Source organism: Bacillus cereus (genome assembly GCF_007678085.1).
GTDB lineage: Bacteria > Bacillota > Bacilli > Bacillales > Bacillaceae_G > Bacillus_A > Bacillus_A cereus_BE.
The window spans coordinates 111,568-169,238 of the sequence record NZ_VEDW01000004.1 but is presented as its reverse complement, the minus strand read 5'-3'; the positions used below and the strand labels follow the sequence as shown (position 1 = coordinate 169,238).

Genomic DNA, 57,671 nt, shown 5'->3' with positions numbered 1-57,671 from the left:
GTAACAGTTAACCCATACTGTACCTGCACGTACTTTACTTGCAACATAGTGTGCTGTTTTAACATTTTCTGTCCACACACCAGCCGCTAAGCCGAATTGTGATTTATTTGCTCGTTCAATTACTTCATCAATATCGTTAAAAGGTATTGCAGAAATAACTGGACCGAAAATTTCTTCTTTTGCGATCGTCATTTCGTCATTTACGTCAGCGAATACTGTAGGAGAAACGAAGTAGCCTTGATCGAATGGATTACTTCCTCCGCAAAGTACTTCAGCACCTTCTTCAATTCCTTTTTCAATATAGCCCATTACACGTTTTTGTTGTTCTTCAGAAACGAGAGGACCGATTGTAGTTTCTGGACTTAAGCCAGCACCTTGATTTAATTTTTTAGAGTAAAGGACAAGATCAGCCATGACATTATCATACATTTTCTTTGGAACAAATAAGCGTGATCCAGCAGAGCATACTTGTCCTTGGTTAAACATAACACCAGAAAGTGCACCAGGGATTGCGCGAGATAAGTCGGCGTCTGGTAAAATAATGTTTGGTGATTTACCACCAAGCTCTAAAGTAACGCGTTTTAATGATTCAGATGCTTGTCGCATAATTTGTTTACCGACAGGAGTAGAACCGGTAAATGCAATTTTATCAACGAGTGGATGATTAACAAGAGCTTGTCCAGCTGATTCACCGAATCCAGGAACGATATTAATAACACCTTTCGGGAATCCAGCTTCTTCAATTAATTCAGCTAAGTATAGAGCGGATAGTGGAGTTTGTTCTGCAGGTTTTAAAACGATTGTACATCCTGTAGCAAGCGCTGCCCCCATTTTCCACATTGCCATAAGAAGTGGGAAGTTCCAAGGGATAATTTGACCAACGACACCAACAGCTTCATGGCGTGTATAGTTAAAGTAATCACCAGAAACAGGGATTGTTTGACCAACGATTTTCGTCGCCCAACCAGCATAATAGCGCATATGCTCAATTGCAAGTGGTATGTCTGCTGCCATTGTTTCACGGATTGGCTTTCCGTTATCTAATGTTTCGAGCTGTGCAAGCTCTTCTTTATGTTCTTCCATTAAATCAGCTAATTTGTACATAAGACGGCTTCGCTCAGCAGTGCTCATGCGAGACCAAGGACCTTCGTCAAAAGCCATTCGAGCTGCAACAACAGCTTTATGAATATCTTCGCGACCTGCTTCAGAAACGACGGCAAGTGTTTCGCCGGTTGCTGGGTTAGGTGTTTTAAACGTCTTTCCGGAAGCGCTTTCAATAAAGGATCCATTCACATATAACTTTTTTGTACCTTGAAGAAACTTTTCTACCTTTTCATGAAGATTTACAGCTAGTTGACTCATTGTATAACCCCCTTGAAAATATAATGTAAACGCAGTACGAGACGGCGTTTATTCCGAAATCAAGGATGTAGGAACTAGATGGAAAGCCTCTAATTTAAATCATAATTAACAAATACTGAAAATTCAAATTTCATTTGTGTTACAATTGTAAAAAATATGTAATGTAAGAGAATCTTCTATATGATTATAAAAAATCCTGCTTGTTTTTGCTTTCTAGTAGGAAAAACTAGAAGAACAATGGTACAATAATACATCGTGAGAGGAGGGAGAAAATGAAGAATTATCATGATGATCCACGCTTTCGAATTGCCCATAGAGAAGCGTTAATTGGTCTTGGACTTGCTATTATTAATTTTATAATATGGTACGGATTTGCTTATGGGCTTGGTAGTAAAAATCCAAGTGAATATACATATGTATTCGGTTTTCCAGCATGGTTTTTTTATAGCTGTATCGTTGGATTTATCGTTATGGTTATTTTACTTAGTTTAGTTGTTCGTTTTGTATTTCAAGATATTTCACTCGATGAGGAAGAAAAAAGTGAGGAATAATAGATGAATTGGTATGTAATCATTCCAATGGTAATTTCGTTTATCGTTGTATTTTTAATTGGTGTATATGCTTCAAGACGCGTACAAGCGACTGCTAATAATAAATTTTTACAAGAATATTTTCTTGGTGGGCGTGAACTTGGCGGTTTATTATTAGCAATGACAATGATTGCTACGTACGGTAGTGCTAGTAGCTTTATTGGTGGTCCAGGTATTGCGTATAATATGGGGCTCGGATGGGTATTATTATCTGCGATTCAAGTTGTAACAGGGTATATCGTTTTAACGGTTATTGGTAAAAAGTTTGCAATTATCGCTAGGAAGATGGAAGCAATTACTCTTATTGATTATTTAAAGGGCAGATACAATAATAAAGCAGTTGTTATACTTTCTGCATTATGTATTATTATCTTTTTATTTTCAGCAACAGTAGCTCAATGGGTCGGCGGTGGCCGATTAATTGAATCACTAACGGGTCTATCTTATACAACAGCACTATTTTTATTTACTTTTTCTGTACTTGTGTACGTATTAATTGGTGGATTTCGTGCAGTTGCTTTATCAGATACGTTATTAGGAATCATTATGTTAGTTGGAACGACAATCATTTTAATTGCTACTGTCATTGCTGGTGGTGGAATTGAAAAGATTATGCAGGAACTTGTTCAAATCAATCCGAATTTAATTACACCGTTCGGAGCGGATGGTAGTTTAACGAAATCATATGTTACATCATTTTGGATTTTAATTGGAATTGGCGTTGTTGGTTTACCACAAATTAGTGTGCGTGCCATGTCTTATAAAAATTCAAAAGCTATGCATCAAGCGTTAATAATTGGAACGGTTGTTGTAGGTACAATTATGATTGGTATGCATTTAACGGGTGTGTTTGCAAGAGTCGTACTCCCAGGTATAACGGTACCAGATAAAGTAATGCCGCTACTTGCGATGGAAGTGTTGCCACCTTGGTTAGCCGGAGTTTTCTTAGCTGCGCCAATGGCAGCAATTATGTCTACAGTAAACTCGTTATTGTTACTTGTAAGTTCATCAATTATTAAAGACATATACGTAAATTACATAAATAAAGATGCAGCAGATAGTACGATCAGAAAAGGAAGTTTGTGGATTACTGGTATCGTAGGACTGCTCGTTTATGCAGCAGCAATTAAACCACCAGATTTTTTAATATGGTTAAATTTATTTTCTTTCGGTGGATTAGAAGCAGCATTCATTTGGCCAATCGTATTAGGGTTATATTGGAGAAAAGGAAATGCAACAGGAGCGCTTGCCTCTATTTTGGTTGGGGTAGGTTCATATATGTGTATTCACCTTTTCTATCCAAATCCGTTCGGTATACATACAGTTGTCTTCCCAATTTGTTTAGCGTTTATCGCTTATATCATTGGAAGTATGAGTGCTGTGAAGAAAAACAGTATAGGTTAGAGGAAGAACGTAGTCCTTATAGGACTGCGTTTTTTCGTATAAATTTGTTCTTTTTTATTCTGTATACCTATTGCGATTCATAAATTAATAACAATTGAGGGGATGGAGTTGAGGTCGATGAAAAAAGTATTATTTTTGGGAGACCCGGGAATTGATGACTCTTTAGCAATTATGTATGGATTGTTGCATCCTGATATTGATATTGTAGGTGTAGTAACTGGATATGGAAATGTAACGCAAGAAAAGGCGACAAGTAATGCAGCATATTTATTGCAAATGGCAGGAAGGGAAGATATACCTGTTATTAATGGTGCGAAAATCCCTTTATCTGGAGATGTTACAACGTATTACCCAGAAATTCATGGGGCAGATGGATTAGGACCGATTAAACCTCCAAAAGCTTTTTCACCGAATATAAAGCCTTTTTGTGAGTTTTTTGATATTCTTGAAAAATATAAAGGAGAATTAATAATAGTCGATGCTGGTAGGTCAACAACGCTAGCTACAGCATTTATTTTAGAAAAACCGATGATGAAGTATGTGAAAGAATATTATATAATGGGCGGGGCTTTCTTAATGCCAGGAAATGTAACACCAGTCGCAGAGGCGAATTTTCAAGGTGATCCCATTGCATCACAATTAGTGATGCAAAATGCTAAGAATGTGACATTAGTGCCACTTAACGTTACATCTGAAGCTATTATTACGCCGGAAATGGTAAAATATATTACGAAACACTCTAAAACGAGTTTTAATAAATTAATTGAACCTATTTTTACGTATTATTATAAAGCTTATAGAAAGCTAAATCCGAAAATAAAAGGAAGTCCAGTACATGACGTTGTCACAATGATGGTTGCGGCGAATCCGTCTATTTTGGATTATGTGTACCGCCGTGTCGATGTAGATACAGTAGGGATTGCAAAAGGAGAAAGTATTGCTGATTTTCGTCCTCAACCTGATGCAAAAGCCCTCAAGAATTGGGTGCGAATTGGTTGGTCATTACATTATAAAAAATTTCTCGAAGACTTCGTGAAAATTATGACGTAGACATAATAGGAGAATACAAGTTAAAATAATGGAGATGATTACTAAAATAATCATCTCCATTATTTTGTTTGTAAGAGATAGATAGAGAAGAGTTATACAATAGGAGAGGAATTTTACTTGAAAAAAACTATAGTATGCGCAGTGATTGTGGGTATTTTCGTTTTGCTAATATCGGGTAATTTTTTAGTGAAAAAAGTGTGGAGTTCAAATAATGATGATGCACAGTATATCGCATCCTTTATTGAAGAACATAAAGATGAAAAAAATAGTGCGCTTCTCGTGAAGAGAAATGATAAAGTTGTTTATTCTGTAAATCCAAATGTTGTATTGCCAGTTGCTAGTACGATGAAGTTAATTGTGGCGCTTGAATATACGAAACAAGTTACAGAAGGGAAAATTGATCCGTCTAGTTTCGTTTCCATTAATGATATAAATCGTTATTATGTGCCGAATACAGATGGCGGCGCACAAGATAGATGGCAAAGGTATTTGCAAAAGACAGACAAGATAACAGAAGGGGCAGTTTCTTTAGAAGAAGTGGCAAAAGGAATGGTTAAGTTTAGTTCGAATGCGAACGCTGAATATTTGATGGAAGTGTTAGGATTAGATAATATTAATCGTAATTTACAAAGTTTATCGCTTCCAGCACATCAGCCGCTATTTCCGATTGTTTCATCTTTATACATCCCTGGATATTTGCATAAAGAACTACATGTTCCGAAATATAAAATAGAGAAAAAGTTAAAAGAAATGTCTCAAGAGCAATATCGTGAATATGCAAAGATTATTCATGAACGCTTAAAAAAGAAGGGACCATTATTACAGAAGGAAATTCCTCTTTATTTAGAGGAACGGTACGATAAAATTTGGTCAGATCGATTACCAGCAGCTTCTGCGAACGATTATATGGTACTGCTTCAAAAAGCAAATCATAAAGGCGGCCTAACAGAAGCCGAAGAAAAAGTGTGGGCGAATATCGTTGAAACAGATATGAGCGCTAAGAAATATCGTAAAACATTTAGACATGCAGGGCAAAAAAATGGTTATACACCATGGACAGTTACAAAAGCAGTTTATGCGATGGATAAACGCGGGAACTGTACAGAAATAGTGTTCTTAGCAAATAATTTAAATGAGGACGACAGTGCAGAAATACGGAAACATTTAGCAAACTTACATTTCCAAGTGTTGCAAAGTGATAAGTATGATGCGACTTTTATTAAATAAACTCGGTGCAGAGAGCACCGAGTTTTTTATATACAAGCACTTTTTTCTTATCTCTGGGTATGATGGGTAGTAATACTTAGGTGAGAGGGGAAAAGGTGATGAAACAAAGTAAAGAAGAGTTTATAAAGAGTGAAGGCGCTGATTTCCCTGGGAAAACATATGTGGATTGTGTATTACAACATGTATTTCATTTTCAGCGAAATTACTTATTAAAAGATATGTTTCAAGTGCATAAAGCGCATATTACAATGCTGACTGAAGAAAATTTAATGAAAAAGGAAGAAGCTAAAGTTATATTACACGCCCTAAAAAAAATAGAGGGAATTCCGAAAGCTCAATTGCTATATACAAAGCAGCATGAGGATCTCTTTTTTTTAATCGAATATTTAATTTCTCAAGAAGCGAAATGCGATTTTGTAAGTAATATGCATATTGGTAGAAGTAGAAATGATATGGGTGTAACGATGTATCGTATGAGTTTAAGGCGGTATGTACTACGATTAATGGAGCATCATTTGTTATTGCAAGAAAGTATGTTGCAACTTGCCGATGATCATAAGGAAACGATTATGCCAGCTTATACACATACACAACCAGCACAGCCAACTACATTTGGTCATTATACGTTAGCGATTTATGATACGATGCAAAGAGATTTAGAACGAATGAAACGAACGTACAAACTTTTAAATCAATCTCCGATGGGAGCTGCGGCTCTTTCTACAACAAGTTTCCCAATTAAACGAGAGCGAGTGGCTTATTTACTTGGATTTACAAATGTAATTGAGAATTCATATGATGCTGTTGCTGGAGCGGATTATTTATTAGAGGTTAGCTCGTTACTTATGGTAATGATGACGAATACGAGTAGATGGATTCATGACTTCTTACTATTAGCGACGAAAGAATACGATGGTATTACTGTTGCAAAGCCATATGTACAAATTAGTAGTATTATGCCGCAAAAGCGAAATCCAGTTTCCATTGAACATGCCCGTGCGATTACGAGTAGTGCTTTAGGGGAGGCATTTACAGTATTTCAAATGATTCATAATACACCATTTGGTGATATTGTCGATACAGAAGATGATTTGCAACCGTATTTATATAAAGGAATTGAAAAGACTATTCGTGTTTTTTGTATTATGAATGCAGTCATTCGAACTATGACAGTAGAAGAAGAAACGTTGAAAAGTCGTTCCTATAAACATGCAATTACGATAACTGATTTCGCAGATGTTTTAACGAAAAACTATGGCATTCCATTTCGGCATGCGCATCATGCAGCGAGTGTTATTGCAAATATGTCATTGGATCAACAAAAGGAGCTACATGAATTACATGTAAAAGATGTAAATATATACTTACAAGAAAATTATAAAATACAGCTATTAGAAAACGAGTGGGAAGAAATTGTATCACCAGAAGCTTTTATACAAAAAAGAAATGTATACGGTGGACCGAGTAAAAAAGAAATGGAGCGTATGATTAACAATCGAAAAGAGTCATTTCAGAAAGAAAAAAAGGTATTTGAAAAAGAAAAACAGAGAATTTTACAAGCGGAAAATGATTTGAATACGTTAGTTTCGAATATTATTGAATCGTAAAAGAGGAATTTAGTGAATTAATCGCCAATACTTAATGAAACTATAAATAGAGAGAAGAGATTGTCGATGATTCAATTACATGTATATGAAGAGATTCTTACTTTTAAAGAAGAGGTTACACCATTTTTAGAAAAGAATGAGCAGGAAAATAATCTCATATTAGGTGTATTACAAATGATCCAACAACCGATATTTATGGGGATAGCAAAACGAGAGGAAGAAATTGCAGTTGTATTTCTTCAAACAGAAGAAAAGAAACAAATTATTATTGCTACATCTGAAATGTCAGAAGAGGACATCGTGGAACTTGGCAAAAAATTAACGAAAGTATATCCAAATGTTCCTGGATTGATCGGTAATAAGAAAATTGTACAGAAATTAGCGGAAGAGATTGCAGTGTTAGAAAATAAGAAAACTACTGTTGCAATGGAGCAAGGTATATATGAATTAAAACATGTAAAGAAAAAGTGGAAAGGAGATGGAGTCTTTCGAGAAGTAAGTAGTGATGAGCTAACGTTAATAGAACAGTGGATATATCAATTTTGCGAAGATGTGAAGCTTCCTACTACGAAAGAAGAAGCGAGACAAACCGCTCATACATTAATTACTAATCGTCGTATATTTGGTCTAGAAGTAGACGGAAAACTTGTTTCTGTAGCTGCAAAAACGAGACCAACTACAAACAATATAACTGTTAATTTTGTATATACACCGAAAGAAGCGCGGAAAAAGGGGTACGCATCTAGTTGTGTTGCCGCACTAAGTCAACGTATGTTAGATGAAGGATATAAGACGACTACGTTATATACTGATCTAGCGAATCCTACGTCTAATAAAATTTATCAAGAAATTGGTTATGAACAAATTGAGGAGTCTGTACTTATATTTTTAGAGAAATAAAATGAAAAGGCACGCTATTAGAGCGTGCCTTTTTGTTATTCATCAATTCGAATGACTTCACCTTGCGGGAAATTCTCAGTTTCTAGTAAATTACGAATTGCTTTCGCAACGTATTCAGGTGACAATAATTTTCCTTCTTCTTTTAGTGCGATGAAGCGGTCTAAATTGATGAAATCTTCTTTATTTGTTTCGCGAATTTGTGCTTGCATACTTGTGTCAACAACACCAGGTGCAAAAGAGACGATTTTTACTGGATATTCTTTTTCTGCTTCTTCGGTTGCTACACACTGTGTAAACATATTTACACCAGCTTTCGTCGTGCAATAAGCGCCCCATCCGAAATAAGGATTTTTCCCTGCGCCAGATGAAATGTTTATAACACGTTTATCTACTTTCCAGTCTTTCGTATGTTTCATGAAAGTGGAGGTAAGAATCATCGGTGCAAGTAAATTAATTTGAACATTCGTAATGAGCAGTTCGCTCTCAGCTTTTTCTATTGGTTTCATCGGTGCGAGTGTACCAGCATTATTAATTAAATGAATAGATGATACAGTGTCTTCTTGAATGGATGAAATGATTTCGTTAAAGTTCGTTTCTAAATTATGTACATCTTGAAGATCTAAGGAGTGGAAAACACAATTGCTGTTATATTGCTGTGCAAGTTTCGTAAGCTCTTTATTTTCTCTTCTAGAAATAGAGATGATACTCGTGTTTTCTTCTAACAATTGCGCGGCGATTGCCTCACCTAAACCTTGTGAAGTTCCTGTTACGATAACATAGCGCATAGTGTAGTAAGCTCCTCTCGTATGTGCGGAATTTTGTTGGACAAAGTACATTGCATAGTTTGTCTACATTTTATAGTATAGAGCACTTTTTACTATAATTGAAATGAGATGATTGTGTGCCTTTTATAAATCGTTTTACGACAACAGTACCTGGTGCCGTCACGTTCACTGGGAATACGCTGGGACTTAGCCCTACCTCACCTGCACCAGGTAATATTTTTGGTACACTTGCTGTGTTTACGACAGTAAATACAGCGTTGCAAGTACCAGGATTCCCAGCAGGGACAACAGATGAGTGGCAATTGAATTCTTCAAGTGCAATTTTAAATCTTCCAGCGGGAAGCAGTGTGTTATATGCAGAATTAGTTTGGGCTGGTACTTTCCGGACTGATACGGAAGATGTTTTACCATTTGTAAATGATAACATTACATTTACAACGCCAGCAGGGACGTTTTCTGTTACGCCAGATCCTGCTACCGCGCAACAAGGTTCAGTAGGAAACCAATTTTACTATGCTCGCTCTGCCAATGTAACGAATCTTGTTAGTGCAGGTGGGGCAGGCAGATATACAACGGGTGCTGTGCCAGCTGCAAGAACTTCATCAGATCCAACTATTAGTCGTTCGGCTGGTTGGACACTTGAGGTTGTTTATCAAAATGCAAGTTTGCCACTTCGGAATTTGTCAGTTTATGCAGGTCAAGAAATTATCGATGCTTCATCACCACCAGTTGATGCTACTATTTCAGGATTTGCTACTCCGGGGACAGGAGCAGTTACAGGACGAGTGCTCGTAACTGCTCAAGAAGGTGATTCTAACATTGTTGGAGACCAACTTCGCTTTGGACCGAATGCAAATGCTACAGTGGCATTATCAGGCCCGAGAAACCCTGCTAATAATTTCTTTCAATCACAAATTTGTAATGACATTGGAGAGCTAGATACAACCGGGACATTTGGGAATTTGAATCAGCCGTTAGGGGCAGCTTTAGCCGTCAGAAGACAAGGGTGGGATATTACGAATGTAAATGCCTCTGCATCATTAGTAAATAATCAAACGTCAGCAACTGTTCGCTTCGTTACAAATGGAGATGGATACGCTGCAGCTGGTTTTGGTGTTCAAATTGATGCAACCGGTCCAATTATTAATCCTGTTAAATCGGTTAATAGAACAGTCGCAGGAGTAGGGGATACTCTCACTTATACGATTACGGTCCCAAATACAGGAACAGGAAGTGCAGAAAACGTTGTATTACGTGATAGTATTCCGAACGGAACGACGTTTGTTGCAGGTAGTGTAACGGTAGGAGGAGTAACACAGCCGAATGCTAACCCTGCGAATGGAATTAATTTAGGTACAATCCCAAATAACACGCAAAGAATTGTTACATTTCAAGTTCGAATAACATCATTCCCGAATCCAAATCCTATTTCAAATCGTGCAATGGTGTCATATCAATTCCGTCCTTTCGTTGGTAGTCCTCCTATTACAAGTACGTCTTCTTCAAATACAGTACAAACGACAGTAAATCAAGCAACTATAAGTATGCAAAAATCTGTAGATTTACAGACAGCGACACTTAATGATGTATTAACATACACGGTTAATGTGACGAATAATGGGAATGTCACTGCAAATAATGTTATTTTTGTCGATAGTATCCCTGGTGGAACAACATTTGTTCCAAATAGTGTTACAGTGAATGGAGTAGCACGTCCAGGAGCAAATCCAGCAAGCAGTATTAATCTAGGAAGTATTAATGCTTCGCAAACGACTGTAGTGCGTTTTCAAGTTCGAGTAACATCTAATCCACTTGTCAATCCAATTCCGAACCGTGCGAGTGCAACCTTTAACTTTACTCCAGTACCTGGCCAACAACCAGTTTCAGGGCAAGCGACAAGTAATACTGTAGTTACTACTATTAATATAGCTGATATAAGAACGAGAAAAACAGTGGATAAAGCTTTTGCGACGGTTAACGATATTCTTACCTACACTATTACAATTGAGAATATCGGAAATATACTTGCGACAAATGTTATTTTTCAAGATCCGATTCCAATTGGAACGACTTTTATCGCAAATAGTGTGACTGTAGATGGGATTTCACAACCTGGAGCAAATCCTTCGACTGGGTTTGCGGTAGCAAATATTTCTCCTGGCGGAAGTAGGACAGTGCGTTTTCAAGTTCGAGTGACATCTACGCCATCAGGAGGCACGATTGCGAATCGTGGAAATGTATCTGCTGATTTCGTCGTTATTCCGAATCAACCACCAGTGACGATTAATAGACAAACGAATACAGTTGTGACACAAGTTAATACAGGTGGTTTAAATGTAATAAAAGAAGTGAATACGACACAAGCGGCAGTAGGGGACACTTTAACATATACGATTGCTGTCCAAAATACAGGAAACGTTCCGTTAACAAATGTGTTTTTCCAAGACACTATTTCTCCCGCTGTCTCATTTGTTGCAAATTCTGTAAAAATTAATGGAGTACCACAAAGTGGATTAAATCCGAATACAGGATTTTCTCTTCCTAATATTCCTGCGGCTCAAACAGTTGTAGTCACATTTGACGTATTAATTGTACAGAATCCAGAAAATGAAGACATATTAAATCAAGCAAATGTAACAGCAAGTTTTCAAGTGAATCCGAGTGAACCACCCGTAACAATCAATGTTCCGAGTAACATTGTGAATACAACTATACAATCAGGGAACTTTGAAGTTGTGAAAGCAGTGAATACGGATGTTGCAACAGTAGGGGATGTTTTAGTATATACAATCGAAATTATAAATGCAGGTAGTGTACCAGCTACAAATGTATTTTTCCAAGATTCAATTCCACAAGGGACATTATTTATTGAAAACAGTGTAGTTGTTAATGGAGTTTTACAAGAAGGAGCAGATCCAGAACTCGGATTCCCATTAAATAATTTGCCTACTGGCGCGAGTGTAATTGTTACGTTTGAAGTACTAATTGATGAAATTCCACAAGGAAATAACGTTGTAAATAATGCGAATGTAACTGGAGATTTTCTTGTAAATCCAACAGAACCACCAATTACTGTAACGGTGCCAAGTAATACTGTTATGACAGTGGTGAATTCTTCAGGGTTAAATGTAAGGAAGAGTGTAAGCGCTACTGAAGCAGGTGTAGGAGATACGTTAACATATACAGTTCGTATACAAAATAGTGGAACGGTAGCAGCGACAAATGTATCATTTCTTGATCCAATTCCAGTTGGAACAACGTTTGTAGCAAATAGTGTAACAATAAATGGAACGCCTCAACCAGGTTTAAACCCAACAATTGGATTTCAGCTTGCTAATATTCCAGTAGGAGGGATGGTAACAGTTGCTTTTCAAGTGACAATCACGAGTGTACCACCAAATAGAGTTCTTCCGAATAATGCAAATGTAACTGCGGATTTCCAAGTAAGCCCTCTCCAGCCGCCAATTACAATTGTAACGATTAGTAATATTATTGTGACGCGAGTGAATGTAGGATCACTTAATGTAATGAAGAGTGTAAATACATCGCAAGCAGGAGTAGGAGATACGTTAACGTATACGATTCTTATTCAAAATACAGGAACTGTTCCTGCAACGAATATTATTTTTCAAGATCCAATTCCGTCTGGTACTGCGTTTGTAGCAAATAGTGTGACGATAAACGGAGTCGTACAGCAAGGCGCGGATCCTATGGCAGGTTTCTCAGTACCAAATATTCCGGTCGGGCAAACGGCTACGATTACGTTTCAAGTTACAGTGACGAGTGTTCCGAGCGGTGGAAATGTTAGAAACCAATCGAACGTTACTGCAAGTTTTCTTATAAATCCAGCAAACCCTCCAATAACGACTGTAACAAATAGTAATTTTGTAGTGACGCAAGTAAACACAGCGCAGCTAAGTATACAAAAATCTTCATCTGTACAACAAGCAGCACTTGGAGAAACTTACACGTATTCTGTTATCATTCGAAATAACGGCACAGTAACAGCAACGAATGTTTCTTTCCTTGATCCAATTGCTGCAGAAACAACATTTGTCGCAAATAGTGTAACGATAAATGGAGCGCCACAACCTGGATTTGACCCAAATGTTGGTTTCACACTTCCGAATATTGCAGCTGGAACATCATTGACAGTAACGTTCCAAGTTATGGTAGTTGCACCGTCTACACGTGGAGCAGTATTAAATACAGCATCTGCTACAGCCACTTTTTTATTAAATCCTTTACAACCACCTGTAACGACATCGAACTCAAGTAATACAACGGTAGTTACAATACCGTTACCTCCTCCTGGTGAAGTAACAGCAACAAAAACAGTTGACGTTGCTGCTGGAGCTGTTGGGGATGTATTAACGTATACTGTGCTAATTTCAAACGTAGGAATTATACCTGTTACAGATGTGTTCTTCCAAGATGTCATTCCAGAAGGAACAACATTTGAAGAAGATAGTGTAACGATAGGTGGGGTACAGCAACTCGGTTTAAATCCAGAAATCGGATTTACAGTTACTCCATTATTAATCGATGGTGGAAGTATTGAGGTAACGTTCCGAGTGATGATTACAGAAATTCCAGATAATGAAGTCATATTAAATGATGCAGACGTTACATTTACTTCACAGCCAAATCCGCAGGAACCACCGATTACGGAAACGATATTAACGAATTTAGTCGTTACGACGATTAATATAGCGTTTATTTTCCCGTTAAAACTAGTAGATAAAGAAGTAGCGACTGTAGGAGAAATTTTAACGTATAATGTACTGATCTTTAATTTTGGGACAGTGGCAGCGACTGATGTTGAATTTATCGATACTACTTCTGCAGGTGTAGCATTTGTACCGGGAAGTGTTAGCATCGACGGGGTACCTGCACCAGGATTAGATCCTTTCATTGGTTTTACAGTTCCAAATATCCCTGTAGATAACTTTGTACGTGTCACATATCAAGAGGTGGTAACGAGCATACCGGAAGGTGGAACAGTTGTTAACTTTGTAGACGTTACAGCTACATTTGCTGTAAGTGAAACAGAGCCGCCTATTACAGAAACAACGACAAGTAATACGACATTAACAGAAATCAATGAGCCTGGTTTGAATGTTTTAAAATCAGTAAGTCAGCCGGTTGTTGCGTTAGGTGATACAATCACATATACAACAGTAGTTCAAAATACAGGAACAGTGACAGCAATGAATGTTCAATATAGTGATGTATTACCTTCCTCTATAGCATTCGTGCCGAACAGTGTAACGATAGATGGTGTGTTACAACCTGGATTCAATCCGAATAATGGATTCCCGCTTCCAGATATAAATCCAGGGGGGAGTGTAGAAGTCACATTCCAAGTAACTGTTGTTAGTGTTCCGTCAAACGGAACAATTGCCAATACGGCAAATGTAATAGGAAGCTTTGTATTAGTACCAGGAGAACCACCCGTTATAGTAAACCAACCGAGCAATACAACACTTACAACTGTAAATAGAGGACAATTTAATGTAATTAAACAAGTAAATAGGGTTGCTACTCTCGTTGGAGATGTATTAACGTATACGGTTCAAATAACGAATACAGGAACAGTAACAGCAAATGATGTTCAGTTTATTGATACCATTTCAGCAGGAGCGTCATTTATACCGAATAGTGTAACGATAAATGGAGCCCTGCAACCAAACTTAAATCCGATTACTGGATTTGGAGTTGGAGATATACTCGTTGGTGAAACAGTTATCGTGACATTTCAAGCGACAGTTATAAACATTCCGACATCAGGAACAATTACGAACGTTGCAAATATAACAGGAAGCTTTGTATTAGTACCAGGAGAGCCACCGGTTGTAGTAACAGAGCCGAGTAATACGACGATAACAAGGATAAATAGAGGAAGGTTCAGCGTTATAAAATCTGTAAATAAAGAAGCGACACGTTTAGGTGATACGTTAACGTATAGTGTGCAAGTTACAAATACGGGAACGGTAATAGCGACGAATGTTCAGTTTATCGATGTTCCGTCACCTAGTTTAGAATTCGTTCCTGGAAGTGTACAAATAAATGGAATTCCGCAAGTAGGTTTAGATCCATTTGTAGGCTTTTCATTACCGGATCTTGCAGTAGGGGATAGTATATTAATTACATTTGAAGTAAATGTAATCGCAATTCCGCCTTCTAATAGCATTATGAATACAGCGAGAGTAACTGGTGATTTCGAATTGATTCCGGGAGAACCTCCGTTTACAATTACGAATTCAAGTAATACGACAGTCACACCAGTAAATAGAGGCAGTTTAGATATGCTGAAAGAAGTAGACAATTCAATTGTTGGAGTAGGAGAAACGGTAACGTATACTGTTCGTATATTAAATACTGGTACTGCTGATGCAATGAATGTTCAATTTATCGATGTGCTATCTCAGGAAGCCGATTTCGTCCCAAATAGTGTAACGATAAATGGAGTTCCGCAGCTAGGGTTAAATCCGCAGGTTGGATTTACGATACCAGATATTCCAGTTGGTGAGACCGCACTTGTAACATATGAAGCTACGATTACAAGTTTTCCAGATGGTGGTACAGTAGTGAACGTTGCAGGGGCGTTAGCAGAATATATTTTAGTGCCAGGAGAGCCGCCAGTTACAGTGATGGATACGAGCAATACAGTTATAGTGACGGTAAATACTGCAATCTTATTTGTTGCAAAAGGGGCGGATTTTGAAGTAGCGATGGTAGGAGATGTTGTCACTTACGGAATTGCTGTTATAAATGATAGTACAGTTCCTGTGACGAATATTGTTTTGACAGATATCATTGATCCAAATACGTTATTTATAAATGGCACAGTAACGGTAAATGATGTACCTTTTCCATTTGCCAATCCGAATACTGGCATTCCGTTAGGTGATTTTCAGCCAAATGATGCGGCAATTATTAATTTCAAAGTTGTCATAACAGGAGGACAAATAAATAACTTAGTGACAAATACTGCTACAGCGAATGGGTTTGCAACTGTGAATCCAAATGAACCGCCTGTAGTAGTTGAAGGCGATAGTAATTCAGTTGTTATCCCGTTTATTCCTCAAAATGTTTCAACGACAGTCGTAAAAACGGCAGATCATCAAACAGCAACGATAGGTGATGTTATTACGTTTACGACAGTTATTACAAATACGGGTGATACAGTGATGCAAAATATTCGTTTTCAAGATATGTTAGATAGTAGTGTACGATTTGTCCTTGGAAGTGTAACGATTGATAATACGCTAGTGTCAAATGTAAATCCGGTATCAGGATTTCTTATAGGAAGTTTAAATCCAGGTGAAGCACGAACAGTCTCGTTCCAAGTAGTAGTTCAGAGCGCGCCAAGTGGTTCAGGAAATTATATAAATCAAGCGAGTATTCGCTTCGAACATCAAGTAGGTACGGTGTTACCACCTGTTACGCAAATAATAGAAAGTAATATTGTGGTCATACCATTCGTCCCAACGATCGAACAAATTTGTGAAACGAACTTTAATTGCTTAGATAAAATTCCATTTCCATGTTCTCTGTGTAATCATTTGCACGGATATAAAAAATAAAAACAAAAAGAGCATCTTGAAAGAATAGGATGCTCTTTTTGTTTTAATCATATAGATTCATTTTCGGACGAGGTAAAAAACTCATTAATTTTGTTGGAGAGTAGAAATGGAATGGCTCCTTTTATAACAGAAATATCCCAGTCCCACCATGCGAGATTCTCTAGTTTGTCAATTGTTTCTTGCGAGAAACGATATCGAACAAATTTTGCAGGATTACCAGCTACAATTGCATATGGCGGTACGTCTTTTGTAACAACACTCTTTGCACCAATGATGGCCCCATTACCAATTGTAACACCAGATAAAATGCAGGATTGATAACCGATCCATACATCATTGCCGACTACAATATCCCCTTTTGAAGAAGGGTGACCAGTAATATGTGCTCCTTCATTGAAGAGAGCGTTAAATGGATAAGTCGTTATCCAGTCCGCGCGATGTTCACCACCAAGTATGAAAACGACTTCTTCTCCTAATGAACAAAACTTACCTATTTTTAATTTGGTTTCATCGTTCCAAGAAAAAATGGTTGGCCCTACTTTACTATAAGTATAATCACCAATATCATATTTATTATATTCAGGTTTTTGATTTAAATATAACATAACGAATTTAGCATCCTCTCTAAAGCAAGTAATGGATATGGAACATTATATGCAACTTGGAATGAGTCGAACTGTGTTGGATGAATTGGTAATGCACAAAAATAGGAGTAGGCGCAACGAATAAAAAAGGAGTGGAATGAATGATATACGAAATGGGATTATATAATAAACCTTTTCAGTCAATTCAATCAGGAAAAAAAGTATATGAAGTACGTTTATACGATGCAAAACGTCAACTTATAAAACAAGACGATCATATTGTATTTACGAACCTTACGACAGAGGAAACGATGATTGTAAAAGTAATGGAAATAAAACGATATGAAAGCTTTAAAGCAATGTACGAACAAATTGATAAAAAATTATTGGACTGTGAAGATGATAGTTTAGAGGAAATGCTAGAAAGTACATACAAAATATATACGAAAGAACAAGAAAAAAAGTGGGGAACAGTTGCGATTGGTATTGAGGTAATAAAATGATAAGAAATCGAGGCGCGGCTATCATTGTGCAGGAAGGGGAAACATATTATGTTTTTCCGGGGGGAGGGATTGAAGAAGGAGAAACACCTGAAGAAGCAACGAAGCGAGAGATTTATGAAGAATTAGGGGTACATATAGAATTGGAGCATTTAATTGCAACGGTGGAGTATAAGGGTACGGAGTATCCGCATTATAGGTGGAGTTTTTGGAAGTGGTAAAGCTGAAGAATTCGAACTGAAAGATAGAGGGAGTTATATTCCTTTATGGTTGCCGATACACAAGTTGGAAAAAGTGAATATAAAACCGTATGAAGTGGTCGGAAGTATATTCAATCATTATAAAAAGTGAGGTCTGACAACATACAAAAAAAACCATTGACATAGCCTTCTGATTTAAGTATTGTATTCGAGTATGTTTATAATCAGGAGGTTTATATGAGCAATCAAACAACTACACATCATGTGAAAATGACAACAGCGGATCCATCTGGAATTGGTCTATTTGGATTAGCGATGGTAACACTTGTAGCATCATCTCAAAAGTTAGGCTTAACAGATGGCGTTTCACTTGTATTACCATGGGCAATATTTTTAGGAGGATTTGCACAAATCTTTGCGTGCATTCACGATGCAAAGCATAACAATACGTTCGGTACAACAGCATTCGGTGCATACGGCCTATTTTGGTTAGGTGTTGGAATGACTTGGTTAATTCAACTAGGAGTATTTGGCGAAAAATTAGCACAAGCTGCAGATTCAAAACAGCTTGGGGTAGCCTTTATAGGATATTTGATTTTCACAATATTTATGACAATTGGTGCAATGGAAACACATAAAGTATTATTTATGATTTTCGTCCTTATTGATTTCTTATTTATCGGTCTTTCATTAAGTACTTTAGGTGTTATGCCGCATGCAATGCATAATTTAGCAGCATATTCTGAACTTCTTATTTCATTATTATCTTTCTATGGTTCAGCAGCAGCAGTGTTAAATACACATTTCGGAAAAGTTGTTTTACCAGTTGGAAAACCGTTTGGTATTTTTAAAAAGTAATAAAAAAGCACAGATGAATGTATAGTCATCTGTGCTTTTTTTTTGTGGTAAACAGAAATAATGAAAAATATAATTGAAATTGATTCTCATTATTAATATAATGAGAATGAGAATCATTCATTGTAAGAGGGGGATGCCGAAGTGGCGAAAATTTTAATAGCTTATGCAAGTATGTCAGGAAATACAGAGAGTATTGCTGATTTAATTAAAGTTAGTTTAGATGCTTTTGATCATGAAGTAGTATTGCAAGAGATGGAAGGCATGGATGCGGAAGAATTGTTAGCTTATGATGGAATCATTTTAGGATCTTATACGTGGGGCGATGGTGAACTACCATTTGAAGCGGAAGATTTCCATGATGACTTAGATAATATAGATTTATCAGGGAAAAAAGTAGCGGTATTTGGATCAGGAGATACGGCATATGAACTGTTTTGTGAAGCGGTAACGATATTTGAAGAGAAACTTGTAGAACGCGGTGCAGAGCTTGTACAAGAAGGATTGAAAATTGAATTAGCTCCAGAAGATGAAGAGGATGTTGAAAAATGCAGTAATTTTGCAATTGCATTTGCTGAGAAGTTCTAAGAATGGGAGTGTCAACGTGGAGACAATGTTAAGTGCGACCGCTATTACAAAGTTAAGAGATGGAAAGCTTATGTTAGCTACTACATATAATGGCTTATTTATTGAACAAGACGGAGAATGGAAACAAATTTTAAATGGTTTTCAAAAACGAATTAGGGATTTACATAGCGAAGATCATGTAGTGTATGGTGTAGGTGACGAAGGAATTTTTATTCGTAGTATGAATGGTGGAGAGAACTGGACGGTTCAGCGTTTTCCAACAAAAGCAACAAGTTGGAATGTGTGTAGTAATGTAGAAGGAACTGTCATTGCTCATGGAGATAAAACGTTGTATCATTCTAATAATTTTGGTTCGACATGGGAAACCATTCATCCATTTCTTGAGTATGGTGGCGGAGCACCATCTATTCGATCGTTATTTTTATATAAACATTACGTATTTATCGGTACGAAAATACATGCTAAATATGGTGGTGTTTGGATCTTTAATTTGGAGACACGTAAATTAAAGAGAATTAAAATTGTGATGAATCAGATGATTTCAGCGTTGACTTTACACAACTCTTATTTAGTAGCAGCCAGTGGATCGTGCAAGGGGATTAGCGGGAATATTTCTTTTTGTAAAATAGATGAAAGTATTGAGAGTGAAAAAACATATTGGCACACATGTCAAAGTGAGCAGAAAGCAAGTAGCTATTTAGATTTAAGTGTAGATCAACACGTACTGTATACAACATCAACGCAAAATAAGGCGGGGATTAGTACTGTTTGTCGTGTACTTCTAGAAGAAGGAATTGTTACAGTATGTGACTCAGTTAAAGGGCATGGCTGGCGCATCGTGAACGAAAAAGAAGGCTATGTTGTAGCTGGATCAGGTGAATCAAAAGCGATGCAGTGGAAGAAAAAAGTTGTGTAGCAAAAAAAACTTTGCTTTTATTATAGTGATATGATATATTATATCTAAACCATTTTACTTTTAATAATATAGAGATTTAAATGAGCTGTAACTTCCGAGGAGGATAGCAATGTTAAATCTCCTCAGAGTTGCAGTTTTTTTAATGTCTGACTTATTTTTGTAAAGTGGTTGAAAATGAATATGTACATATAGGTACATTGTAGGAGGATTTTTTACATGCAAAACGGTAAAGTAAAATGGTTTAACTCAGAAAAAGGTTTCGGATTCATCGAAGTTGAAGGCGGAGAAGACGTATTCGTACATTTCTCAGCTATCCAAGGCGAAGGCTTCAAAACTTTAGAAGAAGGTCAAGAAGTTACTTTCGAAGTAGAACAAGGTAACCGTGGACCTCAAGCTACTAACGTTAACAAGAAGTAATTACGGAAAAAAGAAGGGCTTGCCCTTCTTTTTTTTTTGCATTTTTGTTGAATAGCCTCCTATGTACATAGCATAATGAGATTGAATTTTCGTTTTTAGACGAAGTATTACATGCATAAAGTGTATGAATAAATAAATACTGAAAATAAAGTATGTATGTGAAAAGGAATGTAGAAAGAGGTAAATAAATTGGAAAACGCTACACATTTTATTGTGTTTGATATAGAGAGAAATTTCAGGCCGTATAAATCAGAAGATCCGTCAGAGATAGTTGATATTGGGGCTGTAAAAATAGAAGCAAGTACAATGAAGGTAATTGGAGAGTTTTCGGAGTTAGTAAAGCCGAGTGCACGACTCACTCGTCATACGACAAAATTAACGGGAATTACAAAGAAAGATTTAATTGGTGTGGAGAAATTTCCGCAAATTATAGAGAAATTTATTCAGTTTATCGGAGAAGACTCTCTATTTGTTTCATGGGGAAGAGAAGATTATCGTTTTCTATCTCATGATTGTACGTTACACGGTGTAGAATGCCCATGTATGGAAAAAGAGAGAAAATTTGATTTACAGAAATTTGTTTTCCAAGCGTATGAAGAACTATTTGAGCATACACCCAGTTTGCAATTTGCAGTAGAACAGCTCGGTTTAACATGGGAAGGGAAGCAGCACCGAGCTTTAGCAGATGCTGAGAATACAGCCAAGATACTTCTTAAAGTATATAGCGAGAGAGATATTCATAAACGGTACAAAAGACACGGTGAGCTTGAACTTGTAGAGAACGGAAAAATAACAGAAAAAGCGAAAAAAAAGATGCGAAAATGGGTATTTAAAGAAATGAGAAAAAATACAGAGCGTCCTTTCGTTTGGAGTACATTTGAAAGTAGTGACACGTGGGAAAGTATAACGGAAAGATATTATATTAGTGAAGCTACAGTAGAACTTCTGAAAAAGCATTTTCCTACGGCGGTGAGAAAAGCAGAAAGACAGATTAGGTATTTGGCTGAGATGGAGGAGAATGTAGAGGTTAAATGACATTCTCCTCTATGTCTAACTACATAAAATTAACGTGATTGTATGGATGGATGAATAAAGTATTCATATTAAATAGGAATTGATTGTTGTGATTAGGCCATTAAAATTGCTTTGAAAATTATGGTATGGTAAGAATTTTAAAATACATTCATAAAATTAGCGCCCATAGAAATGAAAGAGGGTAGAGTTAAATGGAAGCAATCTTTAACATTGTAACAGTTTTAGTTTTTGGGATAATATTTACACGCTATTAGCGGTAATTACACTGCCTTTCATAGCAAAGAAGAAGAATTGGAAAAAGCTTAATATATCTTTAAATCGTGGTGTATTAAAGATTAAAATCGAAGAATAAGATAAGACTTTTATACAAGGGAGGTGTGGTAGTGATAGACTTGGATATTAAAGACGTCAACGTACAGATGGAATTAAACGGAGTCTTTTGGAGTGAGGATGGACTTGCTGAAATGACGGTGACTACAAAAGCGGAACATTCTCTTCTTATTCGTCTAGTAGTTGACTTAGAGAGTAAAACTATTAGAGCGACGAGTGCCGAAATAGTGAATGGATTCTGCCCTTTGTGTAAACAGAAAAAGGACGAATGTAGTGAACTCAATGACGCGCAAAATAAAATGGATATTTTAGAGGAAGCCTACGATTGGGTGAGAGAGCATCCAGAATATCGTTTTCTATTATCTTTTTACGAGTATAATAAATTTGAGGTAGTGAAGTGAAATTTTCACTTGAACAACATACATAGTGACTAAAAAGAAAACATAAAAAATTTATAGACGGACTTGTTCAACTAGAAATATTGAAGTAAGTCCTTCTAATGGAAATAGGCTTGTGCAATAAGGAAGTAATCTACTTGATTCTGTAACAAATGTCCTCTTGGATCAAAAATAAGCATATTTTGTTATAAATCAGAAAAACCGATTCTTAGTAGAATCGGTTTTTTATATAACTTTCAACTATGTCCCAAATAAAAGAGCGCTCGTTAACAGCGCTCAGTAAAAGTAGTTATATGGAAGGAATTATTCAATCCCGTTCGGATCATAAGAATACTGCTGCTTATTCTCAATCCGCTCAATCACATCTTGCAATTCATCCGGCTTCAGGAATTCGATAGGAGAGAAGCCTTTCTCAAACGTAAGTGTATCAGCTTCGATCATTAGTACGTATCGGTCATTTATCTTTGCGATATGTATTTGATCCCCGAAATCAGCAAGCAGGGCCTTTACAGAGATGTGATCCGCTTTTAGCTTTAATTCCACTTCAGGAGCGTGCTCGACGATTTGAGCAGTAGCTTCCATTACTTCTTCGGTTGAAAATTGTTCCATAATTTCGCGTTTCGGACTGGCAGCCCATACTTCCATCGCTTGGTCGAATTGTTCACGTTCTTCCGTACCTTCTTCAAATACATCTTCAATTTGGTCATATACCATGTCCATTACTTGTGTTTTCATAATTTCAGGCATAGAGCGTTCGTACTCGACAAATTTTAAGAAGTCTTCAAAATAACGGGCATGTGATGCTTGGTGAATTTTTAGTTCGCCCACTTCGACCATACCTTCTTCAGGCATGTACGGATATTGGATAGATTTCATGTTTTTTGTTGTGATGGCCATTTCCACGTTACGAATCAGTGTGGATTCATCTGAAATAGAAGCAACTTTCGGTTCGAAGTCACATTTCATAACGAAAACGAATGGATCATCAAAGTATTTGCGCAGTTTTGCTTGTGCAATTAAAAATACACCACCGCGTACAGCACTTGTGTCAAGATATGTATAAACGAGTGGTTCGCTCATATCTTTGAAGTTTTCCTTAGTTTCTGCGAAGCGAATGCGATTAAATAGGTTGTAATGAGGGTTTGAATCAAATTCGTGCCCTTCTTCTACAATGAAGCGACCGATCTTTGTCGGGGCTTGTTCTGTTTTCGCATGACGTTCTACTTTCCGCTTTGAAATTTTTAATAATTCACCATTCAAAAATTCTTTTAGGGAGCTATCTTCATACTCTTCAGCGTCTAATGTTTGAAAATGTTTGTAGCGTTTATCAACAGCTTCACCTTTTCCTTCTACTTGTACAACATAAAAGGAAAGATAATTTATTTCGAAATCCATATTTATCACCTTGTTTCATTTCATTAACTCTTATCAGTATAGAGATGGAAAAAACTTTCGTCAATTTATATAAGGAAGGGGGGCCCCTTCCTTTATATATTTTTTATCCCGCATTAACGGGCAGTAATGCTCCCACCTCAAATTTCGGCGAATGCGAGGAAGTTAGGTGGGAGATAACTGCACATAAAAACCCGATTGGTTCAACTAATAATTAGTGGAGGGTGGACAAAACCCCCACTAATTAAAGTGTCACTTTATCTTCGAAATTAAAATCCGTCTTCTAATGCTGAAAATGGAATGTTTAGTCTATTTTCTATTGTACGTAAACGTTGGTTTAAGCGGTTTAATCTACGTGTATGACGCTCAACCGTGTTTTCTAATTGACGTACTCTTTGCTCAAGCTCATTTACTCGTCTTTCTAGTTGACGGTTTCCAGCACCAGGAAAAGAGATTGGAAGTTGGAATTGTCGAGTTTGATCATATGGATTAACTTGATTTGTTGGATCTATATATTGTTGGTATTGTGCTTGTAAATCATATTGAGGTTGATAAACATTTTGGTTATATGGATCGTATGGATTGTAGGGGTACATAAAAACATCCTCCATTTCTTTAAAATAGGTTAATTCACCATAATGTATGTGTAAAAGCGGAGTGTGGCACGGCAAATACCTATTTATGTTCACAGGATGTTTCTTTATAAATAAGAATATGGAGTTTTTACATTTGTATTCTGTTCGTTTTATGGTATATACTGGATAATGGGGAGAGGTTACGTAAAGGTTACAATTCTATCAAACTCAAACTTTTATGTAAATATGTATAGACATTTGGAAAAGAAAAGAGTAATTTATATAGAGTAAAAAATAACTTGTAACATTTTATAAATATATTGTAAAATGATTGTAACAAAACATACATAAAAATGAAATAATACATAAAAGTAATATTGGGAAAAAGGGGAGAGTCTATTGTTCCGTAAAGTAAAGGGTATATTAGTTGGGGTGTTATGTGTAGCTGTAGTGAGTGGCTGTGGTACAAAAGTCAGTGATGTTGCATTAGTAAGTGATATTGGTGGCCACACGGTAGAGGCTAAAGCAGAAGTACAGGATTCTATTAGTTTAGTAGATGGTCGTACAGGTACGGAAGTGAAAAAGCTAGATTTATCGAGTCTAGGTTATTTTGAAGATGAAGCGAAGTTTAAAAAATCGGTTGAGAAGGTTGCTAGGGAAGTTGGAAAAAATGTTGACAAAAAGATGGTCCCTTCACGTTTAGGTCCTGACGGAAGTTGGCAAGAAGGAAAGCCTTCTTTTGAATTAATGGAAAAAGAGTTAGTAAATAAATTATTAAACGTAGGTATGTGGGATTCTTCATATCAGTTACCTATTGTTGAGAAAAAACCTACGGCTACATTAAGTGATGCGCAAGGAAGTGGCACGGTAATTGGTAGATATGAAACGAATTTAGGTGGCTCAGCAGGTGGACGTATTGAGAATATTCGTTTGTCAGCAGCGAGCATAAATGGAGTTGTATTAGCAAAAGGGGACAGTTTCTCTTTCAATGCATTAATAGGTGATACAACGCCAGATAAAGGATACCAATTAGGAAAAGAAATTGTAGATGGTAAATTAGTAGATGGATACGGCGGTGGTGTTTGTCAAACATCATCAACTTTATACAATGCAGCAGATCAAGCGGGTTTGAAAATGGTAGAGAGAACAACGCATTCTAAAACGGTAGGATACGTTCCACAAGGAAGAGATGCTACAATTGCATATCCATACTTAGACTTAGTGTTTGAAAACACGAATGATGCACCTGTGAAACTTTATATGGGCATTCAGGGCGGAAAGTTAGTTGCTGAAGTACATAAAATGAGATAAGAGTTATAAGGTCGCCTTTTCTAAAAATTAGAAGAGGTGGCTTTTTTATTACGAAAATAAAAATGTGTATAAATTCTGACTTTTCATATTTACATAGGGTGATTTTAGTTGTATCCTTCATAGTAACGGTTATATGAAATAGGAAAATATTGGGATAAGGAGATGGAGTTATTCATGGTACAAATTCATCCGAAAACACGTATTGGTCATGTTGAATTTAAAGTGATAGATTTAGAGCGCCAAATTGCTTTTTATGAGAATGTAGTAGGCTTAGAAGTAATTAAACAAGAGGCGAATAAAGCATATTTATCAGGAAAAGGTGGCAAGAACACGTTACTTGTTCTTGAAAAGCTAGAGGATGGGGTGCTGCAAGAGCCGCGTACGACTGGTATGTATCATATTGCCTTTTTAGTTCCGACTCGTGAGGCGTTTGCTTCGGCATTATTTGGTGTGATCCGTAATAAGGATGTAATTGATAGTCCGGCTGAGCAAGAAGGACGTTATACATATTCAAATGAAATTTTACCCATTTCAAGGTTTAATAGTGCAAGTGATCATACGTATAGCGAAGCGTTTTATTTACAAGATTTAGAGGGAAATGGTATTGAAATTTATGCAGACCGTCCGCGTGAGCAATGGGGAGAAGGGCCAGGAGGAAGTACGCCGCTTGATTTAAAAGAACTGGCAACGCTCGTTGATTATGAGGTTGATGGATTACCTGCTAATACTGTCGTTGGGCACGTACATTTACGAATAGCTGATGTAAAGAAGTCACAAGAGTTTTATGTAGAGACAGTAGGGTTTGAAGTGCAGCAACGCGAAGATGACTGCTTATTCATTTCTGCAGGAGGATATCATCACCATATAGGTGCAAATACGTGGAACGGAGTACATAATCCACATCCACCAGCACATGCAACTGGACTTAAAGTATATACAATTGTATTACCGCACAAAGAAGCATTAGAGGAAGTAAAAGAAAGACTAATAGAAAAACAACATGAAATAAGTGAAATTTTAAATGGATTTACTGTAGTAGACCCAAGCGGTATTACAGTGCAGTTTGAAATAGAAACAGCATAAAAGAAGTCGGAAGGTGTATAATCACTTTCCGGCTTCTTTTTGATACGTAATCCAAGTAACGCAAGGGTTAAAAGGAAAAGATTTTATTATTTCCATTGCATATATACTCGTTGAATCGAATTTACCTTGAATGAAAGAATAACCGTGTTTACTTGTATACATAGCTTGTTTGAAAACGAGTAGTTTTAGTAAGGATACATTTTCTGTAGTGTGAGTTCCACACCATCCTATTTCTACTGTATTATCCTTTTCTGATGTATGGAGGAAAGAGTACGCAATAACTTCATTCTTTTCATCTATCATTACAAAACTCCGATCTAGTAATATATCATCAGCTAAGATTTTTTCTTTCCAAACTCCGAGAGGGAATGAGGCAACAGGATTTGCTAAGTGAGTATCTTCATAATTCGTTTTTACTAAGTGAGCTAGTTTTTCAAGGAAGCTATTATTGGATAAAATGTTTGATAAGCTTTGTACATCATAATCTGAATGAAGCGTTGTCCCGATAGATATGATTTTTTGTACATCTAATATCGGCATATATGTTCTTCGGATTTCCGTAAAGTTATGTTCTTCATAAAAGGCTTTTAAATGAGCTGATGTTTCCCATATAGAGGTTTGTAATGGGAGTTTAAAGTTTTCTAGCTTTTGAATCTCGTTTAATAAAAACTGTTCAATGTGTAGCTCTGAATAGAAAGGGTTCGTATATATTCGAAAGTATGTGCAGTATGGATGGAAGCTACTGTTCCAGGTAAAAAAGATGCCTACTACATCTTTTTTATAGTAGGCAACATACTCATATTTTGTTTTATTATCTCGTAATAAGTTAAATAGATAAGAGTCTTCATTATATAAATCAATAAGTTGTTTTACTTTTAGCTCGTTATTTCTACTATATTTCTCTATAATAAGATTATTTTCATTAGATGACTTTTTCATAGCTCAATCCAAAACCTTCTTACTACATTTCCATCTTCTTCAGTGAAATCATCATCACGAAGTCCACCGTTATGTAAAATTGTTTTTTCAGAAGCTGTATTCACTTCGTCACAAACGACAAGTGCTTTCTCGATGTTTAATTCCTTCGTTATTTCTAGTGATAATTCTAATAACTTCGTAGCATAACCTTTTCTTCTTTCGGAAGGGCGAATGCCATAACCGATATGACCGCCAGCGTTAAATAAATGTTCGGTTAAACTATGACGTATATTAACAGCTCCTACAATTCTATTATTATCTGTAACGAGCCAATACGTAGAGTCTGGTACCCAGGATTCGGGAAGGTTTATTCCGTTATGCGCATCGTGAAGCTCTTGAATCATTGCCGTGAAATTAGAGGGATCCTTTGAAATAACCCACGGAATCATCGTTTCACCGCTATCTTTCCACTCGTTATAAAAATCTAAGTATTCTTCTTGTAAATCGGTAGTAGGTGTTAGTAAAGAGACGTTCATTGTTGGTAATCTCCTTTGTTTATGTAGTATTTTTTAAAAAATACGATACGAAATGAAAGCGTTTTCTAAATTTTCTCAACCTCATTTTATGCAATCTATATCTCGTTATTAAATGGAAAGTACAGTTTATGATTTTTCGTATAAAAAGTAGGTTGAATTTGATTTATGTTAATATTAAAAATATTAACATAAATAACTTAGGATATTAAGTATATTTTAATGAAATGCTTTTATATCGATAAACAGATGTGTGTGATAATTTTTGTTTCATCTATCTATAATGAACGAAAGGGGGAAGGGCTCGTGAGTGTAAATTTTGATTTAATTATACGAATCGGTGTTGCGGGTTTGTTAGGAGCAATAATCGGTATTGAAAGGGAAATTCGATCAAAAGAGGCGGGATTAAAAACACATTTCCTAGTAGCGGTAGGGAGTGCTTTAATAATGGTCGTTTCGAAATATGCTTTTTCAGATATTATGAATGAAGAGCATATGGCTCTTGATCCGAGCCGTACTGCAGCGCAAGTTGTTAGTGGAGTAGGGTTTTTAGGCGCAGGGACAATTATTATTCAAAAGCAGGCGGTGAAAGGATTAACGACAGCGGCTGGTTTATGGGCTACAGCAGGAATTGGATTAGCAATTGGAGCTGGCATGTATGTAGTAGGGATTGGAGCGACGATTCTCGTTTTAATTGGTTTAGAGATTGTGAGTCGTATTTTTAAGGTGCAATTTTTATTTCCACAAAATATAACGGTGCAAATGTGTATAAATAAACATGAAGCGGTACAACAAATTGTAGAAACGCTACAAGTGAAAGGCATTCCGATACTTTCATATGAAGTGGAAGCTTTACAGCAAGGAGCAGAAACTGTTTATAAGGTAGGGATGCAGCTGAAAAATATATCATCAGAAGAAAAGAATGAGTTGATTCAGCATATGCAAACATTACCAGAAATTACGTTTATAAAGTTAAAATCATAGCGCTGAAAACAAGGATAGATGTAGCAGGAAATTCGCTATTATCTATCTTTTTTTTGATATAAAATGCACATAAAGTCAAGTGTTAATTTTGCAGGGCATGAATACATATGTGAACGATACCTTATTTTTTCTCAATACAGTATAAAAAGTAAAAATAGTAAAATAATGGTGAGGGACACTAAAAAATGTAAGGTAGGGGAGAGCATGAAAGGCTATTCAAAAAAAGTGTTAGTAGGGGTAAGTTTTGCTAGTTTAATGTTAGGGAGTTTCCAAGGCAGCACATTGGCGGAAAGTACAAAGGGAGAGCAAGTTTCTTATCGGAACGTTCTAAAAATGGAGCCAGTTGGTGTGCAATTACCAGTGCAAGAATTAGCTCATTCATCAAAAGTGCTTGAAAATAAGTCTTTTGAGAAAAGGTTACAGTTTGCTGATTTGTCGCAAAGACCGCCTGAAGTAAAAAAAGAAAGTAAGCAATTAGCTGCAGCGAAAACTTACACAATTGCTGAATTAAATCAATTGAGCAATCAGCAGTTAGTAGATTTACTCGTAACAATTGAATGGGAGCAAGTTACGGGGCTATTTCAGTTTAATAAGGATAGTCTTGCATTCTATCAAAATGATAGTAGAATGCAGGCAATTATTGATAAATTGAAGCAGCAAGGACAAGCCTATACGAAGGATGATTCCAAAGGGATTGAGACTTTAGTAGAGGTATTACGATCAGGATTTTATTTAGGATTTTATAATGCAGAATTAAGTAAACTAAATGAGCGGAGCTATCATGATAAATGCTTACCTGCATTAAAAACGATTGCGAATAACCCGAATTTCAAACTCGGTACGTTAGAACAAAATAGAGTTGTATCATCATACGGAAAATTAATAGGAAATGCTTCGAGTGATGTGGAAACGATAACATCAGCTGCAAAGATTTTTAAACAATATAACGATAATTTTTCTACATGGGTAGACAATCTATCAGCTGGAAATGCGATTTACGATATTATGCAAGGTATTGATTACGACATTCAATCGTATTTGTACGATACGAGAAAAGCACTGAAAGATACAGTATGGTACCAAAAAATTGATAGCTATATTAATGAATTAAGTCGTTTTGCATTAATTGGAACGGTGACAGCGAAGAATGGATGGTTAATTAATAATGGTATTTATTATACAGGTAGACTTGGTACATTCCATAGTACAGGAACGAAAGGATTGCAAGTTGTAACGGACGCAATGAAAATGTATCCGTATTTAGGAGAGCAATATTTCGTAGCTGCTGAGCAAATTGCGACGAACTATGGCGGGAAAGATGCAAATGGAAACGTTGTTGATTTAGATCAAATACGAGAAGATGGAAAGAAAAAGTATTTGCCGAAAACGTATACGTTTGATGATGGGGCAATTGTTTTAAAAGCTGGAGATAAAGTGACAGAAGAAAAAGTAAAACGTCTATATTGGGCGGCAAAAGAAGTGAAGGCACAATTCCATCGTACGGTTGAAAGTGATCAGCCTTTAGAAAAAGGAAATCCTGATGATGTATTAACGATGGTTATTTACAATAGTCCAGCTGAATATCAATTTAACCGTCAATTGTACGGATATGAAACGAATAACGGTGGTCTTTATATAGAAGGAACAGGTACGTTCTTTACTTATGAGCGTACGCCAGAAGAAAGCATTTATAGTTTAGAAGAATTATTCCGACACGAGTTCACGCATTACTTACAAGGCAGATATGAAGTGCCAGGACTGTGGGGACAAGGTAAGATGTATGAGAATGAGAGATTATCTTGGTTTGAAGAAGGGAATGCAGAGTTTTTTGCAGGTGCAACGAGAACAGATAATGTTGTACCGAGAAAAAGCATTATAGGAGGAATATCTTTAAATCCAGCAGAACGTTATACAGCAGAGAGAACGTTAAATGCAAAGTATGGAACGTGGGATTTCTATAATTATTCCTTCGCTTTACAATCGTACATGTACACTAAGAGATATGATATGTTTGACAAAATTCATGATCTTATTAGAAAAAATGATGTAACAGCATATGATGCATACCGCTCTGCATTAAGTAAAGATGCGAATTTAAATAAAGAGTATCAAGATTATATGCAAATGTTAGTCGATAACCGTGAGAAATATAATGTTCCATTAGTATCAAATGATTATTTAGCAACTCACGCACCGAAACCAGTTTCAGATATTGCGGCAGAAATTACAGCAGAAGCAAAATTAAGTAATGTATCAGTTAAGAAAAATAAATCACAGTTCTTTAATACATTTACACTGCAAGGAACGTATACAGGTTCGACTGCAAAAGGGGAATATGAAGACTGGAAAACAATTACACAAAACGTGAATGATACGTTAAAACGTTTAAGTGCGAAAGAATGGACAGGATATAAAACAGTAACAGCTTACTTTGTGAATTACCGTGTGAATGCATCAGGACAATTTGAATATGATGTTGTATTCCATGGTATTAATACAGAAGAAGGTGCTGTGAATAAAGCGCCAGTTGCGGTTATAAACGGTCCATATAGCGGAAATGTAAATGAAGCAATTTTGTTTAAAAGCGATGGATCAAAAGATGAAGATGGGAAAATTGTTGCTTATAAATGGGAGTTTGGTGACGGTACTGTAAGTAATGAACAAAATCCGAATCACGTGTATACAAAAGAAGGAACATATACAGCGAAATTAACAGTAACAGATGATAAAGGATTAACGAATACTGTTACAACGAATGTAACGGTTCAAAAGAAAGAAGATAACAGCGTAGAAAAAGAGCCAAATAATTCATTCCAAACAGCGAATAAACTACAATTAAATCAAGTTTTACGCGCAAGTTTAGGAAATGGTGATACGAGTGACTTCTTTGAAATAAATATAGAAACGGCGAAAAACCTACAAATTAATGTAACGAAAGAAAATAATATCGGAGTAAACTGGGTTCTTTATTCTGAAGCGGATTTAAATAATTATGTTACGTATGCCCAGCAAGAGGGGAATAAATTAGTAGGAAGTTACTACACATACCCAGGGAAATATTACTTACATGTGTATCAGTATGGCGGTGGAACAGGGAGTTATACGGTAGAAGTAAAATAGTAAAAAAGGGCGCCGTGAGTGGCGACCTTTTTGTTATGCATTATAGAAAAATTAAATGAAATTTATAAAAGTTTGATAGGCAATACCAAGGGAAAAAGCGGTAGCTACCATATGTGCAGTCCATTTAGGCATATTTAAATTCAATACGACATTATACAAGATTCCATATAAGATACAAATGATTAATATAAATGCAATGAATTGAAGAACTAATAAAAATAGTGGTTGTTCCATTTATTATCACTTCCTTTATTTAATATATTAATATAATTTATTTGCAAGTGAAAGGATTATTTCTATAAAGTTCCAAAAATGTGATGTGAAAGGTATATTGGTAATAGCAACAATTGATGCAAATTATAATATAACTCAAGATATTATTCCGAAATCAGTAAAAAAGGTCGCCATGAATGGCGACCTTTTTTACGCGTTATACCCAAATAACTTTAAATCTTCTCCAGAGTCTGAAATTATCTCTTCGAACTGCAATCCTACTTTTTCTAAAAGGTTTCCTGAATTGATGTTATCAATAGTAGTAATTGCTACAATTCGTTTCAGACAGAGTTTTTGTACACCGTAGTCTATTACAGCAGAAGCGGATTCAAAGCCATACCCCTTTGAACGGAATTTCTCTAAAAAGGCAAAGCCGATATCAACATCTTCTAATGTATCTCTTTTTATAAGCCCGCACATACCAAGTGGAGTGAGATCTTCTTTTCGCTCTACTAAGTAAAGACCAAAGCCCATTTTATTATACATATCAACGGGTCCGTTTAAGATGTATTTTTTTGCATCTTCTAAGTTTTTAATCCTTTTATCACCAATAAACTGAATCCATGCAGGATCGTTTACTAATTCAAGAATAAATGGAGCGTCTTTTATATCAAACCAGCGAAGAACGAGTCGTTCAGTTTCAAGAACTATCAATCCATTGCACCACCTTTAATAGTTATAACAATTAGTATGGGTTGCGAAATACAAAAGTGCAACATATTTTCATTATGATCTACTTGTTCACATAAAGTTCGTTTGTTTTGTATAAAGGGATATTTTATAATTAGGATTGATTGTAAAGAGTGAGATACTTATACAATGACTCCTAGGTAACTAGGAGTTTTTACTATATAACTATCATTATTACTAAATATGACACACTACACATTCTACTCAAGGAGGTACATAATGAAAAAATTATATAATGCATCGTTTACGTATTTGATTATCGGTTTATTATCAGGAATTTTCGCTAGGGAGTATGGTAAGTATAAGGGGATTGTAGGATCTACTTTGTTAAATCTTTTGCATACACATACACTTGTACTCGGCTTTTTCTTCTTTTTAATTGCTTTAGGATTAGCAAAAGTATTCGCATTTCATGAAGCGAAAAGTTTTAATAAGTGGTTTGTTTTACATAACATCGCATTAACTTTAATGTTAGGTTCATTGGCAGCAAGAGGGCTTCTTCAGCTAAATGGAGCGGACTTTAAAGGGTTAACTTATATTGTAGGATTTTCCCATTCGTTAATGGCAGTTACTTTAATTTGGTTTATGTTGTTAATAAAGAAGTCATTTAAAATATAGTTTTATCCCGCATTAACGGGCAGTAAGACCTCCACCTCAAAATTCAACGAAAGCAAAGAAGTTAGGTAGGGGATCAACTACCCGTAAAAGCCCGATTGGTTCAACTAATAATCAGTGGGGGATGAATCCCCCTCACTAATTAAAGTTTCACTTTATAAAAAAGAACTTGCAGCAATTGTTGCAAGTTCTTTTTGTTTCTTCGATAGTATGAAATGAATTTCATATGTATAAAACTTGAATTATTTAATTTTTCGGATTATTATGTATAAAACAGTTAACATATTTTGTAATTCAAATGTATAGAAAGTAGGAGAGTGTACGATGGAGATAACGGTAGAGCGTTTAGTAAATGAATTAAAGGGTGTACTTCCCGAGGATCGAGTAGTTGTAAATACGACAGTAAGAGAGTTACATAGTAAAGATGAGTCTTATCATGCTAGTAGTTTACCTGATGTAGTAGTTTTTCCAAAAACGACTGAAGAGGTTAGTAGATTAATGAAAGTTGCGAGTGAGCATAAAAAACCTGTCGTTCCTTTTGGGGTAGGTTCTAGTTTAGAAGGACATGTCATTCCATATGAAAAAGGAATTACAATGGACTTTTCACTTATGAATAAAATACTCGAAATAAGAGAGAAGGATTTTCTTGTAAGAGTACAGCCGGGAGTGACTCGCTCTCAGCTTAATAAAGAATTGAAAAAGTATGGATTGTTTTTTAGTGTAGATCCAGGAGCAGACGCAACGTTAGGTGGAATGGCTGCTACAAATGCGAGCGGAACGACAGCAGTTAAATACGGGGTAATGCGTGATCAAGTTCGTGATTTAGAAGTCGTACTTGCTGATGGGGAAGTAATACATACTGGAAATTTAGCAGCGAAGTCATCATCAGGTTACCATTTAAATGGTGTTTTCGTAGGGTCAGAAGGTACTCTTGGATGCTTTACAGAGTTAACATTAAAAGTATACGGCATACCAGAGCATGTTATGGCTGCGAGAGCATCGTTTCCAACTATAAATGATGCAGTAGAAGCTGTTATTAATATACTACAGGCCGGTATTCCAATTGCAAGAATTGAACTTGTAGATGAATTATCTATGAAACAAGTAAATCATTATAATGAAACAAGTTACAGAGAAGAGCCTACGCTATTTTTAGAGTTTCACGGTAATGAAGCAGGGCTAAAGCAAGATATTGAATTTACGAAGGAAATTGTTTTTGATCATAAATGTAAAGAAGTTGCTTTTGAAACGGAAACTGCGGCGAGAAATAAATTATGGGATGCACGGCATAATCTAGCATATTCTTACGTTCATAGCTATCCTGGTAAAAAGCTTATGAGTACAGACGTATGTGTACCAATTTCAGAATTAGCTGGTGCAATCCAACATGCGAAAGAGACGTTAGAAAAGAATGGTCTTGTTGGTGGTATTCTTGGTCATGTAGGAGACGGGAATTTCCACGTGCTCTTAATGATAGATCCAAACGATAAAGAAGAAGTGGAAAAGGGCGACGAAATAAATGAAAGTATCGTTTTATATGCTCTTAAACGAGGTGGAACGTGTACGGGAGAACATGGCGTCGGAATCGGAAAAAGGAAGTATCAAGAAGAAGAACACGGGGCAGCATTAATCGTAATGGAAAAAATAAAGAAAGCTCTTGATCCGCAAAATATTTTGAATCCGAATAAAGTGTTTCAATTAAAGGATAGGAGCTGATCGGGTGAAAGTACTAGAAGCGATAAGTAATATAGCTGGAAAATATTTTGCATTTTGGGTTATTTGTATTGCAGCTATTGCATATTTCATTCCTGGACCATTTCTTGGGTTAACTAGTTACATCACAATTTTACTCGGGGTTGTAATGTTTGGGATGGGATTAACATTAAAGGCTGTCGATTTTAAAATCATTGCTACAAAACCATTGCCAGTTATTATCGGTGTATGTGCTCAGTTTATTATTATGCCACTTGTCGCATACGTACTAGCCTATGTTATGAATCTGCCAGCCGAATTAGCAGCTGGATTAGTGTTGCTCGGTTCAGTACCGGGTGGCACTGCATCAAATGTTATGGTTTATTTAGCAAAAGGGAACTTAGCGTTGTCTATTGCAATGACGTCGTTATCAACGTTACTAGCACCAATTGCTACACCTCTTATTTTATTATTACTTGCAGGACAATGGATGCCAGTGAATGCTATGTCTATGTTTCTTTCTATCGTACAAGTCATTATCCTACCTATTATTTTAGGATTAGTAGTGAAGAAGTTTTTCCCTACAACTGTTACGAAAGGAATGACTGTTATTCCTTTAATATCAGTTGTAGCAATTATCATTATAGTTTCAGCGGTGGTTTCAGCGAATGTAAGTAGCATTACTTCTTCAGGTCTTCTTATCTTTATCGCAGTTATGCTTCATAATGCATTTGGTTTTTTACTCGGATATATAACAGCGTTCGTACTTGGACTAGACGAAGGGACAAGAAGAGCTATTTCAATAGAAGTAGGAATGCAAAATTCAGGCTTAGGTGTTGCGCTGGCAACAGCACATTTTGGACCAGCAGCTGCACTTCCGAGTGTATTAGCAGCAGTATGGCATAACATTGCAGGGCCGATTTTAGCAACCATCTGGTCAAAAAATGCAAAGAATACTTTCAGTGATGAAAATTTATCGGTAAATATAGAAAAATAGGGATGGTAAAGAATGCAAAAGCGTATTTTACATTTTGAAGGGTTAGTTGTTTTCGTAGCCACGATTTATGCGTATTCGATATATGAATTTAGTTGGATTATATTTTTGGTATTTCTTTTAGCTCCGGATTTATCAATGTTGGCGTATGGGATAAATAATCATGTAGGTGCTAAAATTTATAATATTTTTCACACATATATTATATCGATAGTAATAGCTATAATAGGTGTATATTTTAAGGTAGATACCATTATAATGATTGGCTTAATTTGGACAGCGCATATTGGAATGGATCGAATGTGTGGATACGGATTGAAATATGAGACGGATTTTAAGGATACTCATATTCAAAGGTTATAAATTGTTTTGGGGAGAGAGATACATTGAAACAGAGAATTACAATCAAAGAATATAACATCAAATGGGAAAGTGAATTTAATAAATTACAAACTATTATTAACGATGCAATGGAAGAACTTGTTTTATCCGTTGAACATGTGGGAAGTACAGCTGTTAAAGGACTTGTATCAAAACCAATATTAGATATTGCTATAGTAATAGAAGAGTACGAAATTTTTCCTGAAGTAGTAAAAAGCCTTGAAACGATAGGGTATTATCATCAAGGTGACTGGAGCTTCAAAGGGAGAGAGGCGTTTGGTAGAAAGGATGCTTTCGTTCCATGGAACGGAGAAAGTACAGTTTGGATGGAACATCATTTGTATGTGTGTGACAAAAATAGCGAAGAGTTAAGAAAACATATAGCGTTTCGGGATTACCTTCGTGAACATGGAGATGTTGCTGTTGAATATGGACGATTAAAGAAAGAATTAGCAAGAGAATCGAAAAATAGAGCGAGCTATAGTGAAGGTAAGACGGCATTTATTACAAATATATTAGGGAAAATAAACTAAGGTCGCATTGAGTATATGCGACCTATTCTTTTTTTATTGAAAGCTGCCACTATAAAATAATGACAAACTGTCCCTGTTGATTGATGCGATTACTAAATATAATAGGAAATAAAAAGAAAAGATCGGAAAAGAGGGAGTTTATGTACGTACCAAAACATTTCGCAATACAAGATGAAGAGATGAAGTACGAAATAATAGAACAAAATAGCTTTGCGACATTATTTTCTCAACATAACGGGGAACCATATGCAACGCACTTACCGTTGTTATTAAATAGGGCGACTCTAACTTTACATGGCCATTTCGCACGTCCAAATGAACAGTGGAAAGATATTGAGAATCAACACGTGCTTGCTATATTCCAAGGACCCCACAGCTATATATCGCCGTCGTGGTATGAAACAAACAATGCAGTACCAACATGGAATTACGTTGCAGTGCATGTATATGGTGAATTAGAAATTGTTGAGGATGAACAGGAATTAATAGATTCCCTTCAAGATTTAGTACATACATATGAAGACCCAGAGAGCACTTACTCACTTAATGATGTAGACCCGAATTATATGGGAGGATTAAGTAAGGGAATAGTTGGGTTCAAAGTAAAGATAAATAAAATAGAAGGAAAAGCGAAGTTAAGTCAAAATCATTCTGTAGAGAGACGGAATTTAGTTGTGGAGGAACTTGAGAAAGTTGGTAGTGAGGGGAGTAGGGGGATTGCGGAGTTGATGAGAAAATAAAGTCTATATGAAAGGAAAATATTCTAAATAAGCGTATTAAAAAAAGACCTTCTTAATTGAAGGTCTTTCGTCTTTTAAAAATTTTTTTCAGCAGCTGTTGTTGAGTTATAGTCTTTACCTACGTCAACGGATTGAACAAGGTCAGGCCTTTGTGGTGAAGGGAAATCTGCATGACTTGCTTGATATGTAAACGAACTATTTACCCCAATAGACACAATTCCGATAACAGATAATCCTAATAAGATGGAACCAATTTTTCTTATCATTTTAATGCCCCTTTCTCAAACGTTTTTTCTTTTGCTTGTAACGCTTTATGAAAATACTCGCTTGCTTTTATATGATTATTTTCATCGTAAAGTTTAACGGCTAACTTTTCTAAATATTCCTGAGTGTAGTTATATAAAGATTCTTTGTCGAAATACGCAATTCCTTCAAGAATAATTTTTTCTAAGTCTTCAGTTGACTCGTTATTGTTAAGGGACTCTAAAATTTTAAAGTGAAGCATATATTCTTCATTGTTAAGTTCTGTACAAATTTTTAATCCTTTTTTTATAAGTTCTGAAGCGATATTTATTTCACCAAGTTTAGAATGTTCCCTAGCTTGTAAGAAAATTGCTTTGAAATGGGTAGGCATTTTTGTCGTGACTTCAGATAAATGGCGAATAGCCAGTGTTGATAGGTTTTGATTGGCATATAGCCAGCCTAAATTATTACGAACTCTTAAAAGTAAAGATTCTTCATTTTGTTTTTGTAAAATATTGATTGCGGAGTTGTAGTGTTCTTCAGCTTGCTCGTATTGTCTTAATTGTACACATGATGCACCTATAACGCTTTCACATGAAGCGACATTTTTTTCATAATCTCTATACATGAAAAATATTTCTCGAGCTTTATTAGCATATTGAATTGCTTCAATAGGTTTATAAAAATGTTGATTAAAGATAGCGAATCGGTAATTATATTCTGCTTCCTCTAGTTTATCTGAAACATTAACTAATAGCTTTTCAGCTTTTTCATAATGTTCACTTGCTAAATTATAATTTGTTGTTAAAGTAGCATGAATTGCTTTAAATAAATGATAGTAGTAAGAAAGTTGGTGATTAGGTGAAATTGCGTAAGAATCTATTTTATTGAAACTGTCTTTTGTGATACTTAAACCGTCAGTTAAAACTTTGAAACGAAAATCTAGTAGAGAATAGTATAATGCTAAGTTTTCATCTTCTTCAAAGTTTAGTTCCTTTTCCTCAATTTCATGCTTTAAGTTTGTCGCCTGGGACACATCTTGTTTAAGCATAGCTAAATACCAATCATTAAATAATTTCGTAATTTGTTCATTACCTTGTAGTTGAACGTTCATGAAATCCCCTCACTTTTTGAATATTCTTATAAAGTATATTATCAAAAATAACAATATTTAGAAATGTAATTTTTATTTCTCAATATTTGTTTAATAAGCTCATGAGTAAGTCTATTGGAATAGTTAGGTTTTTGTTTTGGAGTAAAGAAAAGGAATCGGGGGAAGTGCATTTTAAAGTTCTAGTTGAGAGGGGAAAATATAAAAAAGGTGTGTTCACACAATTTGTATGAACACACCTTTTTACATATTAAACAATCAAGTCCCACAAAAAGTACGATAAGGACGATTCGTCGGTACAGGTGGAACACAGTATTCTTCTTGATCTGTAGCATACGCATAAGGATTAGATAGCGCTTCAAGAAGTTTCTCCATTACGCTATAGTCGCCATTTGTGACAGCTGCTTCTAGTGCTGCTTCTACGCGATGGTTCCTTGGGATGATGGATGGGTTATTATTTTTCATCATTTCGTAGGCGTTTTCTTTCGATTCTTCTTGTCGTTCTAATCGAGATTGCCATAGTTTGTACCATTCTTTAAATTCTGGACTGTCAAATAGAGCTGTATTTTCGATCGTATTAAGAGTTAATGAACGGAATGTATTTGTGTAATCTGCTTTAAATTTCTCCATCATTTTTAAAAGTTGCTCAATAAGTGAGTGATCTTGTTCCTCATTGCTAAATAGTCCTAATTTCTTTTTCATTCCAAGGAACCATTGGTTTTCATACTGTACGCTAAATTTTGAAATTTCGTCTTGAGCAATCTTTAATGCTTCTTCTTCATCTTCATGCAGAAGAGGTATTAAAGATTCTGCTAGTCTCGCCAGGTCCCATGCGGCCATATATGGTTGATTTCCATATGCGTAGCGACCTTGTGTATCAATAGAGCTAAATACGGTTCCTTGGTCGTAATTGTCCATAAATGCACAAGGGCCGTAATCAATCGTTTCTCCACTAATCGTTATATTGTCAGTGTTCATTACGCCATGGATAAATCCAACAAGTTGCCATTTAGCGATGAGACTTGCTTGTTTTTTTATGACTTCTTGTAGTAATGCAGTATATCGGTTTTCATGATCCTCAATTTCTGGATAATGCCTTTTTATCGTATAGTCAGCTAGTGATTGAAGATCCTCGATAGAACCACGGGCGGCAGCATATTGAAATGTGCCGACGCGTATATGGCTACTTGCTACTCTAGTTAAAATTGCTCCAGGTAACTTTGTTTCACGATATGTTGGTTCACCAGTTGTAACAACTGCTAAACTGCGCGTAGTTGGAATATCAAGTGCATACATTGCTTCACTAATAATATACTCACGTAGCATCGGACCGAGTGCAGCACGACCATCTCCTCGGCGTGAGTACGGAGTAGGGCCAGAACCTTTCAGTTGAATGTCAAAACGTTTACCTGAAGGGGTAATTTGTTCACCTATTAAAAGCGCACGACCGTCGCCTAACATATTAAAATGTCCGAATTGATGACCGGCATACGCTTGAGCTAATGGATGAGCTCCTTCTGGGAGTGCATTACCAGCGAAAATAGCAATTTCAACTTCTTTTTTCAATTCCTCAGGATTAAAACCAAGAGATATTGCTAATGAATGATTTAGTTTAACTAGCTCCGGTGAACTTACGGGAGTAGGGGGGATTTCTGTATAAAATGATTGTGGTAAAGTCGTATAACTATGATCTAAATTCCAACCAGCTTCATTATTTTTAGTCATTTTATCTCCTCCTTGTTTATTTTTTATTATGTATTTGTACGTATGTATTCTTTGTAAAATTAGCTAAAAGTATAATATGATATTTCCCCTTGCAATCTATTGTAAGGACTTCACTGCACTATGTCTATTTAACAGTAAATATAAAGACCCCATTTTAAGGAGATGGGGTCTTTATTGCTATTTTATTTTTACAATTATTTTTCCTTTTGCTCTTCCAGACTCTGAATATTCCATTGCTTTTTGCGCATCTTCAAAAGGGAAAACTCGATCGATTACAGGTTTGATTTTTCCTGCTTCAATATAATTTGCGATAGTACGTAGTTGATCGCCACTTGGCTTCATAAATAAAAATGAATATTGAGCATTATGCTTTTTTTCAAGTGCAGTAAGTTTTCTACTTGCTAATGAAAATAAGAGTGTTTTAAAAAATCCGGAACCAAATTCTTTACCGAAACGAGCATTTGGCATTCCTGAAACGGAAACAATGTTGCCGCCGCTTTTTATAATATCGAATGATTTTTCAAGTGTTGTACCGCCGATTGTATCAAATACTGCATCATAATCTTTTAGTATTTCTTCAAATTTTTCTGTTTTGTAATTAATTATTTCATCTGCGCCAAGCGACTTTACTAAATCAGAACCAGCTTCACTAGCAGTCGTTGTAACGGTAGCGCCCATTATTTTTGCTAACTGAATTGCGAAAGTACCGACACCACCAGACCCAGCGTGAATTAATATTTTTTGTCCTTTTTGTAAATGCATAATGTCATGTAATGCTTGATATGATGTTAAGCCAACGAGAGGGATCGATGCTGCTTCTTCAAAACTTAAATTTTTTGGTTTTAAAGCTATATCATCTTCATGAATGGCTATATATTCCGCGAAAGTACCGATTTTATTTTTTCTTGGACGTGCATATATTGCATCACCAACTTTAAAACGAGTCACTTTTGATCCAACCTTTACGATGACACCGGAAAAGTCATTACCAAGAATTAAGGGCATTTCATATTTAAGTAACATCTTTACTTTTCCATCGCGTATTTTAAAGTCAATTGGGTTAATACTAGCTGCATGAATTTCTGCGAGTACTTCATGCTCATTTATTTCAGGAGTAGGTACCTCTGCCATACGCATTGGAACTTTCCCGTACTTATCAATTATCATTGCTTTCATTTCTTATACCTCCAAATTTCAATAAAGTGAAACTTTAATCAGTGGGGGGGTTCTTCATCCCCCACTGATTATTAGTTGAACCAATCGGACTTTTATGGGCAGTTGATCCCCATCAAAATTCTTTGCTTTCGCTGAATTTTGAGGTGGGGGTCTTACTGCCCGTTAAAGTGGGATAAAAGTTGTGCAATAGCTGTTCAATATCTAATACAAGATTTTTTAATAAGCCTAATTTTGTACGTATATCAATATAATAAAAGTTTTTTGTACCTTCTTTTCGCATTAAAATAATACCGGCTTCTCGTAAAATTCTAAGGTGATGTGATACTGCTGGTCGAGAAAGATGTGTTTGTTTCGTAATTTCACCTACACGTAATCCGGTTTGACATTCTGTTTCCATTAGAACTAACAAAATAGCTTGCCGTGTTTCATCACCAATTGCCAATAATACTTTTTGAGAATCAATAAAATCTTTTTTTATAACGTTTAATTGTTCTTGTTTATTCATTTCAATCACTTTACCTCCAATGAATTAGTCGAAAGGTTTAAGATGATGGACCATTACATCGATACGGTAATGCTACATCATTGTTATATGAGCTGCAATATTGGGAAAGAAAATCGAGACGAATGAAATTTTATGAGTTGAAAATGGTAGGGGGATAGAAAAGACTTTAATAATACGTTGTTTACAGATGAGAAAGGATAAGGATTTTTAAAAAGATAAGCGGTCGTACCCTGAATAACTTATAGGGGTACGACCGCTTATCATGTTTTTATTATGTTGGTGTCTACTAAAGTGAGTTTTTTCGTTTTACTCTTTCAAACATGCATAATTCAAGCAGATTATAGATGTTTGAAAAAGTAAAAGTAATTTGGGGCGTAATCTATCTATATGATAATTTAAAATGAAATATAAGTCTATATCTTTGTTGTTTTTTTGATTATATTTATATCACTGAGCTCAGAACAATGATGTGGAGGGTAAATATATGAAATCGAATTACGTACCAGTTTTAATTGTTGGAGGAGGATTATCAGGGTTAGCATCTGCGCTATTCCTTGCAAAACATAACGTTGATTATTTATTAGTTGAAAGGCACCCGTCTACTGCAATTCATCCAAAAGCGGGTGGAATCACTTTTCGTACGATGGAGTTATTTCGAGAATTAGGTTTAGAACAAAAAATTAGATCGACGGGTAAAGCATTAGAAAATTGCCGTGGAAGAATAGCAGTTCATACAATAGCTGAGGCGAATAAGGAAGAATTAGCAAAAATGCGGGCGACTCAGTATGGAAACGATGAGAAGTTACTTCAAAAAATAGAAGAGATTAGTCCATCAAAACAAACGGCTTGTTATCAAATTATTTTAGAAGAGATGATGTTACAAGAAGCGAGAACATTGGGCGGAGAATTATCTTTTTATCATGAATTAGTTTCTTATGAACAAAATGAGCAAGGAGTAATCGCAACGATTCGAGATCGCGAAACGGAAAAAGAGAGCGTTGTTCATTGTGACTACGTAATTGCAGCGGATGGGGCAAAAAGTAAAATACGTGAGCAACTAAGGATAAGTACGGAGGGAAGAGGTACAATCGGTGGCTATTATATGAATATTTATTTTGAAGCGGATTTAAGTGAGTTTATACAAGGAGATGCATTTGGTTTTACTATGATACTTCATCCTGAAGTTCTTGGTGCGCTTATTCCAGTTGATAACGAAAGAAGATGGATTTACCATGTATCCTACGATCCGTTAAAAGGAGAGCGACCAGAGGATTTCACTATAGAACGTTGTAAACAAATTATTCAAACAGCAATTGGAAGTACAAAAGTTGAGTCAGAAATAGTAAGTGTTTTACCGTGGGAAGCGACTGAAAGTACTGCTGCAAAATTTCAAGATAATCGCATTTTTTTAGTTGGTGATTCTGCCCATATTATGCCGCCAACTGGAGGGTTTGGTTCAAATACAGGGATACAAGATGCGCACAATCTAGCTTGGAAATTAGCGGCTGTTATAAAAGGGAAGGCAAATCCAAAATTGTTAGAAACATATCATGAAGAGAGGTATCCTGTTGCAAAATTAACGACGGAGTATGCGAGTAGTTTATTGTTCCGTGCTGCGAATAGAGAAGAAGGCAGTTTGAATAATATGGATGGTTTAGCTGTAACTGTCGGGTATCAGTATTGTTCAGAAGCAATACTAGATGAATCAGCCACTCCGCATAGAATGGATATCGTAGAGTTGAATGGAAGACCTGGAACACGAGCACCTCACTTTTGTGGGATGTATAAAGGGAAAGAAGCTTCTATATTAGACTTATTTGGTAACAATTTTGTATTACTTACTGGAGTAGACAATAGTTCTTGGGCTGAAGCTGTATATGATGTTTCATCTAAATTAGGAATAAATATTAAAGTGTATCGAGTAGGGGTAAGTGGAGACTTTATTGCTCAAGAAAATGTTTTTCGCGAATTATATGGGTTAGAGAGTGAAGAAGTTGTACTAATTAGACCAGATGGATTTATAGGATGGCGTTCGGAAAAAGCAGTGGTAAATCCAGATGTAATGCTGGAGGAGGTAATGAGTAATTTATTATGTGGTTTTTAAGTAACTACGGAAGTATTGTCTTATATAGGACGATACTTTTATTTTTTAGCTAATAAAAATTATGTAGTGTAGAGGCATTGTTATAGAAATATATGTAAATTAACCCCCTTTTTTGTTAGAATTTTTTCAGTTTTTAGTTTTAAATGATATCTATCGCTAGATTAGATTATCTTTTTATTGTATTATTTTTCCTAGAGATTATATATTACGCTAGATATTTAAAGTGTTTGAATATTCAATATATTATTTTGTCAAATAAATATATATATGAATTAGTATATTTAATAATGGGGTTACGATTGTAATCGGAGCAACTTTAGATAAAATTTTTTAGTTTTTAGGAGAGTAACATGGAAAAATACCACGGAAAAAGCACAGAACAAATTATTCGGAAATTGATGCCTGACAGTGTAAGATCGAGTGTCGTTATGGTGTGGGTAGTTATTAATTTTATGATTTTAACCCCATTTTTATTTCCTCCAACCTTTACTATATACTTATATATAATTTTACCTTTTCTTTTGATTGCTAATATATGGGGAGTATGGGTATTTTTTTATAAACCAAATGAGCCAAGGTTGGTACACATTTTATATAATGGATTTATGGGAATAACTTTTTCTTTTGGAAGCTTTATAGTGATTCAAAAGATTGCATATACCTTTATTAAAATTGAAACACCTCTGTTTTTTATTGTTACTTTTGTGCTTTACATTCTTACAATCTATAAATTGATTTCTATTGGAATGAAAAGTTTTTTAAGGCGATTAAACAATGAAGAAAATGACAATATAAAAATTTCTCCAATTGTGTATTTATCAGGATTGGGATATGTTATTGGACAAATATGTATAGGTACATTATCACAAAACGGTTTAGCGACGGTCTTAATTTTAGTCTTTTCTTTATTTGCTGTTGTGCTTAGTATATCTGGAGTATATATATGGGTATATGTTGATTTGAAGAGGAAGGAAATGGATGGGATGCATAATGGACAAATATAATGGCAACAACATAGTGGATTGTATACGAATATTAATACCATTTGATATAAGAAATATTGTAGGGGCCTTTATGTGGGTTATCATGAATTTTATGCTACTCATCATTTTATTCATATTTCCACCGTACAATATATACTTTTACGCAGCTTTTCCATTTTATGTGATATGTAATCTATGGGGGATTTGGGTTTCCATTTATAAACCTCGGCAGCCTCAATTGCAACATTTACTATATTCTGGATTTGTTGCGTTAAGTATTTCATTTTGTAGTTTTATAGCTGTGCAAAAGTTAGCTTACGAATTCGTAGAAATAGAATCTCCTTTATTTTTTATTCTATCGCTTATTGCATATAGTTTAATTGTTTATAAATCTGAATTATTCTGGATTAAATATTTTACAGCCCGCTTAAGGGGGATCACTGATCAAGATGTGAAAATCCCTAAAATTGTATATTTTTCGGGTTTAGGTTATATGATTGGTCAAGTTAGTATTGGAATTTTGAGCCAAAAAGCTATGGCGATTGTGCTAATCGTTATTTTTTCATTTATTTCAGTTGTTTTCCTAGCGCTAAGTACACATTTGTATTTTTACTTTGATTTCAAAAAACAAGGTATTACTTCGCGACATTTAAAAGAATTATATTTTCAAAAGAAGCCTAAACTGTCAAGGAAGGAAAGGAGACAATCTGTGGCTGCTTCGGGACATGTAAATATACCACATTCTCAAAAGAAACCTAAACTTGCAAGAAAGGATATACGAAATTAAGAATTTGTAATTAAGTAAAGCCTAGATTTACTTAAATATCATGTCAAATGATAATAGAATTTTATCTTGTATGAATGGAAATTAAAGAAGTTAGATAGGAATCGGGCTGTTCGGAAAAATTCGATGTGTTCAAATACTAATTAGTATAAGATAGATATATAACTTATACTGATTAAAGCTTTACCGTACTGAAAAAATAATATTCACAAATTTTAATAGGTTTGGTATGATTAATTTCGACAAGTTAATCGAGGCCGGAGATATTTGAGATAAGCCATAAATTTATTTAGGGATACAGAAGTGTCCTCTAAATAATTTATGGCTTTTTTTATTGATGAAATGTAATCAATAGGAAGTTACATGTGAATAGGAGGGATATGCAAAATAAATAGTATAGTAATAACATAGGAGAATTGTATTTGTAAGATTGGAATTTTAATATAAGCTTATAAAAATAATGAAAGTATATCTTCTATTTCGTGTAAATCTCATTAACTTGTTGAAATTTACAACGTAGGAAGGGTTAAAAGGATGAGAAAAATTATTAGCGTATTAGTTATTTTCTTTATGACGGGAAGTATTTTTGCTGGAGGAGCTGTTCATGCGAAAGCAGAAGGAAAGCATGAGTGGAATAAGAATAAGTTTTTAAATATTGCACATCGCGGAGCAAGTGGACATGCACCTGAGCATACTTTTGCTTCTTATGATTTAGTGAAAAAAATGAAAGCGGATTATTTGGAGTTAGATATTCAATTAACTAAGGATGGCCAATTAATTGCAATGCATGATACAGCAGTTGACCGCACTACAAATGGAACAGGTGAAGTACGAGATAAAACGTTAAGTGAAATAAAGAGCTTAGATGCAGGATCTTGGTTTAATAAAGCTTATCCAGAAAAGGCTAAGCAAGAGTATGTTGGTCAAAAGGTTCCGACTCTTGAAGAAATCTTCCAAAAGTACGGAAGAAGCATGAAGTATTACATTGAAACGAAATCACCAGACGTGTATCCAGGAATGGAAGAGAAATTATTAGCTTTATTAAATAAATATAATTTAGTAGGTCAAAACATGTCTTCAAGCCGTGTTATGATCCAATCATTTAGTAAAGATAGTTTAACAAAGATTCATAGTATGAATAGAAATATTCCGTTAGTTCAACTGCTTTGGTATTATCCAAATGAAAACAATGAGATTGTTGAATGGTCTAGTATTACACATGAACCGAAAAGTGTAACGAATGATGATTTTCAAGAAATTAAAAAGTATGCAGTTGGTATTGGACCGAACTTACGTAATGATAACGGAGAACTAATTATTGATGAGTCATATATGAAAATGGCTAGAAATAATGGGCTGTTAATTCACCCTTATACAATTAATGAGAAACCAGATATGAGATTGTTAATTAAATGGGGTGCTACAGGAATGTTTACAAATTATCCTGATCGATTACATAGTGTACTAAAAGAAAAATAAATAGGAGAAAAGGTATACCGACGTTTTGGTATACCTTTTTCTATTATGCTAGATTATAGTAGTAGGATACATATTCTTCTAAGCCTTGAACTTCTTTTTCAGGTGGCTCAATACCACCTTTTCTACCGTAGCAAACATTTCTCAAGTATTCTCCAAAAATCATAGAGCGACTTTTTTCATTCTCCATCCAATTATATCTATTAATTATAAACTCACCATCGAAACTTGTATCAAATGTAAATGGAATACAAGTAACAGTGTTAGGTAAATGTTTTTTTAATACTCTATATTGCCGACCAGCTCCTAAACTTTTGCATACAAATAGTAGCCGATTAATTTTTGTGAAATCAAAAATCTTTTTCGCTTCCATTACATTAGCGATAGAATGAAGGGAGTTTGTCTCGAATATGATAGCGTCTTTTGGTATGCCATGTTCAATTAATTTATGTACAATTACTTCTGCTTCTGACAAATCCCCGTAATTCCAGCTCGGATGTTTCATGCCATGTAAACTAGTACCACCTGTAACGATAATTTTATTTCCTAAACCTTGTCGATAAGCTTCTAGAGGAGCTCGCCAATTACCAGGATGAGAACCGCCGAAAACGAAAATAGCATCACATTTGTGTGGTGTTATTTCTTTTAGAAAAGCGATTTCTGTAATTTGATCGATTTGTTTTTTCGTAAGAGTAGGGACATCAGGATATTTAGGTATTACCATTTAAAAACCTCCTATATAGTAAAATGATAGATTCATTATATAGCGATTTTGTTAAGTGGAAAAAGGGAAGCTTTTCATTTGAAAGTACCCCTTTTAAGATAACTCTCCAATAAACCAAATCTCTTTTTTATTGATTGCATCTTCATCATAAATGACTTCTTGAAAGTGCAACATTTGGGCAGTAGGACAAATTGAAATTCCCCATGTCTTCCAAAAATCAGATTCATTTGCAAGAGGAATCCATTTTTGAAATTCACTATTTCTATTAAAGAAATTATGAAAGTACCCCTCATTTTTAAATATAATGATTTGCGAATCCCACAACCTTTCTATAGAAATCAAAACAACAACTCTATATGTATGTGTATCGCTCGGTTTTATTTTTATTAAATGATTTGCTTGATTTAATAGAGTTTGTATACATACTCGTTTTACTTTTCTAGGCGTTTTACACGAATTGATAAAAGCTTGGGAAACTGGTAATGGCATATACCAATATTCATCGTCATAGAAAGCAGAAGGGAACGTTTTTGTATGTTCTTCAATTCGCTGTATCATAGTGTTTGTTTTACACTTCATCCCACGCATTTTCTTTTCACGCATTGTTAAATCATCTCCATAAATTTTTGTAATGCAGCTGAGTGATATATGTCTTTTCTAGTAACAAAAGTAGTAGGAACATTTTTGAATCTATTAGGTAAAGGATTAAATGATAAGTTATGTGCATGACCATTTAATATAGATTTCATCATAATTGCTACGCCCATATTTGATTTTACACAGGCGAGTATTGCTTCAATTGTTCCAAACTCTAATACTCGTTTAGGCGAGATGCCTTCTTCTTGAAGCCAGTCTTCTAATAAACTTCTATAATAGCAACCGTGACTAAAAGCGAGTAAATTCATATCTTCTATATTTTTAAGAGAGGATAAAGTGTTTTTACTAATGAGAACTAATTCTTCTTCACGAAATACCTTTGTATGAAGTTCAGTATGCTGAGTAGATCCTGCTATAAACGCTCCGTCTAGTTTTCGTTCTAACACAAGCCTAATTAGTTGTTCGGTCGTATTTGTTTCTAAAATCAATTCGACTTCTCGGTATTTCTCATAATAGGCCGTTAATATAGATGGCAGCCTTACCGCGGTTGTAGATTCTGTACATCCGATTTTCAAAGTACCTTTAGGATCAGTTCCATTACTTTGAACCGCTTTTATAGATTGATCCATTAAGTGGATAATTTGTTTGGCGTATGTTAATAAAATCTCACCGTTAGAAGTTAAAGTTACCCCTTTCCCGTTACGGTAAAATAAAGGCACACCTAATTCATTTTCTAGATGTTTCATACGCATTGTTACACCTGATTGTACATAGTTCAAATTTTTCGCAGCGCGAGAAATATTACTTTCCTTTGCAACTTCGTAAAATACAGTTAAATCTTTTATGTCCACGTATCTTCCCTCCGAAAAGGTATCAATTTTTTTGATGGTTTATATGATGAACCTTTATTTTATATGATATCAGAACTTTCATACAATGAAAGGGGATGGAGGGATTATTGTGTTAATTGAAGAAAGGATGAAAAGTAATCATAAGTGGGTTATGTTAATGTTTGCGACGATTGCTCAAACGACAGCGACACTTATAACATATGGTGTCGGAGCTTTCTCTTTATTTTGGAAAGAAGAATATGGGCTTACGAATATGGAGAGTGGATTGTTAGTAAGTGTTGTAAATGTGGGACCATTATTTTGTATGCTTTTTGTTGGGCGGTTACTCGATCAATATAATGAAAAGTTGTTGATTTCTATCAGTTCATTTTTGTTAGGAGGTTCGTTTTTACTAACTAATATAGTAAATGGATTTAATGATCTGTTATTTGTACTTTTATTAGTAGGAATGTTCTATAGTGTTTCCCAGCCAGGAGGAAGTAAAGTGATTTTAAAATGGTTCCCAAAAGAAAATCGCGGATTAGCGATGGGAATAAGGCAAGCTGGTATACCGATTGGTGGTGCGTTAGCGGGAGTGCTAATCCCGTTTTTTACAATACAATATAATGTGACTTACGCAATAAATAGTATGGCATGCATTTGTATAATTGGAGGATTATTATTTTTTATGTTATATAAAGAGCCATATGTTCAAGAGGATGCTACTAGGAAAGAACATATTAAAATTTCTTTTTGGATGCAGCTAAAAGTAGTGATACGTAAAAAAGAGTTGTATCCAATATATATAACAGGTATTTGCATGATTTCATTACAAATGGTGTTAGTTGGACACTTCATGAAATTTTTAGTAAGAGAACAATCTATTACATCTATTGTAGCTGGAACAGTATTTTCAGTGATGTTCTTTTCTGGAATGATTGGCCGTGTTGCATTAGCAGCTATTAGCGATACGTTTTATAAAGGGAATCGGCGCATACCTTTATTTATAACTGTCTGTGCTTCTATTAGTTTGATTCTATTGTTAGTGATAAGCATACATACAGTAATGAGTGGAGTATTGTATGGTATAAGTGCAATGTTAGGGTTCTTTTCAATTGGATGGTTTAGTCTTTTTATCGCCGAAGTTGCTGAATGGGCAAGTGAAGAATCTGTTGGAATAACAGTTAGTTTGGCACTTACATTCAATCAAATTGCGATTATTGTTGCACCTGTCTTATTTGGTTATATTGTCGATGAGAAAGGGTATATGTATGCTTGGTTGTGTATAGTGCTATTATTAAGTATTTCGGCAGTGAGTTTATATAGTAAAAACAAAAAATAAAAGAAAGTTAGCAATGTAAATTTTTTATGAAGAAATTCTAAAGAAATGCCGAATGAGCGACATTTCTTTTTTTATATGTTGTATAATCAAAACATAAATGAGATTCATTTTCATTGACGTTCATTTCCTCTTTTGAAATTACCTGTAACTTTAGCCATAATGAGTTGTTTTTCTGTATCGTTATGTGCATGATTTATTTTGTTTAAAAATTTTTCAGCATCAGTTCCTTTTAATATCGTAATTTGTTTTCCGTAATATTCAATTAAAACTATGTTATTTTTTGTTACCCTGTAATGAAACATCATATCATCTAAACGATTGCGTTTATCAGTATTTTTCATGTTTATAACTCCTTTTTGATAATGTGTAACAAATGTTACATAAGATATTGAAATTATAGTAGGGTGTATCCGATTGTAAGGTGGAAATTTTGCAAGAAAGAAATACAATAGAGAGTAGCCGAAAACTGAATATGAGAAAAAGGAATCTAGTTCATTTAGGTGAATAATAGGTAGTATTATAAAATATTTGAAAATTAAAAGATATAGAACAGAATGGATGTACGTTAAGTGAAACTAGATAAAAGAGGGTTCCTATTATGTTAAAGAAATGGTTAATCGTTTTCTTTATTTTTGCTATTTTTTGTGGGAGTGTCATTGCACTAATACATGCAAATAAAGGTAAGAAATATGATATAAAGGCATTTTCTAATGTAAATAGTAAGCAAAAGGATGATATGCAAGAAGTTGATGTAAATGAGAAAAAGCGCTATGAAGTTGTAGCTGGAAAGCTAGATCAATATTTAAAAGATAAAGGATTTAATGGGAGTGTTCTTGTAGCTAGTAAAGACCATGTGATTTTACGAAAAGGTTATGGTTATGCGAATGTGAAAGATAAAGTAGTAACAACGCCAAGAACGAAATATCGCATTGGTTCAATTACGAAAACAGTCGTTGCAATATCTATTATGCAGCTAAAAGAAAAAGGAAAATTAAATATTGAAGACAATGTAAATAAGTATATTCCATCGTTTCCGGCAGATAAAAACATTACATTGCGAAATTTGTTAACACACACGTCCGGGTTACCAGATCAGGGACAAGGTAGGGTGAATGCGGCGTCACGATTAAAGTTAGTAACGTGGATTGGAGCGCAAAAATTGCAATTTCCTGCAGGGACAGGATGGAAATATACAGACTATAATTATATGGTACTTGCGTATATTGTAGAAAAGATAGCAAATAAACCGCTCGCTGAATATGTGAAAGAAAATATTTTTACTCCTGTTGAAATGCATGAATCTGGAATGGGTGCAACTCTCCCTGAAGATATTTTTTTAGCAGAAGGTTATACGAGAAAAGATAATGAGTTAATAGCTACACCCCGTTTGAAAATGAACTGGTTGTATGGGTGTGGTGAAATGTATACGACTGTTGAAGATATGAAAAGATTAGATGAGGCTATTATGGATGGGAAACTGCTCTCTAAACAAAGCGTATTAGATATGTTTACTGCATCACCTGCAAGAAAATATGGATTTAGTTTCTATACGTATCCAGATTATTATCATAACCACGGCGTATTAGCAGGTTGGAATACATTTAATAATTTTAACTGGGATAAAAAGACGTTCGTCATATTATTTTCTAACGTCCAAAATGGTATGAATGACTCATTCAATCAAGAGTTTAGGAAAATGGCGAATGATTTAATAGAAGGAAAAGAATAATTTGAAAATCGGTATTGATATGTAATTATCAATACCGATTTTTTTTATTTCGTAAAGTTTTGCTTGCTATATAAGTAGGTAAGGAAGGTAGTTGAATAAATACATATAGTTAGTTAAATGATAGGAATGTAAAGAGGAATTGGTAATTTTTACATTTAAGAAAAATCTTGAGCTTCACACTATGTGAAGCTTTACATTATTGGAGATAAGAACTGGAGGTTGAAAAATGAAAAAAGTTGTAAAGTTTTGCTTAATAGCTACATTATCCACTGCGATTATTAGTGGTTGTTCTTTTGAAGGTGGTAATGAAAATACAAAAGGGAAAGAGAATGTAAAAATAGAGGTACAGAAAAAAGTCGGAAAATATACGATGCCAGATGAAAAAGATAAACATGAAGGTACATGGCTGCAATGGCCTCATGAATACACATATGGTGAAGAGTATAAGCAGGAAGTTGAGCCGATTTGGGTTAAGATGGCAAGCGCTTTAACCGAGGGTGAAAAAGTCCATATTGTTGCATATGATGAGGAAGAGAAAGAGCGTATCAATAATCTTTTAACAGATAAAGGACTGAATATGGATAAAATTGATTTCTTTATCGCTCCTACTGATGATGTATGGGCAAGAGATAGTGGGCCGATTTTTGTTTATGACAATAATAAAAATCTCAAAATATTAGATCCGGCATTTAATGGTTGGGGAAAGAAAACTCCTTATAAAAATGATGCTCGTATACGTGAGAATGTTAGTAAACAAGTAGGGATTGAAAGGATTGATTGGGGGGGATTTGTCCTTGAGGGCGGTGCGATTGAATTAGACAGCAATGGGACTGCTTTATTAACTCGAAGTGCAGTAACAAATAAAAATAGAAATCCAAATTTATCAGAAAAGGAAATTGAAAAATATATAAGTGACCTTGGAGTAACAAACTTTATTTGGTTAGACGGAGTACCTAATTTAGATATTACGGACTTTCATATTGATGGATTTGCTAAATTTCATAATAAATCCACCATCGTAACGATGAAAGAAGATGACCTAGCCGAGTGGGGGTTATCAAACAAAGATATGGACACATTGTTAGATGCAAAAAATGCATTAGGACAGAAATATAAGTACGAATACTTACCCCTTAGTAAAGATAAAGTTACTTTAGAAAATGGAAAAGCTCTCGATTATAAGGGATCATATATTAATTATTATATTGGGAATACAGTGGTGTTGGTGCCTAATTATAATGATCCAAATGATAAAATCGCAAACGATACGATTCAGAAGTTATACCCAAATCGTAAAGTAGTTGGTATTGATGTGAGAGAGCTTTATAAAAATGGTGGCATGATACATTGTATTACACAGCAACAACCGATTCATTTGAAGTAATTGATTGAAATGTAGCAACGTAAGGACAAAATAGGTACATTGTTACTTTTACCTATTTTGTCATGTTTTATTTTTGTAAAAAGGGAGTAAGGGCATTGAAAGGAATAATCTTAACTAGCTTCATAATGATAGGATTTATGATGCTATTATTCAATTTCATATTTTCATATAAATTTCTATTATTGTATTTTAAAGTTCTGTCAAGAGTCAATTTTTCGCTCAACAACAGGGATATATTTTTTATATAAATATATAATATTTCTCCGTGCTATAATCCATTCATGAAATGTGCACGTTTCGAAAAGTGTTATGAAGAGGGAAGTAATTGGCATAGTGAAATTAGTTATTCAACCATTATTAAAAAGCGAGGTAAATAATATGGAACAAAAACAAAATGGAATTATTTTTACTGCAATACCAGATAAATCAAATGATTATTATCGTCCATTTTATGAAGACCTGATTTATTTTAATGAATATTTAGATGGAAATAAATCATTTACTGATCAACTTGTTTCTTTATCTGTTGAAGAGCAAGACTTTCATACAAGCTTTTTTGAGTATGATGATATTTGGCTAAGAGATGTTGCACCAGTCGTCACAAATCATTTAGTTAAATTTAAATATCAACCAAATTACTTACCGAAAGATCAATGGCGATATTTAGATCAACAATTTAATAAATGGTTGAAAAAGAACGATTTTGAATATGTGAAGTCTCCATTGATATTAGACGGTGGAAATCTTATTTGGAATAAAAAAGATACAGTTATATTAACGGAACGCATATTTGATGATAATTATGATTGGACGGAAGAAGAAATTATAGAGCAACTGGAATGGGATCTAGATGTGAGCCGAGTTATTATTATTCCTGCTGAAGAAGGGGATGTACTCGCACATGCAGACGGAATGGTTAAATTTATTGATGAACATACGATGTTTATTAGTGATTTTTTAGGGGATCATGAATTTAGATATAATGTTCAAGAGATTATTCAAGATCAAATGCCAGAAGCTAAATTTATAGTTGTTCCATCGTCATATACAGAAAAGGGACAATATGATCAAGAAATAGCATCGGCAAAAGGGTTGTATATAAATATGTTAGAAACATGTGATACGATTTACGTTCCTAAGTTTGGACTACCTAAAGATAGGGAAGTTTTACGACATATTCAACAGCATACGGAGAAACAAGCTATTCAAATTCATGTAGGAGAAATATCGACAATGGGAGGCGCAATAAATTGTTTAACTTGGTATTGTCCTTATCATTTGTTACCTTCAAAAATGAAAAGATTGAACAATCAGAATGAAGAATTTTCAGTTAGGAAAATTTTTGATTGGTTTTAAAATAAGCGTATAAGAAAATGTATTCAAGGGGTAAGTATATGTATACAATTACTGAGTTTTCGCGGATTTGTAAAATGAGTACACGGATGCTAAGGCATTATGACAAAGAGAATATATTAAAACCAGCATATGTGAAGCCGGAAAATGGGTATAGATATTATGAGCAAGGGCAGTTAGAAATAGCGTTGAAAATAAAAAAGTTAAGGGAGTATAAGTTCCCTCTACCGAAAATTAAAATCATTCTTCAGTCGTCAGATCAAGATTCGTTTGTGAAACATATGCAAGCACAAATTATAGAGTTATCTCATGAGGTGAAACAAAATTTACAGGTTATTTCAGAAATGAATGAAATGGTAAGTATGAATAATGGTTTAAATATCGCTCGCAATAGAAATTACGATATATTTATTGGAATGAGAAATGAAATAACAGTAATTGCTCAAAGACTGCAAATAAATATAGATGATATGGATGATTATTTTTATGACTTATATGAAAAAGTACAAAAGAGTAACTTTCAAATAGTCGGTTCGCCCTCTACAGTCTTTTATGACGAAGAGTATATTCCGAATCGGAGCGAAATTGAATTAAGAATTCCGGTCATGCATAGAAACAATAAAGATGTAGTACAAGAATATGAAATAAAAAAACTAAATCCGCATCAAATCGTTACTACTATGCATTATGGAAGTTATGACTATATAGGTTACGCTTATATTGCGTTAGAAAAATGGATTGAAAGAAATGGTTATGTAATAGAGGATTCGCCATATGAGGTTTACGTAAAGGGACCTGAATGTGATTGTTTAGTAGAGGAATATGTGACACAAATTTGTTTTTTAGTGATGAAAATAGACTGAAGATAAGGATTGACATTAACACTATGTCAATCCTTATTCTATTTATGTAAGTAATTCATCATAATAAAAAGGAGAAAAAATATGAAAAAAACAATCATGATTATTTGTCTGATTCTAAGTATGACATGGGTTTCAGCTTGTACTCCTGGAGTAGGAGAAGGTGAGAATGGTAGCTTTGTTCTACCTAATCAGTTGCCTAAAAATGTAGTGTTAAAAAATGGTACAATCTATACTTCAAATGGAAAGCAAGACATTGTAGAGGCTGTAGCCGTTAAAGAAGGAAAAATTATATTTGTTGGTTCGAACAAGGATGTAGAAGGATTTATAAATGAAGATACGAAAGTGGTGGATTTACAAGGGCGTTTTATTCTCCCTGGTTTTGTGGACAATCATAATCATATATTTGAGGCGAAATCACCAGCAGCAGGGAATTGTAGTGTTTCACCAGATGCCGCGCTGCAAAAACAACGCTCGTATTTAAAGGCTTGTAAAAAAGATGTGAAAGATGGCGAATGGATAAGTGGAACAGGATTTAGTTTGGAAGAGTTGTTAAAAGATATGGACGAAAAAT

52 protein-coding genes and 1 pseudogene (2 of these 53 only partly in view) are annotated in these 57,671 nt (G+C 35.0%); 35 read left to right on the top strand and 18 right to left on the bottom strand.

Annotated elements, in window-relative coordinates:
* Positions 1-1,362, bottom strand: partial view of an aldehyde dehydrogenase DhaS gene (gene dhaS, locus FS742_RS18085; RefSeq protein ID WP_000080277.1) — the 5' portion only. It extends 123 nt beyond the left edge of the window; only the first 1,362 of its 1,485 coding nucleotides appear in the window; it begins with the start codon at positions 1,360-1,362; the stop codon falls past the left edge of the window.
* Positions 1,363-1,634: 272 nt separating this feature from the next.
* Between dhaS and FS742_RS18080 the strand changes: the two genes are divergently transcribed.
* The 6 genes from FS742_RS18080 to FS742_RS18055 all read left to right on the top strand — a co-directional run bounded on the left by FS742_RS18080 (position 1,635) and on the right by FS742_RS18055 (position 8,140).
* Positions 1,635-1,913 (top strand): YhdT family protein, encoded by a 279-nt coding sequence (locus FS742_RS18080; protein ID WP_000800722.1) that lies wholly within the window; start codon positions 1,635-1,637, stop codon positions 1,911-1,913.
* Positions 1,914-1,916: 3 nt separating this feature from the next.
* Complete coding sequence (panF, locus tag FS742_RS18075; RefSeq protein WP_144614162.1) at positions 1,917-3,356, top strand: sodium/pantothenate symporter; 1,440 nt, start codon at positions 1,917-1,919, stop codon at positions 3,354-3,356.
* 102 nt (positions 3,357-3,458) lie between these two features.
* Positions 3,459-4,406 (top strand): nucleoside hydrolase, encoded by a 948-nt coding sequence (locus FS742_RS18070; protein WP_395940396.1) that lies wholly within the window; start codon positions 3,459-3,461, stop codon positions 4,404-4,406.
* Between the two features lie 117 nt (positions 4,407-4,523).
* Positions 4,524-5,633: a serine hydrolase gene (locus FS742_RS18065; protein ID WP_144614158.1), complete on the top strand. Its 1,110-nt coding sequence runs from the start codon at positions 4,524-4,526 to the stop codon at positions 5,631-5,633.
* A gap of 80 nt (positions 5,634-5,713) precedes the next feature.
* Positions 5,714-7,240 carry an argininosuccinate lyase gene (gene argH / locus FS742_RS18060; protein ID WP_144614155.1) on the top strand — a complete coding sequence of 509 codons (1,527 nt, stop codon included), beginning with the start codon at positions 5,714-5,716 and terminating at the stop codon, positions 7,238-7,240.
* A 66-nt stretch (positions 7,241-7,306) separates the two neighbouring features.
* Positions 7,307-8,140 (top strand): GNAT family N-acetyltransferase, encoded by an 834-nt coding sequence (locus FS742_RS18055; protein WP_144614153.1) that lies wholly within the window; start codon positions 7,307-7,309, stop codon positions 8,138-8,140.
* A 35-nt stretch (positions 8,141-8,175) separates the two neighbouring features.
* Here FS742_RS18055 and FS742_RS18050 read toward each other — a convergent pair whose 3' ends face one another.
* On the bottom strand, positions 8,176-8,925 hold the full coding sequence (locus FS742_RS18050) for a (S)-benzoin forming benzil reductase (protein WP_144614151.1): 750 nt from the start codon (positions 8,923-8,925) through the stop codon (positions 8,176-8,178).
* 116 nt (positions 8,926-9,041) lie between these two features.
* Here FS742_RS18050 and FS742_RS18045 point away from each other — a divergent pair, with 116 nt between their 5' ends.
* Positions 9,042-16,514: a DUF7507 domain-containing protein gene (locus FS742_RS18045; protein ID WP_144614149.1), complete on the top strand. Its 7,473-nt coding sequence runs from the start codon at positions 9,042-9,044 to the stop codon at positions 16,512-16,514.
* 47 nt (positions 16,515-16,561) lie between these two features.
* Here the strand turns inward: FS742_RS18045 and FS742_RS18040 are convergent, their stop codons facing one another.
* Positions 16,562-17,119: a CatB-related O-acetyltransferase gene (locus FS742_RS18040; protein WP_144614147.1), complete on the bottom strand. Its 558-nt coding sequence runs from the start codon at positions 17,117-17,119 to the stop codon at positions 16,562-16,564.
* Positions 17,120-17,259: 140 nt separating this feature from the next.
* Between FS742_RS18040 and FS742_RS18035 the strand changes: the two genes are divergently transcribed.
* From FS742_RS18035 to FS742_RS18000, 8 genes and pseudogenes are all read left to right on the top strand, one after another.
* The gene (locus FS742_RS18035) at positions 17,260-17,601 is read left to right on the top strand and encodes an ASCH domain-containing protein (protein ID WP_144614145.1); all 342 of its coding nucleotides are present in this window, start codon (positions 17,260-17,262) and stop codon (positions 17,599-17,601) included.
* Positions 17,598-17,949: pseudogene (locus tag FS742_RS18030) on the top strand (NUDIX hydrolase). The gene FS742_RS18035 and the pseudogene FS742_RS18030 overlap by 4 nt, the downstream one beginning before the upstream one ends.
* 86 nt (positions 17,950-18,035) lie before the next feature.
* Positions 18,036-18,656, top strand: coding sequence for an acetate uptake transporter (locus tag FS742_RS18025; RefSeq protein ID WP_000070938.1), 621 nt, complete (start codon positions 18,036-18,038; stop codon positions 18,654-18,656).
* Between the two features lie 141 nt (positions 18,657-18,797).
* Entirely contained in the window at positions 18,798-19,241 is a 444-nt protein-coding gene (locus tag FS742_RS18020; RefSeq protein WP_144614143.1) for a flavodoxin, read from the top strand.
* Positions 19,242-19,257: 16 nt separating this feature from the next.
* Positions 19,258-20,157 (top strand): WD40/YVTN/BNR-like repeat-containing protein, encoded by a 900-nt coding sequence (locus tag FS742_RS18015; protein ID WP_144614141.1) that lies wholly within the window; start codon positions 19,258-19,260, stop codon positions 20,155-20,157.
* Positions 20,158-20,373: 216 nt separating this feature from the next.
* On the top strand, positions 20,374-20,574 hold the full coding sequence (cspB, locus tag FS742_RS18010; protein ID WP_001179150.1) for a cold shock-like protein CspB: 201 nt from the start codon (positions 20,374-20,376) through the stop codon (positions 20,572-20,574).
* 189 nt (positions 20,575-20,763) lie between these two features.
* Positions 20,764-21,609 (top strand): exonuclease, encoded by an 846-nt coding sequence (locus FS742_RS18005; protein WP_144614139.1) that lies wholly within the window; start codon positions 20,764-20,766, stop codon positions 21,607-21,609.
* A gap of 383 nt (positions 21,610-21,992) precedes the next feature.
* The gene (locus tag FS742_RS18000; RefSeq protein ID WP_144614137.1) at positions 21,993-22,340 is read left to right on the top strand and encodes a hypothetical protein; all 348 of its coding nucleotides are present in this window, start codon (positions 21,993-21,995) and stop codon (positions 22,338-22,340) included.
* Between the two features lie 300 nt (positions 22,341-22,640).
* Here FS742_RS18000 and FS742_RS17995 read toward each other — a convergent pair whose 3' ends face one another.
* Positions 22,641-23,732 (bottom strand): DUF3900 domain-containing protein, encoded by a 1,092-nt coding sequence (locus FS742_RS17995; protein WP_144614135.1) that lies wholly within the window; start codon positions 23,730-23,732, stop codon positions 22,641-22,643.
* A 266-nt stretch (positions 23,733-23,998) separates the two neighbouring features.
* Positions 23,999-24,340, bottom strand: coding sequence for a hypothetical protein (locus FS742_RS17990; RefSeq protein ID WP_144614693.1), 342 nt, complete (start codon positions 24,338-24,340; stop codon positions 23,999-24,001).
* 363 nt (positions 24,341-24,703) lie between these two features.
* Here FS742_RS17990 and FS742_RS17985 point away from each other — a divergent pair, with 363 nt between their 5' ends.
* Both FS742_RS17985 and FS742_RS17980 read left to right on the top strand, forming a co-directional pair.
* Positions 24,704-25,615 (top strand): VanW family protein, encoded by a 912-nt coding sequence (locus FS742_RS17985; protein WP_144614133.1) that lies wholly within the window; start codon positions 24,704-24,706, stop codon positions 25,613-25,615.
* 174 nt (positions 25,616-25,789) lie between these two features.
* A complete protein-coding gene (locus tag FS742_RS17980) occupies positions 25,790-26,698 on the top strand; it encodes a VOC family protein (protein ID WP_144614131.1) in 909 nt (302 codons plus the stop codon).
* Positions 26,699-26,719: 21 nt separating this feature from the next.
* Here the strand turns inward: FS742_RS17980 and FS742_RS17975 are convergent, their stop codons facing one another.
* Positions 26,720-27,637, bottom strand: coding sequence for a GNAT family acetyltransferase (locus FS742_RS17975; protein ID WP_144614129.1), 918 nt, complete (start codon positions 27,635-27,637; stop codon positions 26,720-26,722).
* Entirely contained in the window at positions 27,634-28,152 is a 519-nt protein-coding gene (locus tag FS742_RS17970; protein ID WP_144614127.1) for a GNAT family N-acetyltransferase, read from the bottom strand. The genes FS742_RS17975 and FS742_RS17970 overlap by 4 nt, the downstream gene beginning before the upstream one ends.
* A gap of 303 nt (positions 28,153-28,455) precedes the next feature.
* Here FS742_RS17970 and FS742_RS17965 point away from each other — a divergent pair, with 303 nt between their 5' ends.
* A complete protein-coding gene (locus FS742_RS17965; RefSeq protein WP_144614125.1) occupies positions 28,456-29,133 on the top strand; it encodes an MgtC/SapB family protein in 678 nt (225 codons plus the stop codon).
* A 204-nt stretch (positions 29,134-29,337) separates the two neighbouring features.
* Positions 29,338-32,253 carry a collagenase ColA gene (colA, locus tag FS742_RS17960; protein WP_144614123.1) on the top strand — a complete coding sequence of 972 codons (2,916 nt, stop codon included), beginning with the start codon at positions 29,338-29,340 and terminating at the stop codon, positions 32,251-32,253.
* Positions 32,254-32,304: 51 nt separating this feature from the next.
* On the opposite strand, the gene FS742_RS17955 is transcribed toward colA, so the two are convergent.
* Together FS742_RS17955 and FS742_RS17950 are read right to left on the bottom strand one after the other, a co-directional pair.
* Entirely contained in the window at positions 32,305-32,487 is a 183-nt protein-coding gene (locus tag FS742_RS17955) for a hypothetical protein (protein ID WP_144614122.1), read from the bottom strand.
* 189 nt (positions 32,488-32,676) lie between these two features.
* The gene (locus FS742_RS17950; RefSeq protein ID WP_144614120.1) at positions 32,677-33,180 is read right to left on the bottom strand and encodes a GNAT family N-acetyltransferase; all 504 of its coding nucleotides are present in this window, start codon (positions 33,178-33,180) and stop codon (positions 32,677-32,679) included.
* Positions 33,181-33,435: 255 nt separating this feature from the next.
* On the opposite strand from FS742_RS17950, the gene FS742_RS17945 reads away from it, so the two are divergent.
* From FS742_RS17945 to FS742_RS17920, 6 genes are all read left to right on the top strand, one after another.
* Positions 33,436-33,834 (top strand): DUF2871 family protein, encoded by a 399-nt coding sequence (locus FS742_RS17945; RefSeq protein WP_000737900.1) that lies wholly within the window; start codon positions 33,436-33,438, stop codon positions 33,832-33,834.
* A 321-nt stretch (positions 33,835-34,155) separates the two neighbouring features.
* Positions 34,156-35,547, top strand: a complete 1,392-nt coding sequence (locus tag FS742_RS17940; protein ID WP_144614118.1) for an FAD-binding oxidoreductase — start codon at positions 34,156-34,158, stop codon at positions 35,545-35,547.
* 4 nt (positions 35,548-35,551) lie between these two features.
* Entirely contained in the window at positions 35,552-36,520 is a 969-nt protein-coding gene (locus FS742_RS17935) for a bile acid:sodium symporter family protein (RefSeq protein ID WP_098655129.1), read from the top strand.
* A 12-nt stretch (positions 36,521-36,532) separates the two neighbouring features.
* Positions 36,533-36,880 (top strand): DUF4260 domain-containing protein, encoded by a 348-nt coding sequence (locus FS742_RS17930; RefSeq protein ID WP_001172032.1) that lies wholly within the window; start codon positions 36,533-36,535, stop codon positions 36,878-36,880.
* Between the two features lie 23 nt (positions 36,881-36,903).
* Complete coding sequence (locus FS742_RS17925; RefSeq protein ID WP_144614117.1) at positions 36,904-37,431, top strand: GrpB family protein; 528 nt, start codon at positions 36,904-36,906, stop codon at positions 37,429-37,431.
* Between the two features lie 140 nt (positions 37,432-37,571).
* Positions 37,572-38,171 carry an FMN-binding negative transcriptional regulator gene (locus tag FS742_RS17920; RefSeq protein WP_144614115.1) on the top strand — a complete coding sequence of 200 codons (600 nt, stop codon included), beginning with the start codon at positions 37,572-37,574 and terminating at the stop codon, positions 38,169-38,171.
* A gap of 74 nt (positions 38,172-38,245) precedes the next feature.
* Here FS742_RS17920 and FS742_RS17915 read toward each other — a convergent pair whose 3' ends face one another.
* From FS742_RS17915 to FS742_RS17895, 5 genes are all read right to left on the bottom strand, one after another.
* The gene (locus FS742_RS17915; RefSeq protein ID WP_144614113.1) at positions 38,246-38,437 is read right to left on the bottom strand and encodes a Phr family secreted Rap phosphatase inhibitor; all 192 of its coding nucleotides are present in this window, start codon (positions 38,435-38,437) and stop codon (positions 38,246-38,248) included.
* Complete coding sequence (locus tag FS742_RS17910) at positions 38,434-39,528, bottom strand: response regulator aspartate phosphatase (protein WP_144614111.1); 1,095 nt, start codon at positions 39,526-39,528, stop codon at positions 38,434-38,436. The genes FS742_RS17915 and FS742_RS17910 overlap by 4 nt, the downstream gene beginning before the upstream one ends.
* A 255-nt stretch (positions 39,529-39,783) precedes the next feature.
* Complete coding sequence (locus FS742_RS17905; protein WP_144614109.1) at positions 39,784-41,250, bottom strand: protein adenylyltransferase SelO; 1,467 nt, start codon at positions 41,248-41,250, stop codon at positions 39,784-39,786.
* Between the two features lie 177 nt (positions 41,251-41,427).
* Positions 41,428-42,426, bottom strand: coding sequence for an NADP-dependent oxidoreductase (locus FS742_RS17900; RefSeq protein WP_144614107.1), 999 nt, complete (start codon positions 42,424-42,426; stop codon positions 41,428-41,430).
* Between the two features lie 112 nt (positions 42,427-42,538).
* On the bottom strand, positions 42,539-42,940 hold the full coding sequence (locus FS742_RS17895) for an ArsR/SmtB family transcription factor (RefSeq protein ID WP_144614105.1): 402 nt from the start codon (positions 42,938-42,940) through the stop codon (positions 42,539-42,541).
* Between the two features lie 475 nt (positions 42,941-43,415).
* Here FS742_RS17895 and FS742_RS17890 point away from each other — a divergent pair, with 475 nt between their 5' ends.
* The 4 genes from FS742_RS17890 (at position 43,416) to FS742_RS17875 (ending at position 48,281) form a co-directional block, all read left to right on the top strand.
* The gene (locus tag FS742_RS17890; RefSeq protein ID WP_144614103.1) at positions 43,416-45,035 is read left to right on the top strand and encodes an FAD-dependent oxidoreductase; all 1,620 of its coding nucleotides are present in this window, start codon (positions 43,416-43,418) and stop codon (positions 45,033-45,035) included.
* A gap of 350 nt (positions 45,036-45,385) precedes the next feature.
* On the top strand, positions 45,386-46,039 hold the full coding sequence (locus FS742_RS17885) for a hypothetical protein (protein ID WP_144614102.1): 654 nt from the start codon (positions 45,386-45,388) through the stop codon (positions 46,037-46,039).
* The gene (locus tag FS742_RS17880) at positions 46,026-46,805 is read left to right on the top strand and encodes a hypothetical protein (protein WP_144614100.1); all 780 of its coding nucleotides are present in this window, start codon (positions 46,026-46,028) and stop codon (positions 46,803-46,805) included. The genes FS742_RS17885 and FS742_RS17880 overlap by 14 nt, the downstream gene beginning before the upstream one ends.
* Positions 46,806-47,336: 531 nt before the next feature.
* Positions 47,337-48,281, top strand: a complete 945-nt coding sequence (locus FS742_RS17875) for a glycerophosphodiester phosphodiesterase (RefSeq protein ID WP_144614098.1) — start codon at positions 47,337-47,339, stop codon at positions 48,279-48,281.
* A gap of 43 nt (positions 48,282-48,324) precedes the next feature.
* Here the strand turns inward: FS742_RS17875 and FS742_RS17870 are convergent, their stop codons facing one another.
* The 3 genes from FS742_RS17870 to FS742_RS17860 all read right to left on the bottom strand — a co-directional run bounded on the left by FS742_RS17870 (position 48,325) and on the right by FS742_RS17860 (position 50,450).
* Positions 48,325-49,002: a YdcF family protein gene (locus tag FS742_RS17870; protein WP_144614095.1), complete on the bottom strand. Its 678-nt coding sequence runs from the start codon at positions 49,000-49,002 to the stop codon at positions 48,325-48,327.
* Positions 49,003-49,095: 93 nt separating this feature from the next.
* Positions 49,096-49,605, bottom strand: coding sequence for a DUF3916 domain-containing protein (locus tag FS742_RS17865; RefSeq protein WP_144614093.1), 510 nt, complete (start codon positions 49,603-49,605; stop codon positions 49,096-49,098).
* Positions 49,606-49,607: 2 nt separating this feature from the next.
* Positions 49,608-50,450, bottom strand: coding sequence for a LysR family transcriptional regulator (locus FS742_RS17860; RefSeq protein WP_144614091.1), 843 nt, complete (start codon positions 50,448-50,450; stop codon positions 49,608-49,610).
* Between the two features lie 85 nt (positions 50,451-50,535).
* Here FS742_RS17860 and FS742_RS17855 point away from each other — a divergent pair, with 85 nt between their 5' ends.
* Positions 50,536-51,771: an MFS transporter gene (locus FS742_RS17855; RefSeq protein WP_144614089.1), complete on the top strand. Its 1,236-nt coding sequence runs from the start codon at positions 50,536-50,538 to the stop codon at positions 51,769-51,771.
* Positions 51,772-51,881: 110 nt separating this feature from the next.
* Here FS742_RS17855 and FS742_RS17850 read toward each other — a convergent pair whose 3' ends face one another.
* Complete coding sequence (locus FS742_RS17850; RefSeq protein ID WP_088113547.1) at positions 51,882-52,112, bottom strand: hypothetical protein; 231 nt, start codon at positions 52,110-52,112, stop codon at positions 51,882-51,884.
* Positions 52,113-52,369: 257 nt separating this feature from the next.
* Here FS742_RS17850 and FS742_RS17845 point away from each other — a divergent pair, with 257 nt between their 5' ends.
* The 5 genes from FS742_RS17845 to FS742_RS17825 form a co-directional block, all read left to right on the top strand.
* The gene (locus FS742_RS17845) at positions 52,370-53,500 is read left to right on the top strand and encodes a serine hydrolase domain-containing protein (protein WP_144614087.1); all 1,131 of its coding nucleotides are present in this window, start codon (positions 52,370-52,372) and stop codon (positions 53,498-53,500) included.
* Between the two features lie 226 nt (positions 53,501-53,726).
* The gene (locus tag FS742_RS17840; protein ID WP_144614085.1) at positions 53,727-54,884 is read left to right on the top strand and encodes an agmatine deiminase family protein; all 1,158 of its coding nucleotides are present in this window, start codon (positions 53,727-53,729) and stop codon (positions 54,882-54,884) included.
* Between the two features lie 378 nt (positions 54,885-55,262).
* Entirely contained in the window at positions 55,263-56,240 is a 978-nt protein-coding gene (locus FS742_RS17835) for an agmatine deiminase family protein (RefSeq protein ID WP_144614083.1), read from the top strand.
* A gap of 38 nt (positions 56,241-56,278) precedes the next feature.
* Entirely contained in the window at positions 56,279-57,100 is an 822-nt protein-coding gene (locus FS742_RS17830) for a MerR family transcriptional regulator (protein WP_144614081.1), read from the top strand.
* 81 nt (positions 57,101-57,181) lie between these two features.
* Positions 57,182-57,671 carry the 5' portion of an amidohydrolase gene (locus tag FS742_RS17825; protein ID WP_144614079.1) on the top strand. Its footprint extends 1,253 nt past the window's final position, so 490 of the gene's 1,743 nt are visible here — the first part of the coding sequence; it begins with the start codon at positions 57,182-57,184; its stop codon lies off the right edge, out of view.

Coding starts and splice junctions, on each gene's coding strand:
- FS742_RS17990 (WP_144614693.1), bottom strand. CDS start 24,340: ATGGAGGATGTTTTTATGTACCCCTACAATCCATACGATCCATATAAC.
- FS742_RS17850 (WP_088113547.1), bottom strand. CDS start 52,112: ATGAAAAATACTGATAAACGCAATCGTTTAGATGATATGATGTTTCAT.
- FS742_RS17870 (WP_144614095.1), bottom strand. CDS start 49,002: ATGGTAATACCTAAATATCCTGATGTCCCTACTCTTACGAAAAAACAA.
- FS742_RS17975 (WP_144614129.1), bottom strand. CDS start 27,637: ATGAAAAAGTCATCTAATGAAAATAATCTTATTATAGAGAAATATAGT.
- FS742_RS17910 (WP_144614111.1), bottom strand. CDS start 39,528: ATGAACGTTCAACTACAAGGTAATGAACAAATTACGAAATTATTTAAT.
- FS742_RS17900 (WP_144614107.1), bottom strand. CDS start 42,426: ATGAAAGCAATGATAATTGATAAGTACGGGAAAGTTCCAATGCGTATG.
- FS742_RS17880 (WP_144614100.1), top strand. CDS start 46,026: ATGGACAAATATAATGGCAACAACATAGTGGATTGTATACGAATATTA.
- FS742_RS17890 (WP_144614103.1), top strand. CDS start 43,416: ATGAAATCGAATTACGTACCAGTTTTAATTGTTGGAGGAGGATTATCA.
- FS742_RS17995 (WP_144614135.1), bottom strand. CDS start 23,732: ATGGATTTCGAAATAAATTATCTTTCCTTTTATGTTGTACAAGTAGAA.
- panF (WP_144614162.1), top strand. CDS start 1,917: ATGAATTGGTATGTAATCATTCCAATGGTAATTTCGTTTATCGTTGTA.
- FS742_RS17940 (WP_144614118.1), top strand. CDS start 34,156: ATGGAGATAACGGTAGAGCGTTTAGTAAATGAATTAAAGGGTGTACTT.
- FS742_RS17840 (WP_144614085.1), top strand. CDS start 53,727: ATGAAAAAAGTTGTAAAGTTTTGCTTAATAGCTACATTATCCACTGCG.
- FS742_RS17845 (WP_144614087.1), top strand. CDS start 52,370: ATGTTAAAGAAATGGTTAATCGTTTTCTTTATTTTTGCTATTTTTTGT.
- FS742_RS17955 (WP_144614122.1), bottom strand. CDS start 32,487: ATGGAACAACCACTATTTTTATTAGTTCTTCAATTCATTGCATTTATA.
- cspB (WP_001179150.1), top strand. CDS start 20,374: ATGCAAAACGGTAAAGTAAAATGGTTTAACTCAGAAAAAGGTTTCGGA.
- FS742_RS17930 (WP_001172032.1), top strand. CDS start 36,533: ATGCAAAAGCGTATTTTACATTTTGAAGGGTTAGTTGTTTTCGTAGCC.
- FS742_RS18035 (WP_144614145.1), top strand. CDS start 17,260: ATGATATACGAAATGGGATTATATAATAAACCTTTTCAGTCAATTCAA.
- FS742_RS17915 (WP_144614113.1), bottom strand. CDS start 38,437: ATGATAAGAAAAATTGGTTCCATCTTATTAGGATTATCTGTTATCGGA.
- FS742_RS17830 (WP_144614081.1), top strand. CDS start 56,279: ATGTATACAATTACTGAGTTTTCGCGGATTTGTAAAATGAGTACACGG.
- FS742_RS17945 (WP_000737900.1), top strand. CDS start 33,436: ATGAAAAAATTATATAATGCATCGTTTACGTATTTGATTATCGGTTTA.
- FS742_RS17865 (WP_144614093.1), bottom strand. CDS start 49,605: ATGCGTGAAAAGAAAATGCGTGGGATGAAGTGTAAAACAAACACTATG.
- FS742_RS18050 (WP_144614151.1), bottom strand. CDS start 8,925: ATGCGCTATGTTATCGTAACAGGAACTTCACAAGGTTTAGGTGAGGCA.
- FS742_RS18070 (WP_395940396.1), top strand. CDS start 3,459: ATGGAGTTGAGGTCGATGAAAAAAGTATTATTTTTGGGAGACCCGGGA.
- colA (WP_144614123.1), top strand. CDS start 29,338: ATGAAAGGCTATTCAAAAAAAGTGTTAGTAGGGGTAAGTTTTGCTAGT.
- FS742_RS17885 (WP_144614102.1), top strand. CDS start 45,386: ATGGAAAAATACCACGGAAAAAGCACAGAACAAATTATTCGGAAATTG.
- FS742_RS18080 (WP_000800722.1), top strand. CDS start 1,635: ATGAAGAATTATCATGATGATCCACGCTTTCGAATTGCCCATAGAGAA.
- FS742_RS18055 (WP_144614153.1), top strand. CDS start 7,307: ATGATTCAATTACATGTATATGAAGAGATTCTTACTTTTAAAGAAGAG.
- FS742_RS17905 (WP_144614109.1), bottom strand. CDS start 41,250: ATGACTAAAAATAATGAAGCTGGTTGGAATTTAGATCATAGTTATACG.
- FS742_RS17835 (WP_144614083.1), top strand. CDS start 55,263: ATGGAACAAAAACAAAATGGAATTATTTTTACTGCAATACCAGATAAA.
- FS742_RS18025 (WP_000070938.1), top strand. CDS start 18,036: ATGAGCAATCAAACAACTACACATCATGTGAAAATGACAACAGCGGAT.
- FS742_RS17980 (WP_144614131.1), top strand. CDS start 25,790: ATGGTACAAATTCATCCGAAAACACGTATTGGTCATGTTGAATTTAAA.
- FS742_RS17920 (WP_144614115.1), top strand. CDS start 37,572: ATGTACGTACCAAAACATTTCGCAATACAAGATGAAGAGATGAAGTAC.
- FS742_RS17875 (WP_144614098.1), top strand. CDS start 47,337: ATGAGAAAAATTATTAGCGTATTAGTTATTTTCTTTATGACGGGAAGT.
- FS742_RS17970 (WP_144614127.1), bottom strand. CDS start 28,152: ATGAACGTCTCTTTACTAACACCTACTACCGATTTACAAGAAGAATAC.
- FS742_RS17855 (WP_144614089.1), top strand. CDS start 50,536: ATGAAAGGGGATGGAGGGATTATTGTGTTAATTGAAGAAAGGATGAAA.
- FS742_RS18040 (WP_144614147.1), bottom strand. CDS start 17,119: ATGTTATATTTAAATCAAAAACCTGAATATAATAAATATGATATTGGT.